Annotated in this window: 49 protein-coding genes and 1 riboswitch (1 of these 50 running past the window's edge); of the genes, 31 read left to right on the top strand and 18 right to left on the bottom strand. The window is 40.7% G+C overall.

Going from position 1 to position 57671, the window contains the following annotated elements; genetic code table 11:
* The 7 genes from H5232_RS07220 to H5232_RS07190 form a co-directional block, all read right to left on the bottom strand.
* Positions 1-64: the 5' end (the start) of a PKD domain-containing protein gene (locus H5232_RS07220; protein ID WP_182767420.1), read on the bottom strand. Its footprint begins 2333 nt before the window's first position; the window shows 64 of its 2397 coding nt (coding positions 1-64); the start codon lies at positions 62-64; its stop codon lies off the left edge, out of view.
* A gap of 317 nt (positions 65-381) precedes the next feature.
* Positions 382-1224, bottom strand: coding sequence for a DUF4198 domain-containing protein (locus H5232_RS07215; protein ID WP_182739468.1), 843 nt, complete (start codon positions 1222-1224; stop codon positions 382-384).
* Positions 1225-1260: 36 nt separating this feature from the next.
* Entirely contained in the window at positions 1261-1764 is a 504-nt protein-coding gene (locus H5232_RS07210) for a DUF2271 domain-containing protein (protein WP_145240201.1), read from the bottom strand.
* Positions 1764-2396, bottom strand: a complete 633-nt coding sequence (locus tag H5232_RS07205; protein WP_145240203.1) for a PepSY-associated TM helix domain-containing protein — start codon at positions 2394-2396, stop codon at positions 1764-1766. The genes H5232_RS07210 and H5232_RS07205 overlap by 1 nt, the downstream gene beginning before the upstream one ends.
* A gap of 76 nt (positions 2397-2472) precedes the next feature.
* Positions 2473-2868 carry a YbaN family protein gene (locus H5232_RS07200; RefSeq protein WP_182730689.1) on the bottom strand — a complete coding sequence of 132 codons (396 nt, stop codon included), beginning with the start codon at positions 2866-2868 and terminating at the stop codon, positions 2473-2475.
* A gap of 298 nt (positions 2869-3166) precedes the next feature.
* Positions 3167-4465 (bottom strand): porin, encoded by a 1299-nt coding sequence (locus H5232_RS07195; RefSeq protein WP_149982263.1) that lies wholly within the window; start codon positions 4463-4465, stop codon positions 3167-3169.
* 118 nt (positions 4466-4583) lie between these two features.
* Positions 4584-5078 (bottom strand): MarR family winged helix-turn-helix transcriptional regulator, encoded by a 495-nt coding sequence (locus H5232_RS07190; RefSeq protein WP_145240209.1) that lies wholly within the window; start codon positions 5076-5078, stop codon positions 4584-4586.
* Between the two features lie 335 nt (positions 5079-5413).
* Here H5232_RS07190 and H5232_RS07185 point away from each other — a divergent pair, with 335 nt between their 5' ends.
* The 4 genes from H5232_RS07185 to H5232_RS07170 all read left to right on the top strand — a co-directional run bounded on the left by H5232_RS07185 (position 5414) and on the right by H5232_RS07170 (position 11420).
* The gene (locus tag H5232_RS07185) at positions 5414-6265 is read left to right on the top strand and encodes a D-hexose-6-phosphate mutarotase (RefSeq protein ID WP_182830711.1); all 852 of its coding nucleotides are present in this window, start codon (positions 5414-5416) and stop codon (positions 6263-6265) included.
* 68 nt (positions 6266-6333) lie between these two features.
* Complete coding sequence (locus tag H5232_RS07180) at positions 6334-6906, top strand: PH domain-containing protein (RefSeq protein WP_182739466.1); 573 nt, start codon at positions 6334-6336, stop codon at positions 6904-6906.
* On the top strand, positions 6899-8434 hold the full coding sequence (locus H5232_RS07175) for a PH domain-containing protein (RefSeq protein WP_182730692.1): 1536 nt from the start codon (positions 6899-6901) through the stop codon (positions 8432-8434). Before H5232_RS07180 ends, H5232_RS07175 begins: the two co-directional genes overlap by 8 nt.
* Before the next feature lie 145 nt (positions 8435-8579).
* Positions 8580-11420, top strand: a complete 2841-nt coding sequence (locus H5232_RS07170; RefSeq protein ID WP_182767429.1) for a PD40 domain-containing protein — start codon at positions 8580-8582, stop codon at positions 11418-11420.
* A gap of 34 nt (positions 11421-11454) precedes the next feature.
* On the opposite strand, the gene H5232_RS07165 is transcribed toward H5232_RS07170, so the two are convergent.
* Both H5232_RS07165 and H5232_RS07160 read right to left on the bottom strand, forming a co-directional pair.
* Positions 11455-12600, bottom strand: a complete 1146-nt coding sequence (locus H5232_RS07165) for a lipopolysaccharide assembly protein LapB (RefSeq protein ID WP_182730693.1) — start codon at positions 12598-12600, stop codon at positions 11455-11457.
* A 46-nt stretch (positions 12601-12646) separates the two neighbouring features.
* Positions 12647-13786 (bottom strand): PepSY domain-containing protein, encoded by a 1140-nt coding sequence (locus tag H5232_RS07160; protein WP_182739464.1) that lies wholly within the window; start codon positions 13784-13786, stop codon positions 12647-12649.
* Between the two features lie 300 nt (positions 13787-14086).
* Between H5232_RS07160 and H5232_RS07155 the strand changes: the two genes are divergently transcribed.
* The 4 genes from H5232_RS07155 (at position 14087) to H5232_RS07140 (ending at position 16899) form a co-directional block, all read left to right on the top strand.
* Positions 14087-14701 (top strand): PQ-loop repeat-containing protein, encoded by a 615-nt coding sequence (locus tag H5232_RS07155; RefSeq protein WP_182830710.1) that lies wholly within the window; start codon positions 14087-14089, stop codon positions 14699-14701.
* An 81-nt stretch (positions 14702-14782) separates the two neighbouring features.
* Positions 14783-15610: a hypothetical protein gene (locus tag H5232_RS07150; RefSeq protein WP_182767416.1), complete on the top strand. Its 828-nt coding sequence runs from the start codon at positions 14783-14785 to the stop codon at positions 15608-15610.
* Positions 15607-16092: a pilin gene (locus H5232_RS07145; protein WP_182830709.1), complete on the top strand. Its 486-nt coding sequence runs from the start codon at positions 15607-15609 to the stop codon at positions 16090-16092. The genes H5232_RS07150 and H5232_RS07145 overlap by 4 nt, the downstream gene beginning before the upstream one ends.
* A gap of 18 nt (positions 16093-16110) precedes the next feature.
* On the top strand, positions 16111-16899 hold the full coding sequence (locus H5232_RS07140) for a PhzF family phenazine biosynthesis protein (protein ID WP_182783471.1): 789 nt from the start codon (positions 16111-16113) through the stop codon (positions 16897-16899).
* A 59-nt stretch (positions 16900-16958) separates the two neighbouring features.
* Here H5232_RS07140 and H5232_RS07135 read toward each other — a convergent pair whose 3' ends face one another.
* Complete coding sequence (locus H5232_RS07135; protein WP_182717521.1) at positions 16959-17201, bottom strand: hypothetical protein; 243 nt, start codon at positions 17199-17201, stop codon at positions 16959-16961.
* A 317-nt stretch (positions 17202-17518) separates the two neighbouring features.
* Between H5232_RS07135 and H5232_RS07130 the strand changes: the two genes are divergently transcribed.
* The 6 genes from H5232_RS07130 (at position 17519) to H5232_RS07105 (ending at position 25422) form a co-directional block, all read left to right on the top strand.
* Entirely contained in the window at positions 17519-18697 is a 1179-nt protein-coding gene (locus H5232_RS07130; RefSeq protein WP_149982253.1) for an efflux RND transporter periplasmic adaptor subunit, read from the top strand.
* A 15-nt stretch (positions 18698-18712) separates the two neighbouring features.
* Positions 18713-21883 (top strand): efflux RND transporter permease subunit, encoded by a 3171-nt coding sequence (locus H5232_RS07125; protein ID WP_149982252.1) that lies wholly within the window; start codon positions 18713-18715, stop codon positions 21881-21883.
* Between the two features lie 135 nt (positions 21884-22018).
* Positions 22019-22111: riboswitch (cyclic di-GMP riboswitch) on the top strand.
* A gap of 119 nt (positions 22112-22230) precedes the next feature.
* Positions 22231-22797, top strand: coding sequence for a chitin-binding protein (locus H5232_RS07120; protein WP_182761804.1), 567 nt, complete (start codon positions 22231-22233; stop codon positions 22795-22797).
* Positions 22798-22899: 102 nt separating this feature from the next.
* Positions 22900-24975 carry a S9 family peptidase gene (locus H5232_RS07115; protein WP_182830708.1) on the top strand — a complete coding sequence of 692 codons (2076 nt, stop codon included), beginning with the start codon at positions 22900-22902 and terminating at the stop codon, positions 24973-24975.
* A gap of 48 nt (positions 24976-25023) precedes the next feature.
* On the top strand, positions 25024-25197 hold the full coding sequence (locus H5232_RS07110; protein ID WP_182717519.1) for a hypothetical protein: 174 nt from the start codon (positions 25024-25026) through the stop codon (positions 25195-25197).
* Positions 25198-25221: 24 nt separating this feature from the next.
* Positions 25222-25422 (top strand): hypothetical protein, encoded by a 201-nt coding sequence (locus H5232_RS07105; protein ID WP_182717518.1) that lies wholly within the window; start codon positions 25222-25224, stop codon positions 25420-25422.
* Here the strand turns inward: H5232_RS07105 and H5232_RS07100 are convergent, their stop codons facing one another.
* Positions 25423-25896 (bottom strand): Dps family protein, encoded by a 474-nt coding sequence (locus H5232_RS07100; protein WP_182717517.1) that lies wholly within the window; start codon positions 25894-25896, stop codon positions 25423-25425. It abuts the gene before it with no gap.
* 349 nt (positions 25897-26245) lie between these two features.
* On the opposite strand from H5232_RS07100, the gene H5232_RS07095 reads away from it, so the two are divergent.
* A complete protein-coding gene (locus H5232_RS07095) occupies positions 26246-26455 on the top strand; it encodes a hypothetical protein (protein ID WP_149982248.1) in 210 nt (69 codons plus the stop codon).
* On the opposite strand, the gene H5232_RS07090 is transcribed toward H5232_RS07095, so the two are convergent.
* Complete coding sequence (locus H5232_RS07090) at positions 26452-27048, bottom strand: alpha/beta hydrolase (protein WP_145240252.1); 597 nt, start codon at positions 27046-27048, stop codon at positions 26452-26454. The genes H5232_RS07095 and H5232_RS07090 overlap by 4 nt on opposite strands.
* A 28-nt stretch (positions 27049-27076) precedes the next feature.
* Entirely contained in the window at positions 27077-27613 is a 537-nt protein-coding gene (locus H5232_RS07085) for a YaeQ family protein (RefSeq protein WP_145240254.1), read from the bottom strand.
* Positions 27614-28003: 390 nt separating this feature from the next.
* On the opposite strand from H5232_RS07085, the gene H5232_RS07080 reads away from it, so the two are divergent.
* The 9 genes from H5232_RS07080 to ylqF all read left to right on the top strand — a co-directional run bounded on the left by H5232_RS07080 (position 28004) and on the right by ylqF (position 38780).
* Positions 28004-28240, top strand: a complete 237-nt coding sequence (locus H5232_RS07080) for a type I restriction-modification enzyme R subunit C-terminal domain-containing protein (protein WP_220496060.1) — start codon at positions 28004-28006, stop codon at positions 28238-28240.
* Positions 28237-29988, top strand: coding sequence for a restriction endonuclease subunit S (locus H5232_RS24605; RefSeq protein WP_182830707.1), 1752 nt, complete (start codon positions 28237-28239; stop codon positions 29986-29988). Before H5232_RS07080 ends, H5232_RS24605 begins: the two co-directional genes overlap by 4 nt.
* Positions 29988-31679, top strand: coding sequence for an AAA family ATPase (locus tag H5232_RS07070; protein ID WP_182830706.1), 1692 nt, complete (start codon positions 29988-29990; stop codon positions 31677-31679). Before H5232_RS24605 ends, H5232_RS07070 begins: the two co-directional genes overlap by 1 nt.
* Positions 31666-32448: an HNH endonuclease gene (locus H5232_RS07065; protein WP_182830705.1), complete on the top strand. Its 783-nt coding sequence runs from the start codon at positions 31666-31668 to the stop codon at positions 32446-32448. Before H5232_RS07070 ends, H5232_RS07065 begins: the two co-directional genes overlap by 14 nt.
* A complete protein-coding gene (locus H5232_RS07060) occupies positions 32448-33530 on the top strand; it encodes a YhcG family protein (protein ID WP_182830713.1) in 1083 nt (360 codons plus the stop codon). Before H5232_RS07065 ends, H5232_RS07060 begins: the two co-directional genes overlap by 1 nt.
* Positions 33527-35071: an N-6 DNA methylase gene (locus tag H5232_RS07055; protein ID WP_182830704.1), complete on the top strand. Its 1545-nt coding sequence runs from the start codon at positions 33527-33529 to the stop codon at positions 35069-35071. The genes H5232_RS07060 and H5232_RS07055 overlap by 4 nt, the downstream gene beginning before the upstream one ends.
* 105 nt (positions 35072-35176) lie before the next feature.
* A complete protein-coding gene (locus H5232_RS07050) occupies positions 35177-36244 on the top strand; it encodes a macro domain-containing protein (protein ID WP_182830703.1) in 1068 nt (355 codons plus the stop codon).
* 341 nt (positions 36245-36585) lie between these two features.
* Entirely contained in the window at positions 36586-37629 is a 1044-nt protein-coding gene (locus H5232_RS07045; protein WP_182830702.1) for a virulence RhuM family protein, read from the top strand.
* A gap of 197 nt (positions 37630-37826) precedes the next feature.
* A complete protein-coding gene (gene ylqF / locus H5232_RS07040) occupies positions 37827-38780 on the top strand; it encodes a ribosome biogenesis GTPase YlqF (protein WP_145240293.1) in 954 nt (317 codons plus the stop codon).
* Positions 38781-39199: 419 nt separating this feature from the next.
* Here ylqF and H5232_RS07035 read toward each other — a convergent pair whose 3' ends face one another.
* Entirely contained in the window at positions 39200-42148 is a 2949-nt protein-coding gene (locus tag H5232_RS07035; protein ID WP_182830701.1) for a DUF3857 domain-containing transglutaminase family protein, read from the bottom strand.
* Positions 42149-42236: 88 nt separating this feature from the next.
* Positions 42237-42821, bottom strand: a complete 585-nt coding sequence (locus H5232_RS07030) for an ATP-binding protein (protein WP_182739459.1) — start codon at positions 42819-42821, stop codon at positions 42237-42239.
* Positions 42822-43124: 303 nt separating this feature from the next.
* On the opposite strand from H5232_RS07030, the gene H5232_RS07025 reads away from it, so the two are divergent.
* From H5232_RS07025 to H5232_RS06995, 7 genes are all read left to right on the top strand, one after another.
* Entirely contained in the window at positions 43125-44771 is a 1647-nt protein-coding gene (locus H5232_RS07025) for a methyl-accepting chemotaxis protein (RefSeq protein WP_182717510.1), read from the top strand.
* A gap of 279 nt (positions 44772-45050) precedes the next feature.
* Positions 45051-46292, top strand: coding sequence for an OprO/OprP family phosphate-selective porin (locus H5232_RS07020; RefSeq protein ID WP_145240101.1), 1242 nt, complete (start codon positions 45051-45053; stop codon positions 46290-46292).
* 12 nt (positions 46293-46304) lie between these two features.
* Positions 46305-47288: a tripartite tricarboxylate transporter substrate binding protein gene (locus H5232_RS07015; RefSeq protein WP_145240099.1), complete on the top strand. Its 984-nt coding sequence runs from the start codon at positions 46305-46307 to the stop codon at positions 47286-47288.
* 11 nt (positions 47289-47299) lie between these two features.
* Positions 47300-47767, top strand: coding sequence for a tripartite tricarboxylate transporter TctB family protein (locus H5232_RS07010; protein WP_145240097.1), 468 nt, complete (start codon positions 47300-47302; stop codon positions 47765-47767).
* Positions 47768-47770: 3 nt separating this feature from the next.
* A complete protein-coding gene (locus H5232_RS07005) occupies positions 47771-49312 on the top strand; it encodes a tripartite tricarboxylate transporter permease (RefSeq protein ID WP_145240095.1) in 1542 nt (513 codons plus the stop codon).
* 12 nt (positions 49313-49324) lie between these two features.
* Complete coding sequence (locus H5232_RS07000) at positions 49325-50947, top strand: sensor histidine kinase (protein WP_182717509.1); 1623 nt, start codon at positions 49325-49327, stop codon at positions 50945-50947.
* A 93-nt stretch (positions 50948-51040) separates the two neighbouring features.
* Positions 51041-51763: a response regulator gene (locus H5232_RS06995; protein WP_149982231.1), complete on the top strand. Its 723-nt coding sequence runs from the start codon at positions 51041-51043 to the stop codon at positions 51761-51763.
* On the opposite strand, the gene H5232_RS06990 is transcribed toward H5232_RS06995, so the two are convergent.
* The 3 genes from H5232_RS06990 to H5232_RS06980 form a co-directional block, all read right to left on the bottom strand.
* Positions 51760-53052, bottom strand: coding sequence for a DUF3472 domain-containing protein (locus tag H5232_RS06990; protein WP_182757889.1), 1293 nt, complete (start codon positions 53050-53052; stop codon positions 51760-51762). The genes H5232_RS06995 and H5232_RS06990 overlap by 4 nt on opposite strands.
* 105 nt (positions 53053-53157) lie before the next feature.
* A complete protein-coding gene (locus tag H5232_RS06985) occupies positions 53158-55980 on the bottom strand; it encodes a TonB-dependent receptor (protein WP_182794335.1) in 2823 nt (940 codons plus the stop codon).
* A gap of 96 nt (positions 55981-56076) precedes the next feature.
* Entirely contained in the window at positions 56077-57450 is a 1374-nt protein-coding gene (locus tag H5232_RS06980; protein ID WP_182739455.1) for a Gfo/Idh/MocA family protein, read from the bottom strand.
* Between the last annotated feature and the right edge of the window lie 221 nt (positions 57451-57671).

The raw sequence follows: 57671 nt of genomic DNA, 5'->3' as shown, positions 1-57671 counted from the left end.
CTCCTGAGCCACAGGCTGTGAGAGTTAGGATCAAAGCTAGCTGGATTAAAAAACTCCATTTCATATTACTTTCCTTGTTGTTGGTTTTGTTGTGTTTAGTGGTACTGTAAAGCTAAGCCTGTAGTGCTTGCTATTAAATTTAAATGAGGATTATTTCTGGTTTGAATTAGGTTGGTATAAAGTCCATTTTTCATAATATTTATTTCAGTTAAATATTTTATAGTTATGTTAATTTAATTGTTTATAATATGAACCCAAAAGAGGGAAAATAAAAGAATTAAATTCAAATTTTAGAAAAATTTTGGCGCTAAGTTGTTTATGTGTTTATTTAGAGTTGTAGGCCAAGCTAAGTTACTTGGCCTTTATTTTTAATGAGGGGTTTTATTCAGGTGCTACATCTAATGTAGTAAATAATGAATAACGTACGCTATCGATACCTTTTTCAGTTGAACCTTCGCTCACACTTGCTTCAATCAGGTATAGTCCAGGGTGTTGCCATGTGTTAGTGAAAAAGCCGTTTTTATCTGTGGTTACTTTAACTTCGCCACGTTCGTTACGATAACGTGTATCACCTTTTAAGATGGCAAGTTCTATGTTGGCAGCAGGTTTACCGTCTTTTAATAACTGAAAACGTGCCTCTTCACCAACAAATAAATCATTAGGATGAGTCGGGCCGCTGATCTCTAAGCCTTGACCAAGTAGCGCAGGTTTTGAGGTGCCGTTGCGGCTTACAAATGTATCTACCGTTGCAATCGATTTTGTGGTTTTAATATCGGTTGCATCAGCTGGGATATCTTTACTGTCTTTAGGGCCAAATGCACGGCCACGTTCGCCTTTGGCATCTTTATAAAAAGTCATTAGTCGTGGTTCTTGGCTCATCGTTATATGATAAGTACCTTCCCCAGCTAGTTTTACCGCCGCTGAATTTTTACGTTGCAGATAATATGCACGAATTTTATCGCTAACTGGTTTGCCATCAGGGCCGATTGCCATAATCAGATTATCATCATATTCCGCGCCTTTTTGTGCTGGACGATATGCTTTATCTGGTGCGAAAATTTCATTCGAAATACTGGCATCGATCATCACATAATGTGCTTTGTCGCCTGAAAGAGATGTGTGCGAAGGCACTAACCAGCGAGCATGTGCATTGGCATAGCTAGATGCTAGGGCAGTGAAAGTAAGTGCGCCGATAAATGCGCTTTTAAGTAAATTGATTTTCATAGTCTTTCCTTATTTAAATTGTTTTAGCAGCTACATTTACTGACTTTTAATGGTGACGAAGCTTTGTGAAAATTCATTGGTGCCATCGATGGTGATCTTGCCGTCTTTATTTAGATCAAGTTCTACACGGGTGTAATCACGACCACCTTCTTCGCGAACGACTTCTAAATTAAGTAAATACTTGCCTGCAGCTACGGCTTTGCCATCTAGATCTGTGCCATTCCAGTTAATGGTGTAAGTACCTGGGCGCTTTGTTGCACCTGTTACACCATCAAAGTTAGCGTCACTTTTTCCGGCTTTACGCCACCACTGGCGTAAGTCTTTAAACCATTCTGCTTTTTCAACCCATAAGGCAACCGTGGTTACATGCTTACGCTCTGGGGTTTCTAGCCAAACCGCGACATAAGGTCGATGGTAAGGTTGTACGTCTAGATCAGGTAGGGTTAGTTCTATTTCAAGTTCAGCGGCATTCGCATGAGGTTGAAACAAAGCTGCTGTAAATAAAACAACAGCGCTTATTAAGGTATTAAGTTTTAGCATTAAGACACTCCTTTTAGTTGCGGAACCCAGCATAAATAAATGACTGCTGGTGTTGCGACCCCAAGCACTGTTAGCCATATTCCTACTAAGCGTTTTTTTCTATTTTGAAATAAAATAATCATCCCGGTGATAGCAAAAAAAATCATTAACACGGCTGATATATCAATCACCCAGCTCCATGCTTCGCCGCTATGACGGCCTTTATGTAAATCGCCAATTAAGCTTAAAAAGCCGCCAGTTTGATATTCGAGATTCAGTTCGCCACTGATGAAATTAAGTTCTGCGAAGGCAAAACCTGCAGGCAGTGGGTAGTCGAGCATCACGAGTGCATCTTCTTTTTCCCAGTCGATACTTTTTACTTTAGTTAAGCCATATTGGTTGGCTAAGTAAGCTTCTATTTCAGGGTATAAAATGGGTAAGGTTGCTAGGTTTTCTTGGCCCTGCTCAAGTAATGCACTTGGGAGTGATGTGGTTAGTTGCCCATCACTTTTATCGCCTTCTAGCCAATCAACATGATTAAGTACAATCCCACTGACAGAAAATAAAATAAGCAAAAACAGCAGTGCTGTTGATAGATAAATATGCAACGCACGACTGGTACTATATAAAGTTCGTTTATTTATTAACGGCATAAATAATTTAGTAGTTAAGCAATATTATCTACATGGTAATGATTTGCATTAGTTATCACAACATTATTTACGAAATTTACATTGGTAGGTATTTTGAAGGGCGAGAGAGTAAATAAATCATAACCGCTATTTCGATGCCGGCTACCAGCAGTAAAACCCACCACGGCGGTGCACAAAGCAGCAATACAATAAAGCCAAGTGACATACCAATACCCGCAAACCACTTCGCCTTTACGGGTACTACTTTGTACTTTTGCCAATGGCGTAAGGTTACGCCATAACGAGGATGATTGAGTAACCAAGCAGCGAGTTTTGGGGACGAGCGAGTAAAGCACGCTAATGCCAAAATGAAAAAAATAGTGGTGGGCATCACAGGTAAAACAATACCTATAATTCCCAGCCCAACCAAGGCTAGTCCTAATAGTTGATAGCCAATACTTTTATAAGTGGCTAAAATTACTTTTAAATTCATGAATAGACTTGTGCCTGATAAAGTTGAAAACGGCTAAATGCTTGGCAAGCAACGTTAAACAATATGCTGCTAGTTTACTCAGCATTGTCAGTTAATTGTACTCGATGACGTTATACTCTGCCACGTTCAGCGCCTCAGCTTGCGATTCAACCTGATGCCGCTGTTCTTTTTATATCCTATTATGAGTTGATGGGAATGTAATTGCTTGCAGTCATTGCTTACAGCGTTATGAAGGATGAGTTTATGAGGGGGTAACCTCTTAAGACTAACCCCCCTAATTACAGGCTGACTTTAAAGATTAAAAGTAATAGCCAATATTAATATTAAATCGACGCTCGGTTTCATTACTATCACCGGCAACAGAGCCACCTACAAATGCTTGATTGCGGGCATGAACTAAATCAAAGTAAGTGAACAAGCCGCCAGCCGCGACGGATACCCCGGTAACATTCATCCAAGTATCGGCAGTGTCATCAGACTTGTTATAGATCGCGCTGTAATCATTATAAAATTGCAGGTTGCTTACTGGACCCCATTCAACCGGTACGCTGTAAGCGACATTAAAGCTACTGGTGGTTGCATCGGTCGCAATAGAGTCATAAAACCCATATGCGCCAACCGCGATACGATTAGTGTCATCGATATTGTAGTCATATTCGCCATGCTGTAGTTGAATATTCCAATTGTTGATAACGCTGTTTACATGCAGTGCCCATGCGTTGTAACTTCCTGCGCGGTCTTGGCCGTCATGTAAGCCACCGGCTAAGCCTGATATTCCGACTTCTGTGGTCATGCCTTTGCCGTGTTCAAAGTAATAGGCATAGCGGCCGGCAAAGGTATTATACTCACCAAGCCCTTTGCTCGGTTCGGCATAAATACCCTCGTCGGCGGTGCGACTACCAACAATATCGTACGAATAGCGATGGCTGCGATCTTCAACATAACCATCGACACCACCGAGTTCGTCATTTTTGAAAAAACCTAAATCGAGCTGCCAGTTATCAGCTACTTTACGTTTAAACATCACGCCTAAATCATGATCGTCTTCTAAACCAACGTAGTAGTTTGCACTAAAGAAATAGTTATGGGAGTTATAAGGATCATTACCAAACGGCACTTTTGTGATACCTACTTGCACTTGCCAGTCGTCAGTAAATTGATAGCCTGCCCATGCTGATTTTATTGCGGTCATGTAATCAAAAAAGCGGATCTCTCCGCCGATCAGGACTCCACCAATATCGCCAGAAACATTTAAACGGAAAATATCAAAATCAAAATCGCCACCACGGTTTTTATTGCCGTCATCATATGAGGTGTGACTGTAGTTAGTACGAATTGCACCACCAAATTTAACTCCGGATAGGGCTGTTTCGGTATTATCTTGAGTTTGCTTTGCGATAGTCTTGGTCTGTTCTTCAAGCTGTTGATTAACTTTAGCTTGTTTTGCTTTTTCAGCCGCAAGCTGCTGTTGCAGTTGCTGCATCTGTTGTTGGAGTTGAGAAAGTTGAGCTTGCATAGCATCAATGTCTGAAGCATATGAGGCGCTGCTTGTTGCGCCTAGCATAGTCGCGAAAGCTAACTTTGATAGTTTAAGCATGATAAATCGCTATTCTTGATATAGGTCTGTATAGAATAGACTAATTGTACCTTTAACCCAAGTTAACTAACCATGCGTTCTAGGGTAATCATTTGTTTAATATGATTTTATAAACTATTTATTCGGTGGGTTTGCCTTCAGCGGCGCGGGTCAGCACACCAACTTCTAATAAAGGTGCTGCATCTATACTTTGAGCATCCATCATAGTAGCAATACGCTGCATTGATGATAGTAGCTGGCTTTGTTCCCACTCGTCTAAGGCTGAGAACTTTTCAATAAAGTGTTCTTGTAACGGTTGTGGTGCTGCTTGCAGAATCGTTTGACCATTTGCAGTGAGGTAAAGACTCACTCGACGTTTGTCTAATTGGCTGCGAACACGCGTCACTAAATCGCGGTTTTCTAAGCGATCCAAGATATTAGTTACAGTTGCAGGACTCAGGTTTACATTTTGGGCAATGCGACTGGCTGTAATACCATCAGTTTGTGCTACTTCAGTCATAATTAATAGCTGCGGACCGGTAAGGCCGGAGATTTTATTTAACTGCTTAGAATGGAGGTCGATCGCGCGGATCACTTTACGTAAAGAAACCAATAATTCGTCATATTTTTTCATTTTTATCTCATTCGCAGATGGTTTGCGGTCAAGGCGCTCGCGCAATCAATAAATATTACACATCTAATAAATAGAGTTCAAATAGATAAGGTCGATTTATACTGTATTATTGGCTTTACACAGATCTGTGGCTGTTTTTTATTTGTTTTGAGTTGAAATTAAATTTAGTTCATTTGCATATTATTTAATTAAACGTTTTTGGTGCTGAGCTTACCTATAAGTCATGACAGAGTGAAAAATTGTAAATTTGACATAAAAACTCACTAAATAATATTTACTAATTGGTTGGGGATTGGGTAAGGTGAGATAGGTTTTTCATTTTTATGGGACGTATAATGAAGTTATCTCCATCTGTAAGCATCGAACAAACTGACACTGGTTTAGAATATATCAATGTTGCAAGCGAGCTTTGTAGCGCTAAAATTTTTCTACAAGGTGCACAACTCACTGAATTCACGCCAAGTGGCAAAAAGCCATTAATTTGGGTATCAAGCGAAGAAGATTACCAAGAAGGTAAAAGTATACGTGGTGGCATTCCTATTTGTTGGCCATGGTTTGGTGTCAATCCAAATCCTGAGTGGCCAATTCACGGTGTAGCACGTACGAGCTTATGGCGAGCAGATGAAGTTGCAGAGCAAGACGATGAAATTCGAGTTAGCTTAACCTTGCCAATGGCACAAGTTGATGAAACCTACTGGCCACACAAATCAAAGCTAAAGGTTGAATTTATACTAACTAATCAGCTTGAAGTGCGTTTAACAACCACTAATTTAAGTAACCAAACTATTACTTTCACGCAAGCGCTGCACACTTATTTTCCAACCCCTGCTATTGAAGAAACTCAAGTGGATGGGCTGCAAGGTTCCAAATATATTGAGTTTAGCGAAGGCCCGTTTGATCAAGATGGACTGGTTGGTTTTGCTCGTGAAACAGATATGGTTTATACCCAAGCCGCAGTTATCCAGCGTATTATTACCCCGGATGGAATTATTGAAGTCGGCCGTGAAAACTCTAGCTCTTGTGTGCTGTGGAACCCGTGGATTAATAAGTCAAAGCGTTTATCTAATTTTGCTGATGATGAATACCATACAATGTTGTGCCTTGAAGCGGCAAATGTAATGGATGATAGTGCGATTGTAGCGCCAGGCGAAAGTCATACCTTAGCGACGACCATTCGCTGGGTGTAATATAGGGCCGCAACTTTGCTATAAATCAAAGCCAACGTATCAAATCGTTGGCTTGTTAAGGAAAAAAAGTGTTCGAAAACCACCAACTGGACGTCTTACCCCAACATCAACAAATAGTATATAAGCCACTGGCAGATAAAGCGTTGCTGCACGCTCAGCTTAACTGGCTGCTGTTTTATCTACCATTAACTGCAATATTAGGCGCTGTTTGCTTTTTTAATCAGGAGTTTGCAGCACTGGCACAAACGAGCTTACTGATTGGTTTACCAATTATTTTAGCTTTATCGCTAGCTTATAACGTTGTCAGTATGCGACTTAAAGGAATTGCTATGCGTGAGCATGATATAGCTTATCGCAAAGGCGTTATTTGGCAGCAGGTGACGATTTTACCTTTCTCACGAGTGCAGCACACAGAAATACATCGTGGCCCTTTGGAGCGAAAACTGGGCTTGGCTAGCTTGCGTTTGTATAGTGCTGGCGGAATGAGCGCCGATCTCAACATTAGTGGCTTAAGTCATGATGATTGTAAAAATATCCGTCAGTATATTCAAAAGTACACTGAAGCAAAACAAGTATCTAACAATACCAGCAATCAAGCCGGTGATAGTGTATTAGCTACTGATGAGTCGTTAAATGGATAATTTGAAATGGCAGCGTGTTTCGTCTTGGTCACTGGTTTATTTTATCGTGCATTTTGCTTTCCGATTTGTCAAAGACGGTGTATTTAACTTACTACCTATTATGGTTGTGTTTGTTACGCAAGTTGAAAATAAGTGGTTTTGGGGGCAAGTTGCATTAGCGGTAGCGATTATTAGCTTGTTAATTTATTCATTTTTTTACTATATTAATTTTCGCTTTTGCATTACTGATGAGCATGAAATATTACTTAATAAAGGGGTGTTTAAAAAAGAGCGTTTAACCTTGAACTTTTTGCGAGTGCAGAATGTTAATATTGCCGAACCGTTTTATTTTAAGCCTCTGGGTTTGGTTAACTGTATTTTTGATGCCGCTGGCAGCACTAGCCAAGAGGCTGTATTACCCGGGGTTACATCGCTATATGCAGAGCAAATGCGCGAGCGAGTATTGGCTTATAAAGAAACCCAACAACAAACTGCAGCTAAGCAGCAACCTGAAGATACACATACCAACGAACCACAACAATGTTTGGTGCTGAGCAATAAAGAAGTTGCAAAATTTGGCTTGATGTCGAATATGGCTATTTTGGCATTAGCAGCGCTTGCACCTTTTATGAATGTTGTGCTGGAGTTTTTAGAAAAAGCGGTGATCAATCGCCTAGAATCATTCTATCAGCAAGAAGTGGGCGTGTTGGTTGATGCTGCAGCACTCGCTGTGTTTTCAATACTTGTGCTTGTTGTGTTGGTTGCCGTTTTATTATCGGTATTAATGTCATTAATCCGCTTTTATAATTTTCAGCTTTACTTTCAGGCCGGAAAATTTAAACGCATTGCTGGATTATTAGAGCGTCATCAGTTGTCGGTGAGTCTTGATAAAGTACAATCTCTGCTGATTAAGCAAAACCTAATTGCACGACTACTTAAACGTTATACCGTGCAGTGCTTGCAAGCAACCAGCGGCGGCTTTAGCGCGGGCGCAAAGAGCAAACAAAGCTTAGTGATGCCAGTGCTTTCACTTGAGCAAGTAAAACAAGTTTGTCAGTGGGTACATCCTTGGCTTAATTTAACCAGTGATGATTTTAAAGCACTCAACTTTAAAGGTGTCGAAAAAGCGTTACTGATCAAAAATCTATGCTTTTATGCTTTGTTACCGAGCGCTTTAATTGCATTTATGGGCTATGCAGGACAAGGTTACAGCCCGGTATATGGCCTGCTTTGTGCTGTATTACTAAGTTCCTTGGTGTACTTATCATATCGACGATACGGTTATTATTTTTATCAATATCAAGGGCGATATTACGCAGTGTTTCGCAGTGGCATGATAAGTGTGCATTATCGAGTGTTTGAACTATATAAAGCGCAAAGCACGCGCGCAGTAAGCACTTATTTTATGCGAAAAAGTGGTTTGAAGAGCTTGTCTATACAACTCGCTGCGGGCACAGCGACTATGCCTTATATCAAAGCAGAGCAAGCCGATAAAATTATCGACTTTATTCTTTGCCAAGCCGAATCGGATCAACGAAGTTGGATGTAATTCACCGCTTTCAAGTTCTTAGGATGGTATTTTATTAGGCGATAAAGCGTAATAGCGGTAACTCACGTTTTCTTACATTTTTATGCTCTCTTTTTAGACTAAGTTATGACAATAATGGGTTTAAAATAAGAGATCAGGGAACATGATGAAAAAAACCTTACTCGCTACTTCGTTATTATTAGCCACACATACACAGGCCGCCGTGCAATGGCAAACTATTCATACCGAACACTTTAATGTTCATTACAGTCAAGAAAATGCAGATTGGGCACGCTCTGCGGCCAATGAATTAGAAATCGTCCGCAGCAAAGTGCTTGAGCAACAAAACCGTGCTTTAGATGAAGCGGTTGATGTGGTGGTGTTTGATCCACTCAATGCCGCTAATGGTTTTGCATTACCGGTTTCAAATAAGCCATTGATGGCGCTTTTTACTACACCACCGCAGTCAGATACAGTGATCTCAAATAATAGTGGTTGGCAGCAATTACTGGTACTGCACGAATATATTCATCTAGTGCATTTAGCACAACCTACCCGCAGTAAATGGCGTCAAGAGCTCAGGAATATTTGGGATTTATACGATATAACACACAGCGAGATGCCTCGCTGGGTGGCAGAGGGTTACGCAACATTACTTGAATCGAAAATGACGGGGCGTGGTCGGTTATTTGATAACTACAGCGAGGCGATTTTAATCGAATTTGCTCAGCAAGGTGCATTGCCCCGCTATGATCAGTTGAATAGTACAGATGGTGGCTTTATGGCTGGCTCTATGGCGTATTTAATGGGCGCCCGATTTTTAGCTTGGCTAGAGAAAAACTATTCAGAGCAAACCCTTGATGCTGTTTGGACGCGTATGCAAGGGGTTAAGCAACGCGAATTTGATGACGCATTCGAAGGGGTCTTTGGTGACTCTGCGAGTAAGTTGTATCGACGTTTTATTGCTGAGTATACCTATCAAGCAATGAGTAAAGAAAGAAGTGAACAGTCACTTACTAGTGAGCTTTGGTTGGCGTTAGATCACTATGCTAGTGGTCCTGCTTTATCACCAAATAGCGAGCAACTTGCAGTGGTGGAGCGTGATCAAGACGGCAAGACTCAGTTAAAACTCTACAGTACTGAGGATAACCTCAAAGCTGCAGAAGAGTTTAACCAAGAGCAACAAGAGCTACTCGCTGATGATCCTAAAGATGTTGCTGATAAACCACCCAAGGTGTTTCAACGTAAGCAAAAGCAAGTCTTGAATCAAATCAACCGTGCGGGTATTCAAAACCCACAATGGCTAAATGACGACGTGTTGTATTTTTCAGCCTACAGCAACGTAGATAATATTGATAATCAGCGTATATCAGATATATTTAGCTGGGATACGCAAACCGGTGAAGTTACCAAACTAACTGATTTAGCTGGCCTGCGGCGCTTTAGTATTGCAGATAATGGGCAAACACTTTATGGAGAACAGGTTAAAGGAGGTTACTCAGAGTTAGTGCGAGTTGATTTACAAACCGGTCAAGCTCAACCATTATTCGAAAAAAGTCTAGCAACGGTTTACGATTATCCTGTAGTTAGCCCCGATCAACAGCAACTCGCCTTTCTTAAAACTGAGTTTAATCATAATTGGCAATTGTATATACAAGATATTGATGGACAAAAATCAATTGCTGTACCAATGCCTAAGGGATATCAATACTTATCACAACCAAGTTGGAGTGCGGATGGCAAGCAGCTTTATTTTGTTGCAGGATTAGCTCAGGCAACGGATATCTACCGTTATGATTTAACTACACAACGTTTGTTCAAGCTGACTCAAGGCCAACAAGCGGTTGCTAATCCACTCGCATTATCTGACGGGGATTTACTGTATTTTTCAATCAGTAGTGATGGCCCTGACATTATGCAGCTACAGGTAAATAATAACGAAGAAGAAATCACCGATTTTGCAACTAACAGTATTGCGCCTTTGTTGCTTGTGAATGAGCACACCTTGCCAAAAGCTCAAATATATCAACAACCCATTGGTGAGCAAACGCACTACGATATTTGGCAGCAAAAAGCCACTTTTGCGTTAGGTGAACAATATCATTCAGCCTCCGCGGCATTATTTTCAGCGAGTATTAAAGGCAGCGATTTACTCAAGCAATTAGATTGGCAGCTGGGCTACAGTGTTGATTTACATGACACTGCACTGCAAGGCATTTATGCCCAAGCACGCTACAGTGCGCTTGCAATCAAGTTTGACAGCCAGTTATTTTCTTATGATTTGAATGCTAGCAAGCAATATCAGCATAGCCTGTTGGCTGATCAGTCAGTGCAAGGCGGCTATATTGCTGCCAGCCTGCCACTGAGCTTTGGAGAGTTTAAAGTACAGCCAGAACTGGCTTATAACTACTCAGAGATAGATGATGCAAATATCAAGCAAGAGCAGAGTTCACAGTGGCTTAGAGTCGGCTTGAAGCAATCTTGGAGCTATGACAGACAAGATTATGCCATCGGCCAAGCGATTGATGCGCGTTGGTATAGTGGCGATAGCGACACGCAGAGTTGGCAGGGCTATGATGTTTCTGCGCAGCTATTTGGTAAAGCGCTGGCAATCCCGATGTATGCTAATTATAGCCAGCAATATAGAGATGATAGTGAGTTGCGATTAGGTGGTTTTAGCTCTTCGTTGTTATCAAAAAATATTCGCAGTGACCTTGTTTTTGCACCTGAACTGCCCTTTTACAGCGCTATTGGCAAACGCTATCAAGGTTATGGTGGAGGTATTAGTTGGGCAGAAGGCATGCCATGGTTGTACTATCAACAGCATCAGATTGACCAACAGGTATACGGGCAAAGCTATGGTGTGAAATGGCAAGGCCCCTTTAGTTTTGGCTTAGGCCCTGCAGGCCTCAATGATGTGAAACTTGATTTTGGCCTAGTCAGAGTCGAAGGCGACAGCTTTGATGATGAGCTTAGAGGCTGGCTCGGGTTTTATTATTCGTTGTAAACGCTTACGCCTTGAGTCTTTTCACTCAAGGCGGTTATTGGTGACTTCTTATAGCGGCAAGCTTTGCCGCATAAATACTACGTTGTTGATGATCTCTTTCGAGATCCATAGCTTGTTTGAGTAATTTATGAGCGTCATTTAAATTACCTTGCTGATAACGGATTTTTGCAAGAGCTACATAGGGATCAGCCAAATAAGGTGCCTTGTTTATTGCTTCATCTATGTGTTTTTTAGCGCTCATTAAGCGCCCACTCAATGCTTCTGTTTCACCAAGAGCAATTAATTCATAAGGATCTTTTTCTTGAGCACCTAACAATGAATTAATTTGTTCAACTAACATTTCATTGCCAATATCTTCTGCGAGTACTTTGTAATTGCTTAGTAAGTTTAAACTTTGTAATTGCTGATCAAGCGCTGTTTGGTAAATTAATTGACTGGTTGTTTTATCGTTAATTCGACGATGTAATATAGCCGCAAGATTGAATAACTCAGCATCATTTGGGGCGTACTGATTAGCCTTAATTAACAAGCTATACACTTGATTATAATCACTTTCTAGTAAAGCATCAGCCGCTAAATTACTATAATATTTGGCAATGAGATCCTCATAACTAGCACTGCCAACATAAAAACTTCCTCGCGAAGGAAAATAGTCAATAAGTACTCCTGGTCGAATAAAAGTAATTTGATCGTCATCTTCAGTGAAAGGGCTATATAACTTAGTACGAAAATGGTTAGCAATAAATACCAGATTGCCTTCTTTGGCGTAAACAGGCTGGCTTGTCATTTCTTGAAAACCAGTTTCCAGATCAATTAAGTTTGCATAGGCTTGGGTTAATATTGCCAGACTTATACAGTTACCATGAGATAACTCGAGGGTTTGCTCTGCTGTGAGGGTATCGCCATGATAGCTAAAATTACTAAAGCTGCGTTCAATGTAGTTATAAAGAATAATATCGTCAGTTAAACCGTCTTGGCGTTGATTCTCGACATAAGATAGAAAGATCTTAGCTTCATCGTTGGGCAGTTGAAAAATAACTTGTTCTGAAGGGACTTGCTGTAACTCAAAGAGAGTGTGATTTAGTAAACTAGTTAGTGTTGGCGCAACCGTACTCTGCTGTTCTGTGCTTTTACAAGCTGTTAATAAACATATTAATAATAAAGAAAAGTAAAGTTTCATAGTTACCTCAGCGTTTAGATAAAGGTACGCTGAGGTAAAAATTTAATCAAGTATTTAATGCTGTCGCTGTTCGCCTTTGCTCGCGATTTCTTTGTGATTGTTTTTTACGGTTACGGCGGCTAAGCCACAAGTAAAAACCAGTGCCTGCAAGCCATACTGGGCTTAGGCCAATCACGCACCATAAGATTTTACTGAGTAAACCGGCAAAATAACCAAAGTGTAATTTTCTAAAGCTATCAATTACTTTCCAACCAATGCCGACTTCGCGAATATCCCAGTTAGCTATATGTTCACCGGTTTTTTTATCATAAGTAATGGTGTTGGCGTATTCGCTTGCCAGTGGATTGTTGCTATCAACTTCACCAAATAGCGTAATGTTTTCGTCAGGCTCCAGTGGCATAACTAAAAAAGTACCATTAAATGTCGGGATTTGTTTTTTGCTATCATCCAGAATGGCTTGAAAGTTAATGGTATCGCTATGTAAGTTTTTGGTGAGTATAAAATGCTGTTCTTCTGCGTGTTCGACTACTTCGTGATACCACACAGCCCAATTAAAGTAGCCGCCAGTGATCGCCAAAATTAAAATAATGGGTGAGCCAAGTACCCCTGTCATTTTATGAATATCGCTTAGTACAATTTGCAGCGTCGCCTTGAAGCGTACTGAAAATAAACGTTGCCAAAATTTACGATAAATTATTAAGCCTGTAACGCCGAGGATAAATAGAAAGATTGCAAAAAAGAACCCAAGGACGGTGCCTGTTTGACCAGGTAGAGTTTTTAAATCGTTTAGCAAAAATGTGTAATGCAGTTCTAAAAACCAATCTGTGAAGTAGTGACTAGTGCTAACTGGCTGCGAGAGTATTTCGCCAGAATATTGATTGATATGAAATTTATACCAAGTGTCGGTACCGCGTTCGATTAAATAAACCCGATCAGCAGTATCATCATTAAATATTTCCCAACTACCTACTACATAGCTAGGAAATTCATGCTCAGCAACCGCTATTAATTTATCAATGGGTTTGCGTTCTGCGTGACTATCAACGACAAAGTGACTATCTGGCATGAGTAAGCCATCAATTTCACTTTTAAACACTAATACGCTGCCAGTTAGACTGATCACAATAAGTGGAATCAAAGCACAAAGCGCAATCCAACTGTGTATTTTAAAAAGTGTTTTTCTCATAAGGCAAAGAGTCGTCAAAATTAATTTGTTGCATGATAACAATTATCAATGTTATTTCAATTCTATGCGATGAGATGTTTGCTTACTAACGGCAAAGTGTCAGTCGAAACATGGAAACTGTAAGGTTAACTTGCCGCAGGAGTAGTGAGTTTATTTTGTACAAATGGTTGCTTGTTTTTATAGGACCTTTACAATGCCGCGCCTTACATAAAGCATATAAAAACAGTGGTTTACACTGACTTATTGTTTTGTTTATAAGTTGCTAACTTATTAATCAATTACTAACGAACGAGGTCTACTTTGGCGCATTACCTGCCTATTTTATCATCATTTATTTTAGTGTTTAGCTTTTTACCATTACTAAATAAAATTCGTAAAAACCGCAGTGTATCGGGGTTGTCATTATTAATGATGACCTTTGGGGTGGCGCAAAGTATTTATTTTATTGCATTTAATCTCTTTTTTGAACGTTACTACATGGTACTACCGTTTGTGGTGACCGGGTGTTTAAGTGGCTTAATCTTGTATTATTTTGCTCGATATAACGCCAAAACTAGAGAGCGAACTCAGTTGGCCGCTATGTTAGGTTTTTCACTATTACCGTTTTTACTGCTAGTAAACCCACAGCTAGAGACTGCTAATGTACTTACTTGGCTTACTTTTGTTGGCTTAATAATGAGTTCGGTGCGAGTCATGCCGCAAACCTATAAAACGCTGCGCAGCGGAGATATAAGCAACTTAAGTGCTCGTTATTTTAGCTTTCAGTTTATTGCTGGTGTGTGTGGTTTATTTGCAGAATTAGCGATGGCAGCACCAAGTACTTCGCATCTTTTAACATTTGTGATGATCTTACTGACTAATGCCGCGCAACTTGGTTGTATTCAATATTATAAAATGCGCCCTGCAATAATATAGAATTGTTTGTTTTAAAAACAAGCGATTCCAAAGTTACTGTTTTTATGGCAAATTACCTTATCGAGATAAAAGGGATAAGGTATGAATTGGAATCAACTAGGTTACTTATGTCGATTATTTTCGCCATTAAGTAACCTTACTCCTGCACAGAAAAAGCAACTAAGTAGTGCCGAGCATTTACGGGTTTATAAAGCTGGGCAGCACAGTAGTCAATTAGCTACAAAATTATCAGCACAGCTTATTGATAACCGTTGTGAACACGAGCAGCAAAGACTTGCGTTATGTTATGAACAATTACCAAATGCAATTAGTACTAACGGCTTTAAATACGCGAGCAGATTAAGCTATCTGGTATTTATTTTTACTGCTTTTATTATCATTAGTCTGATTTATCAGGTTTTTGTTATACCTTCCTTTTCAGCTGTATTGAGTGACTATCATGCTCAATTAAATAACTCGCTTAGTGATGTGGCACAATTTTGGTATATATTTGTATCTCTACAAGGAATGCTTCTTTCATTAATTTTGCTCAGTGTTATACGCCTAAGCCAAATAGGCAATCTACTAAAAGCAGAACCATCATCAAGTTGTATCGATTTTATTATCCCCAAAAAAATTCGCCAGCAACACAGCGAGCTAATTGTAATACTTGAATTTCCTGTAAACGGGGCAAGTGAAAGTATTAGCTTCCCTGAGGTTGAGCATTTACAAAGTTGTCAGTTACATGGCTTAGATATTAGTAAAGAATTTGTGCTTTTAATAAAGCAAAAGCTGGCGGTGTTTAATCAAGATGCTAAAAGGTATTTGAATAAACTCATTACTATTTTCACGATTACTTTAGTTATTGCGATTGCATTATTTTTGAAAGAGGCTTATCGGCCTATTTTCGCATTGGGAGAGATCATTTGAAAAATAAAGGATTTACCCTAATTGAGCTAATGGTTGTGATTGCTATCATAGGCATTCTAGCTTCTGTGGCATTGCCACAATACAGTAAATATATACAGCGCAGTGAGCTTGAAGACCCCTTAGCAATGGCTGCCGTTATACGAGAAGATGTAACGACTTTTTATTTAGAGCAAGGACGATTTCCATCAAACAATGAGGAAGCCGGTATACCTGCGAGTAAGTTTTTAATTGGCAATCGAGTAACTGGTATTGTCGTTGATGTTGGGGCTATTCATATTAGCCTTGGTAATAAAGCGTCAGTGCCTTTGCAGGGGACGATATTAACATTTCGGCCAGCTGTGGTCACGGGTAGTCCGGGCAGCCCTATAGCTTGGTTATGTGGCTACGATCAGCCAGTCGCAGGTATGCAAGCAATGGGTAAAAATAAAACCACCGTACCCAAAGATATTTTGCCATCATCGTGTAAAGAACTTAAATATTAAAATATTATAGGTAAATGAATGCAACTGACTATTCATCAAGTAGACGCTTTTACTAACGAATTATTTAAAGGCAACTATGCAGCGGTTATTGATTTAGATAATTGGCTTGATAATGAGCTGATGCTAAACATTGGCGCAGAAAATAACGTATCCGAAACCGCGTTTACTTGTCGTCAAGCTGATGGCAGCTACGCTATCCGTTGGTTTTCACCATTAATGGAAATAGATTTTTGCGGGCATGCTACACTCGCTGCGGCATTTGTGTTGTGCGAACAGCACAATATATCGCAAATTCGTTTTCAAGCTGCTGCAGTCGGTGAGTTAGTTATTAATAAAAATAGCGATGGCAGCTTTGCCATGACTTTTCCAAAACAAACTCCTTTTGTTACAACAGAAATACCCTCTGAGCTATTTGCTGGCTTGTCTATACAACCCGTTAAGGTGTTGAAAAACCAACAAGCTTACTTTGCTATTTATGATAGTGAGCAAGATGTGCTAGATCTTAAAACAGACTCTGCGCTGCTTAAAACATTGTTTCCGCTAGATGTAGTTGCAACCGCACCAAGCGCAAAATACGACTTTATTTCACGTTATTTTTGGCCTGCTAATGGCGGTGATGAAGATTACGTTACCGGCTCAATTCATACCGGTCTTGCGCCTTATTGGGCTAAAGAGTTAGGTAAAACCTCGTTAAGTGCTTATCAAGCTTCTAGCCGTGGCGGACATCTGCATTGTGAAGTTGCTGCGCACACAATTACTGTAACTGGCCATGCTGTGCGCTATATGCAGGGCACCATATATTTATAATGACTATTTAATTGCTACCTTGCGGTAGTTTAATGGTGATTTGCGCGCCATGCGCTGTGTTAGCTAACTGCAGGGGCACTAATTAGACGCTCATAGCGTGATGCATATTGACCATACACCGGCGTCATAATATCAATATCACCTTGTTGGACGGTCACCACATTGAGCGTACTCGCATTTAGCTGCGGCACAGCAGGTTGCACAGCAAAATAGCTGATGCTTGCAAGCAGTATGAGTGCGGCAACAATGAGGGCTATTTTAACTTTGTTTAGTTTTGTGGTTTTTTCAATATTAATATTCATAATCTACAAATCTACGTGGTTGATAGTGTAGTTAGTGAAAGTTTGATGCCAGAAATAAATACTGTTTATTTTCAGTTTGTTAAGTATTTATATAGTGATTCTAAAGTGATAGCTGTTCGATATCGAACACGCAGGTGTTCGGTTTTGAAAATAACAGCAGCCGCAGGAGATAGATTTATTATCCGAAGCTCAGGTTATTTAAATAAGGACTTTGAATCTTTTTGATACGGTTTTGTAACAGTTCCTTACAAATGTCACGTTAATGTTTCATTCAGCTCTGTTATTATGGCTTTAGTAAAATATTTAGGGGACTGATTATGCGAACAACGATATTGAAATGGACACTTCCATTTGTCGCGCTTGGCTTAGGAATTGTTGGCTTTGTGGGAATTAATGCGATTGCCCAAGAGCCAGAAAAAAAAGAAATAGTTGACACTCGGCCGGTTGTAAAAGTTGAGCCTGTAGCTGCCAACGATCATCAAGTGATTATTAATAGCTATGGCGAAGTTAAGCCACTTGAAAGCACGCGTTTATCAGCGCAGGTGTCGGGTGAGGTTGTTAGTTGGCATCCTCACTTTGTTGCTGGTGGTATTGTTGCTCGTGGCGAAACCTTATTTACTATTGAGAAAGATAACTATGAAGCGGCGCTATTACAAGCCCAAGCTGAACTTGCTCAAGCAAAATCACAGTTAATCGAAGAGCAAGCACAAGCACAAGTTGCGGCGGATGAAGTAAAGCGCTTTCCTGGTAAAGAGCGTACTGCATTGTTTTTACGTGAGCCACAAGTGCTTAGCGCGCAAGCATCGGTTAAGTCAGCGCAAGCACGATTAAAGCGTGCGCAACGTGATTTAGATAATTGCGAAGTAACAGCTCCTTATGATGCACTGGTTGTAAGTCGCGATATTGGTGTAGGCCAGTATATAAATATGGGCACACAAATCGGTGAGTTAAATAATATTGAAACAGCCGAAGTGATTATTCCGATCGCTGGCTTTGACAGTGTGTTTTTACCTGAGCGAGTTAAAGGAATTACTGCAACGGTAATAAAAACCGGTTTACATGGGTTTACGCGTCAAGCTGTGGTTGATCGTGATTTAGGTATTGTTGATAGTGCTACTCGTATGAGTAGCTTAGTTGTTCGTATAGATGACCCGTATGGGTTAGTTAATAAACAGCAGGCAATTAAATATGGCAGTTATGTACAAGTCAATTTTGCTGGCACTATGCTTAATAATATCTATCGCTTACCGCAAGAACTGGTGAATAACCAAATGGTATGGATTGTTAATGATGAGCAGCAACTTGAGCCACGTAAAGTGAAAGTGATCCGCGAAGAGGGCGAGTTCTTTTATATTAGTGATGGCTTAGAGGCTGATGATCAATTAGTTATTACCTTACCTGAGTATCCGCAAAAAGGCATGGCAGTGAAAATCGCTGGTGTGCAGGATGTTAAAAAAGTTGATGCACTCGATAGTGCAACCACTGAAAAACTATAAAGGGTAGACTGCGTTATGAGTAACACTGAACTACCAAATACACCAGACTCAACGGTTGAAAAGCAGACCGGTATTATTGCCTACTTTGCTAATAACTCTGTAGCGGCTAATTTAATGATGGTTTTCATTATAGTAATGGGGATCATTAGTTTTTTAACTATCCAACGACAAATGTTCCCGAACATTGAAATTAATTACATTACAATTAATGCGAATTACCCTGGCGCTTCACCGCAAGAGATGGAAGAAAGTATCCTAGTTAAGATTGAAGAATCTTTAAAAGATATTACCGAAATTAAAAAAGGTGTATATCGCGCATTTCGTAATGGCGGCAGCGCCCAGTTAGAAATCAATACTGATGCAGAGCTCACCGATGTACTGGATAAAATTAAGTTGCGGGTTGATGGTATCGCTACTTTCCCCGCAGGCATGGAGCCGGTCACCATAAGTCAAATAGAGTTTCGCCAAGATGTAATAGGCATGACATTAGTTGCCGACCTACCACTGAATGAGCTCAAACCGATAGCTAACCGCATTGAAGATGAGCTATTACAGCTATCAAATGTATCACTGGTGGTCAATGATGTACCACTGGATGAAATTGCCATTGAGATTGAACCAGACACACTACGTCGTTACAACTTAACCTTAAGCGAAGTCGCTGATGCTGTTCGTCGTTATTCAGCCAACTTTTCAGCAGGACAATTAAAAACCGATGCTGGGGTTATTTCTGTTCGAGTTGAAAACCAACTGTATTCAGGTGAGGAGTTTCGCCAAATACCAGTAAAAATTGGTGATAACGGCGCTAAAGTTTTACTGCAAGATATTGCAATTATTAAGGACCAATTCACCGAAGGCGAACGTTACTTTAAGTTCAATGGTGAAAATGCCGTTTATTTATCAGTAAAAGCGACGGAAGAGCAAAGTATTATTCCTGTTGCGGATTCAGTTAAAGCGTTTATTGATCAAAAAAATAAAGACTTACCTCCGGGTGTCCGTTTAGAGCCATTAATGGATATGACCTATTACTTAAATGCTCGCTTAGATATGATGGTAAATAACCTGATCCAAGGTGCAATTTTAGTCGCTATTATGCTTTCTTTGTTCTTACGCTTTAAGCTTGCGCTATGGGTAATGATTGGCTTGCCGGTATGCTTTTTAGGCGCCATGATGATGATGCCGTTGTTTGGTGTAACCATTAATATCTTGTCATTATTTGCCTTTATTATGGTGCTAGGGATTGTGGTGGATGACGCCATTGTCATCGGAGAAAGCGCCTACACCGAAATAGAGAAAAAAGGCGGTGGAGTTGTTAATGTCGTTAATGGTGCTAAAAAAGTCGCAACCCCTGCAACCTTTGGGGTGTTAACCACAGTTGCGGTATTTGCGCCATTTACGTTATCGACAGGCCCTGAAAGTGCATTCTTTTTTGGGATCGCAGTCGTGGTTATGTTGTGTTTAATATTCAGCTTAATAGAATCAAAGCTTATTCTACCTGCACATATTGCCCATACTAACTTCCCGCCAATTAAACCAGATAGCTGGCGAGCACGTTTTAATAAACGCTTTTTTGGTTTTGTAAATGGACCATATCGACGTTTTATAGTGCGTTGTGTAGAGTGGCGTTGGGCGGTACTGTTCTCGTTTATTTCATTACTGATCGTCACTTTTGCCTTGATTGCATCAAACAATGTGCGTACTGGTTTTATGCCGAAGATCCCGCATGACTATCCGCAGATCAACTTAGAGATGAATGATAATGTCTCTGATATACAAACCATTGAAGCAATTCGTGAAATCGAAGCTATGGTGATTGCCGTTGATAAAGAGACTGAGCGGGAATATGGTCAAAAACTAATTAGAGATGTACTTGTGTTTAACCAAGGTCGTACTGAAGCGCAAATACTTGCACCATTAGTTGAAGAGGATTTACGTCCTTATAACGCGTTTGAACTTTCTCGTCGTTGGCGTGAAGCGATGCCAACCATTGCTGGTGTTAAGTCGCTTATTATTTATGACGATGTGAATGCCCAAGGTGGTGGTGATGGTGAGTTTGGTTACTTATTATATGGCTCAGATATCGACACTTTAAATGATGCTGGGCGTCGTTTTATTCAATTATTGCAACAACAAGACGGTTTGTTTGATATTAGCTCGACTATTGACCCTGCCAGCAAAGAAGTGCAAATGAGTTTAAAACCTGTGGCTTATGACCTCGGTTTAGACTTAGCCTCAATAGCAAACCAAGTTGGTGCAAGTTTTTACGGTGGTGAAGCACAGCGTGTTATTCGCCGTGGTGAAGAAGTGCGGGTGATGGTACGTTATCCAAAACTAACCCGCGAAGCGTTTTCATCGCTCAAGCATGCAGTTATCACCACACCGCAAGGTAAAGAAGTGTTACTTGGTGATGTGGTCGAGCTGACTGAAAAACCGGGCATTAGCTATATTCGCCGTGAAGGTGGTTATCGTACTGTGTATGTTTATGGCAATATCGACGAGGAAGTGATCGAGCCAAATGAAGTAATTACACAAGTAAAAGACAAGCTATTACCTCAACTAAAAGAAGAGTTCCCAAGCGTTAAATCAGAGCTTGGCGGTGCTATTGAAGAGCAGCAATCACAAGCAAATCAGCAAAAAATGTTCTTTTTTGGTGGCATGATTTTAGTATATATCTTGTTGGCTGTACCTTTGAAAAGCTATGCGCAACCTTTGATTGTAATGTCGGTGATCCCGTTTAGTTTGACGGGGGCTGTATGGGGGCATTATTGGTTTGGCTTAGATCTAACCTTAATGTCGGGCTTTGGTATCATTGCCGCAGCGGGTGTAGTTATTAATGATTCGCTGGTTATGACCGACTTTGTTAACCAAGCTCGCCGTGAAGGTATCGCTATCAAAGATGCGGTGATAGAGGCCGGTTGTGCTCGTTTTAGACCTATATTGCTGACATCTATTACTACATTTGCGGGCGTATTGCCGATTATGTTTGAAACCAGCTTACAGGCTAAATTTGTAATACCTATGGCTGTAGCGCTTGGATTTGCAGTAATGTTTGCAACCTTAATCACGTTAATATTAGTGCCGTGTTTGTATATCATAATGAGTGATGTAGGTAAGGTGTTTAAAGCTTTATTTAATGAAATTATGCTCTTATTTAAAAGTAAACAAGGGCCGCAGTTAGATCGTTAGTTTCAATTTGTTACTACGAACTTTAAAAGCCAATACGTAATGTATTGGCTTTTTTATTTTTATATACCTAAGTATTGGTTTTTATTGGCGGTTACATTCTTTAGTTTGATCTTTGAGCTATATCACATTATACTCACGCTGTTTTGGCAAACTAATCGAAAGGTTAGGACGCAAAGTTTCCGGTCTAAGGTTTTAGTGTGCTAAAACTAAGATAGCGGGGCCGTTGCACAGGGTAATTTTAGCCTCACTGTGTGTCATCAGCCCTACAATATAGTTAAAAAGTATTTCTTTTATCCAATAAATACTGGATAGTACCTATTAGATGTTCTTAAGGTGTTGCTTTGTTTATGCATACGTCATTGGCCTGTGGAAATTGGATGCCAATAGGTTGTCTAAATCATCATACCCAATTATTTGTGGGTGATATGGTGACAGTGACTTTTTATGACACGCAAGGAGAGCTAGTCGATTTATCATTTCAATATGAAATTATCACCGAAGAACAAGGTGAGCCACATAATTGGCCGCGTTTTGTCGCGGAATATATTAATACCCATATACCACTAGTTGAAGCAGGAAGAATGACTGAGCAAGGTTTAGTGGTAGCTTATCGTTCAAACCAGATTTATGCACTTGAAGGCTGCGGGATTACTCGTGCGGAATTAACTTTTCAATGTATTGCTAAATGTGATGATTACCAAGCCGTTAAGCCTGCATATGACTATATCTACCCTGAAAAATGCAGTGTTTATAATGCGGGTGTAAAAGTGTTACAGCCAAAAACAGGCTTAATTTATAAATGCAAACCTTGGCCTTTCAGCCAGTTTTGCAATGTGAAAGAAGAAAATAATCCACTTTATGAGCCCGGTGTGGGACAAAGTTGGGATTTAGCCTGGCAGCAAGTTTCCCCTTAATGCTATTTAGCATTTTTCGGCCCACTCATTGAGTGGGCTTTTTTATGCACTTTTGAAAATTATGTTAAACTCCAGCCATCGAAATTTTTTATTGGTTTTTCTGTGGCTCTATCAAACTTATCGTTGTCTTCACTTCCTAATGCTCCTGTTGCACGTAAACAGCCGCACACGTTAACAACACACCAAAAAATACGCATTGATGATTATTATTGGATGCGTGATGACGAACGAACAGAGCCAGCGATGCTGGCACATTTAGCCGCTGAAAATGACTATTGTGAACAGCAATTAGCACCTATTCAGTCTTTTCAGAAGCAGTTATTCGAAGAACTAAAAGGGCGTATTGTTAAAGACGATAATACTTTTCCTGTTAAAGATGGTCAGTATTGGTATCACTCTGAAGTACGTGGCGATGATGAATATTCTCGCCATTACCGTAGTCGTCAGATGGATGCGGCAGATAAGCAGCTACTGTTAGATGTAAATATACTTGCAGAAGGTTTTGAATTTTATGAATTAGGCGAGGTGGCAATTAGTCCTAATGAACAATTGTTGGCTTACTCTGAAGATACCGATGGTCGTCGTATCTATACCGTAAAGTTTAAAGTTATTGATAACGATGATTTACTTGAAGATGTATTAGAAAACACCGAAGGGCAAATCGTTTGGGCAAACGACAATAAAACGGTTTTTTACGTAAAGAAAGACCTTAAAACGTTATTAGGTTATCAAGTTTATCGCCATGTATTAGGTACTAAGCAAGCGCACGATGTATTGGTATATGAAGAGCAAGATCGAAGCTTTTTTATGGGGCTTGGTAAAAGCCGTGATGAGGGGCTGATCATTATTGATTTAGCCACTACAGAAACGAACGATACTTGGGTGCTAGATGCTGATCAGCCGCAAGGAGTGTTTACTCAGTTACTGCCACGCGAAGAAGGGCATGAGTTTGATGTTGATAAACTCGGCGATACGTTTTATATCGTGACCAATTGGCAAGCTAAAAACTTTCGTTTAATGACGGCTAATACAAGTACCATTGCAGATAAAACACAGTGGCTTGAGCATACCCCTCATCGTGATAGCGTTTTATTAGAAGGCGTAGAGCTGTTTGACGATTTCTTGGTGCTTACTGAGCGCGAGCAAGGACAAACACGCTTTGTGGTCATTAATAAGCAACAGCAGCGTATGACCTTAGAATTTGATGATCCTTGTTATTATGCTGCCATTGCAATGAATCCTGAGCATGATACGCACGTAGCTCGTATTTATTACTCAAGCCTCACCACGCCAGGTTCATTATTTGAAGTAGACTTAAATAATGGTGATAAAACTTTATTAAAACAACAGCAAGTATTAGGCAGTTTTGATCCGCAAAACTATGCCTCTGAAAGATTAATGGTAACAGCGCGTGATGGTATTAAAGTGCCCGTGTCGCTGGTTTATCGTAAAGATAGTTTTGCTAAAAATGGCACTAATCCACTGTTTCAATATGGTTATGGGGCGTATGGCATAACCATTGATCCGAGCTTTTCGAGTACCTCATTAAGCTTACTCGATCGTGGTTTTGTGTATGCTATAGCACATGTTCGTGGTAGTGAGATGTTGGGCCGTGATTGGTACGAGCAAGGCAAAAAACAGCATAAGCAAAATAGCTTTAACGACTTTATTGATGTAACCAAAGTATTGGTTGAGCAAGGTTATGGTGCGCAAGATAAAGTGTTTGCTTCAGGCGGTAGTGCCGGTGGCTTACTAATGGGAGCGGTTGTTAACCAAGCGCCAGCGCTTTATTTAGGAATTGGCTGCCATGTGCCATTTTTAGATGTGCTAACCACCATGCTGGATGAGTCAATACCTCTAACTACCAATGAATACGATGAATGGGGTAATCCAAATGACCCTGCCTATTATGATGTGATTGCTCAGTATTCACCGTATGACAATATTACCGCACAGGCATACCCACATATTTTAGTGACTACCGGTTTGCATGATTCACAAGTGCAATATTGGGAGCCGATGAAGTGGGTGGCTAAAATGCGTGAATATAAAACTGACGATAATATTTTGGTGTTTAAAACCGATATGGATGCCGGTCACGGCGGAGCATCAGGGCGTTTTAAAAGCTTGGAAGAAAAAGCATTAGAGATGGCTTTCTTTATCAGTTTGGCTGATTAAGTGTGATTTTCTATTCAATTGAGTTTCACTATGTTTGGAGGTACTTATATGTTTAATGTACATGGGCGCTGGGAATACTCAATTGAATCACCAACAATATATATCAAAGTGATTGGATGTTTTAATCGAGAAGGTATACAGGCTTTTACCAAGGATGTATTTGCTGATTTAGCAAAGTTGCCGCCTCAATCCATTGAATATGCGGTGATTAACTTAGCTTAGTTTGAATTAGCGACCGCAGATAGCTTGGCGGTTGCAACTGAATACTTTCATGGTGTTAAAGCGCGCGGTTATAAACGTGTTGTTTATATTCAAGCAAGTGCTGTAGCCAAAAGTTTGCTGGAACATATCTGGCGGGGTAGCGATATGGATATACAATTTTACGATGATATTCCAGGTTACTTAGCTAAGCACCCGGAACATCTATATATTAAAACCTGGTTATGATTAATTTAAATAAGCTTTAAGCATCCACACTAGCTTCTCTTGCTCAGTTATATAATCACTCATCAATGAAGCCGTACCTTCATCTTGTGCATCACTTGCTTGCTCTAAAATATCGCGCTGCATTTTAATTAGCGTGCTGTAACCAGCGAGTAAGTTTTCGACTGCAGCGACACCATCACTGATATTTTTTGCTTCTTTAATTTTGCTGATCTCTAAGTAATCAGAAAATGCATGCAGTGGTGCGCCATCAAGCGTTAAAATACGCTCAGCGACTTCATCTACTTTTAAAAGTAATAGGTTATAAATTTCTTCAAACTTGACGTGTAGTTCAAAAAAGTTGCGACCTTTAATATTCCAATGAAAACCGCGGGCATTCATATATTGAATTTGATAACTACTTAGCAGGGTATTGAGTGACTTGACGATATCTTCACTTTTCGCGCTGTTAAGACCAATTGCGTTTACCTGTGACATAACTTCTCCTTAATAAACTGATAAGATGTTTTCTAAACACTGAAGCAAGTATCAGCCATTTTTAGTAATCTGTAAAATGGTTAAAATCGATAACCTTAATAGATTTTACCTATTAGCCAACCTGCTGTAGTAATTAATTTGTTCGTACAATAGAGATGGGCTCCAATCTTTAAAAAACCACCCTAAAAATCAAAATAACCGCAAATCGCTTAATAAAAGCACAATAAGATGATCTAAAACAAGCTTTTATAGCAAGCTATTACATGGCGAGTGGTTATTTGATTTAGGTCAAAATTAACGTTTTTAGTCGGCGCATAATCAACACAGATAAATTTGATGGAGAGATAACATGCAGGCTAAAACACAAAAAGAAAGTAAAATGGAATTAGTTGTTATTGGTATAGCGTTGATTGCATTTGTAGTTGGCTTAGTCGGCCATTTAGCAGGAGCAAGCTTTGCTAACTTTGATACCTTTGGTTATATCGCAGCGCCAACACCACTGATCTTAGCAATCATCGCATTTGTTGCCTATAAAGTGGCTGCTAGTGCAGAAGATTAAACCAGCAACTCAACAATATAATTCATCACTTGGCGTGAGTAGATCATACTGGTGTGACTTAAATGAAACACTTTATGTTCTGCCATGCCTTTGAGTTTGGTTTCATCAATTAATACCGTGCCATCTGATTGACTACCTTTGGCAATTAGCGGCATGAGGCCGATCGGTAAATCGCCAGCAATACTATAAAGCTTGGCATTAAATGGCCAATCACCATTTTCGGTCAGTAAAAATTCCACACTGTTTTTTAAAAATACATCAAAGCCTTTTTGCTGCATTCTGCGGGCTATATGGCTGCCTTTATGCGGTGTGCCTAAAGTAATAACTTTTGTTACGTTTTGGCTTTGCTCTGAATTTGCAGCAAGGTATGCACGCGCCACCAGTCCGCCCATTGAATGACAAACAAGGGCCGTATTTTTATCATTAATAAAATTATCAATCTGTTTAAAAATAGCGGCGCGATCGGGAGACAATGTATTGTAAGAGAGGTTGAGAATATCCAACCCAGACTTTTCGAGCTGCGAGCATAAAGGGCGCATTACAAAGCCAGACATATACAATCCGTGTAATACCACAACGCGTTTAACAGTCATACACCCTCTTAATCTATTGAACCTACAATTACATTAATTGTACTGGTTTTATTTCAATGTTAACTGAATCAGAGCTCACCCATACATCACCATCTTGAATGGTAATAGTCAGCGATATATTGCGATCAACCAGCGCTGCCAGCGCTTGAGTTGTAGCAAAATCTAAACTAAAAATACTTAAATTTTTAAACTCATACAATTTAGGTTGATGCTTTTGCCACCAAATTGCTTGGTTGTTTTCACCATAAGTGTATAGCACCACTTTTTTAGCTTTATTACAGGCTTTTTTAACACGCTTTTCATCAGGTAAACCAAGCTCAACCCACAGCTCGATCTCATCGCTATAGCTTTTATGCCACAGCTCTGGTTCATCATCAGCCGATAAACCCTTAGTAAATTCTAAACCATCACAGGCATTAAGTGCATAGGCAAGCAAGCGGATCATCAAGCGTTGCTCGGTTTCTGAAGGGTGTTGTGCCAAGGTTAAATTAAAGTCTTGGTATACGTTGCGGTCCATATCGCTTAGCGATAACTGCGCTTTAATAATCGTCGATTTAAGAGCCATAACAGTTTATTTAAAAAAATTTGCGCCAGTATAGCGCAATTCAAGGAATTGCCTGTAAAAATAGTACATATACCTAAGTCACTTAAGGCTCTGTTACTACCCGGGCTTCTATGCCGCACTTACTAAAAGCGATATTATGTGTGTTTTGCAGCATTAAGTTGAAAGTTCTGTAACTTTCTCATACTCTACTTTTATTCACCGTGAGAAATAAAGCAATAAGTGGCTAAATACTAACGAGCCAAGAGCTTGTTGAGTACTTAAAGCTTAATGAAATAACAGCTTATCGATAGGCTGGAGATGTTAAACTGCCAAGCTTTAAAGTCGCTGATTCATGGCGCTTTTAATGTGAAAATATAAAAGACGAGATAGAAAAAAGGATTTTACTTCATCATGACTGCATTCCACTGTATTTATAGAGCCGCAGACCGAATACTACGCTTGATAAAAGATCATATTGCCGCCATTTGTGCGATTGAGCTAGATGATTTTGGCTACAGCCTCTTTTCCGACCACGGCGGTTTACAAAAAGCTTGGGGCTTATTTGCCGTTAGTAGCTCGAATAGCTGTGGTCAAAATAACGAATTAGATAGCCTATTGGCTGAAATAAATCAGGAATTAATTGCGTGAGTGAAGTAGAAAAGTTACCGCAAGGTTGGGTCAAAGCAACTGTTGATGATCTTGCAGAGTTTGTGAACGGGTTTGCATTTAAACCTGCACATTGGGAATCAACTGGTACACCAATAATTCGGATTCAGAATCTTACCAATTCAGAAAAGCCATTTAACTATACAAAAATTGATGTACCTGATATCTACGAAGTAAACAATGGTGATTTATTGGTAAGTTGGTCAGCTACTTTAGATGCCTTCATTTGGAGAGGTGATAAAGCTTGGTTAAATCAACATATATTCAAAGTTGTACCTATACCAGGAGCTTTTCATTCGGGACTACTGTTTTACTGGATGAAAATTGCGATAGAGGAAATGATTACTACTGAGCATCTTCATGGTAGTACTATGAAGCATATCAATCGAGGGCCTTTTCTTGCTCATGAGACGAGGTTGCCTCCAAGTAATGAGCAAGCTCGCATTTTCGATAAACTAGAAGAACTTTTCTCCGAACTCGATGCGGGAGTAAAAGAGCTCAAAGCCGCACAAACTAAGCTTAGTCAATACCGGCAATCGCTATTAAAAAGTGCGGTTGAAGGTTCATTGACTCAGCAATGGCGTGCCGAAAATAGCGACCGAGTGCAAGAAACTGGTGAGCAACTGTTAGCCCGTATTTTAAAGCAGCGCCGCGAACAGTGGCAGCAACAAAAACTTGCCGAGTTTGCCGAAAAAGGCAAAATGCCCCCTAAAAACTGGCAAGACAAATACTCCGAACCAGTACGACCCGATACCACCGACTTGCCCAAGCTGCCAGAGGGTTGGGTGTGGGCAAGTTTAGATATGATAATTAGCAAAGTCGAGGCTGGTAAAAGCTTTAAATGTTTGGAGCGCCCTCCTGAATTAGATGAATATGGTGTTGTCAAAGTAAGCGCTGTGACTTGGGGGGAGTACAATGAACAGGAAAGTAAAACATGCACTAGAGCTGATTTAGAGAACGATACAATTCTTATCAAAGAAGAAGACTTCTTATTTTCTAGAGCTAATACTACTGAGCTTGTTGGCGCATGTGTAATTGCTAAGGGTGTCTCTAGAAAGGTAATGCTCAGTGATAAAATACTGAGGTTGCGATTTGTAGAAGATAAGTTGAAGTATTGGCTACTTCAATTCATGCGAGGTGAGCTTGGACGAACTCAAATAGAATATGCTGCGACAGGTAATCAAGCTTCGATGAAAAATGTTTCTCAGGGGAAACTTCTTAAATTTGCAGTACCGCTACCTCCTTTAAGTGAAGTGGAAGAAGTACAAAGAAACTTAACTAGTGCCTTCCAATATATAGTTAACAGCGCCTCTGAAGCAGAAATAACGTTGAAGTTTTTACATGCCCAGCGTAAAAACATCTTAAAGTCCGCATTTTCTGGGCAACTGGAGCCGCAAGACCCTAATGACGCACCCGCTTCGCTATTACTTGAAAAAATTAAGCAAGAGCGTGAAGCTTTAGCCAAAATACCTAAACTCCGTAAGCCGAGAAAACCTAAAAAAGTTGATATCATGAATACTTTACTCGAAGTGTTAACCGCTGAAAAAGACTGGATTGGTGCCCAAGACGCCTTTCAAAAATGTGGCATTGTTGATGGTACTTCAACCGATCGTATCGAAGAAATTTACACCGAACTGCGCAAACTAGAAAAAGCTGGCAAAATCCAAATTCAGCGCCTCGGTGACTTCGACCAATTAAAATTGATCACGCAAAACGTTAAGGAAGACTAATGCGCCTAGCCTCATTTACAATCGGATCAGATCGCGAAGGTGAGCGCCAGCGGTTTAAAAACCTCAAAAATGTAACCATCGACTTTGAAGAACAACAATGGATCACCTTAGTCATTGGCTGGAATGGCACTGGTAAGTCAAACGTACTTGAGGCGTTGGCAACAGTATTCCTAGAACTAATAGGTAAACCGCAAAAAAAAGGAACCCATTCTAAACCAGAGAATCCAAGCTTTGCTTATGAAATTGTTTATTTATGTTATGGAAAGAAGATAAAAATCAAGGCTGAACCCGATAATTCAGCATCCAAATACACCATTAGCTACCACAGTATTGATCAACAAGATGATATTACGAATAAAGAAAGTTACGAAAAAATTTCATTAGCGGAATTTACAAAGCAAAGGGATTATTTCCTTCCAAAATATGTTTTTGGTTATTACTCCGGCCATAGTGAGCGTATGCATGATGTGTTTCTTCCTTATCTTGAGAAATATGATGAAAATCTCAGGAAGGGTATAAACCCAGGATTACGAAAACTATTCTATGCCAAGCCCGTACATAGCCAGTTTGCATTGCTTGCTTTTATGCTAAATCGTGATGATTTTATTACTGACTTTCTTGAAAACCACTTTGGTATAGACACTGAGGTTGGTATAGATTCGGTATTGTTTGTTTTAAATCAGCCTCCTTGGAAGTCCAATGCATCGGATGGAGATCCTAGATTCTGGATGTCTAGGGGGGTTGTTAGAGATTTTTTATCTGGCCTTTATGATATTGCAATGGCGCCAATTCGCATTAAGAGAAAAACTCAAAAAAGCCTTTGGAATACTACAGAACTTGAACATCTTTATCTCTATGTTAAAGACTTGAAATCTTTAGAGCGTTTGGTAGGAGATAAACCACCTAGTGAATTCTTTCAAGAATTAGAAAGCACTTATGTATCAGAGCTTATCAGCGAAGTGCGTATTCGCGTTAAGCTGAAAAAGAACGATGGCAGCGTGACTTTTCGTGAGTTAAGCGAAGGTGAGCAGCAGCTATTAACCGTGCTAGGCTTACTGAGATTTACTGCAGAAGAAGAAAGCCTGTTTTTACTGGATGAACCCGATACCCACTTAAACCCAAAGTGGAGCGTAGATTACATCGATTATTTGAATAAGTTTGTCACCTCGGGGTCTAAAGGCGAAAACAACAGCCATATAGTATTAACTACTCACAACCCGATTGCCATCGCCGAATTAACTCGCGATCAGGTACAAATATTAAGCCGTGATGATGAAACCCGCACCATTGAATCGCATAAGCCGAACTTTAACCCCATAGGCATGGGCTACGCGGGAATTATTACCAGTGATATGTTTGGTTTGGCGACATCGGTTGATAGTTATACTGAAGATTTATTAGAGCGAAAAAGGCAAATTACCGCTAAAGATGAAACGTTATCTCCAGCTGAAAAGGCAGATCTGCAAGCCATCAACGTAGAGCTAGATAATCTCGGATTTAGATTCTCAAACCGCGATAGAGTGTTTGAAGAATATCTGCGTGCACGTTATGAATTCGATTCGCGTGCTGAGGATAAGCAAAAGATCGATCAATTACCTTCAGATGAAAAACGTGCCGCGAGTAAAAAGTTAATTCAACAAGTTTTGGCAAAGCTTAAACAAGAAAGCGGAGAGGAAGATGAGAAGAATTGATTTGCGTAAACTTAATCCTTCTCAAGATTGGCGGGCTCGCGCATTAAGCAAGCAAACTGACATTGATAATAATGTCATTGATGCTAAAGCCGTTTCCGCCATTTGGTCTGAGTTAAAGCCGCAGCTAAAGGCTTTGTCTCATGATAAGTGTTGGTACTGTGAGTCTAGGGAAGATAGATCAGACAACGCGGTTGATCACTTTCGCCCCAAAAGCCTCTACCCTTGGTTTGCACTTGATTATGAGAATTTTCGTTTCGCTTGCACTTTTTGTAATAGCATTAGAAAGAACCCTGAAACGGGTGAAAGTGAAGGCAAAGGAGATCATTTCCCTCTTGTTAGCGGTGCACGGGCGGCAAACAGAGTTCAACGCAATACTGAACAATATTTGCTAATTGATCCATGCAAAACAACAGATATTAGCTTGCTTGATTTTTATGATGATGGACGTCCACGAGCAAAATATCCAAATGTTCCGGTTAAAAATGAAAGGGTTGTACTCTCGATCAAATATTACCATTTAGATCACCCTGACTTAAATGAAGCCAGAAGGCGGTTAGCTTTAGATATTAGAGACTGGGTAGAAACTGGTGATGAATTATATCCAGAGTTCAATACTGGGAAAGCAAGTGTAGCTAAAGCGTTTGAAACTAATCTTGATAACATTGCCAGAGCTGTTGCATCTGACGCGCCATTCTCTGTCTTTGCGAAGAAGATGGTAAAAGGTTATCAAGATAGAGAATGGATAGAAGATTTATTGGAGTGCGCTTAATGCCAAAACTCACTGTTGAACCTGAACTGTTTTCAGATATCCAAACCTTAATCACTCAAGCTAAACAACAAGCTGCGGTTGCGGTTAATGCATCATTAACCATGTTGTATTGGCAAATAGGTCAACGTATTCAACAAGCGGTATTAAAGGGTGAACGCGCAGAGTATGGTAAGCAGGTTATTGCTAACTTATCGACCCAACTTAGTAATGAATTAGGCAAAGGCTGGGGCAAGCGTAATTTGCAATATATGGTGCAATTTTACGAAACATTCCCTGACCAACAGATTGTGCACGCACTGCGTGCAAAATTGAGCTGGACGCATTTTAAACAAATAATTCATTTAAAAGACCCTCTACAACGTGAATTTTACGCACAAATGTGTGCGGTAGAAGGTTGGAGCGCGCGCACCTTAGATGATCGTATTAATAGTATGTTATTTGAACGCACGGCGTTGTCTAAAAAGCCAGAAGAACTAATAAAAATCGAGCTAAAAAAATTAGCTGCGCAACAATCTGTTTCTGAGGCGTTGCTGCTTAAAGACCCATACGTGTTAGATTTTTTAGGATTGAATGACCATTACCTCGAAAAAGATTTAGAAGATGCTATTTTGCGCGAGCTTGAACAGTTTTTGCTTGAGCTTGGGGCTGGTTTTTCGTTTATTGCTCGGCAAAAGCGCATACAACTTGATGGTGATGATTTTTACATCGATTTATTGTTTTATAATCGCCAACTCAAACGCTTAGTGGCTATTGATTTAAAGCTAGGGAAGTTTAAACCCCACTACAAAGGCCAAATGGAGCTCTACCTACGCTGGCTAGATAAATATGAACGCCAAGCGGGTGAGCAAGCACCGCTTGGTATTATTTTGTGTGCGCAAAAAAACCAAGAGCAAATCGAATTACTGGAAATGGATGACGCGGGTATTCATGTGGCAGAGTACTTGGCAGTGTTACCTAAACGGGAAATATTGCATCAACGCTTACAAGATGCGATTAATTCTGCTAAAAGTCGGTATAATCCCCCCCTTTTAGACAGCAGTGATCCTGATCGCAGTCAATCAGGCTTGGATAGTAAAAAATGAATGCACCTGCATTAGTACAAAAAGTTTGGAATTATTGTCATACCTTACGAGATGATGGTGTTGGCTACGGTGACTATTTAGAACAGTTAACCTACCTACTGTTTTTAAAGATGGCACATGAGTATGCGTTGCCGCCTCATTCACGCGATACTAAAGTACCCGTTGAATTTAATTGGGAAACTTTACAAGGCTTAACAGGTGAAAAGCTAGAACAGCAATACCGTAAAGTTTTAAAGAATCTTGCCAATGAAGAAGGCATGATTGGTGCTATTTTTTATAAATCAGAAAATAAAATCCCCGATCCTGCAAAGCTAGCACGTATTGTTAAGATGATTAATGGTGAGAATTGGATTAGCTTAGATTCAGATGCAAAAGGTGACTTATACGAAGGCTTATTGCAAAAGAATGCTGAAGATACTAAAAGTGGTGCTGGCCAATACTTTACGCCTCGTGCATTAATTGATGCAATGCTTGCTTGTGTTCAACCTGAGCCGAAAAAAACCATTGCAGATCCAGCATGCGGTACAGGTGGTTTTTTCTTAACTGCAAGTGATTGGATCACATTCGGTGATGAACAATGGATAGAAAAAGGCATGAGCCATTGGAATCCATCCAAGCATGACGAGAGCACCATAGCAAAATCAAAATTGAATAAAGACCAAGTTCAATTTTTACGTGATAAAACTTTCAGTGGCAATGAAATTGTACCCTCTACTCGTCGCATGTGTTTAATGAATTTATTCTTACACAATATCGGCAGCATAGATGGTGAGCCTGACGTTGAACGCGCTGATGCTTTACTTACACAGATAAAGGACGAAGATAAAGTAGATTACGTGTTAGCTAATCCACCATTTGGTAAGAAAAGTAGCATGACTATTACTAATGCTGAAGGTGGTGAAGATAAAGATGCGTTAACCTATGTGCGACAAGATTTTTGGGCGACCACAACCAATAAACAGTTAAACTTTTTACAGCATATTGTTTCAAGCTTGAAGGATACGGGTAAAGCCGCGGTAGTTTTACCTGACAACGTGTTATTTGAAGGTGGTGCGGGAGAGCGTATTCGCCGTAAGTGGTTAAACAATTGTGATGTGCATACTATTTTAAGGCTACCAACAGGTATATTTTATGCCAATGGTGTTAAAGCTAATGTTGTGTTTTTTGACAATGCTGCCCGTGATGAAAAAGTTCATACCAAAGGTATTTGGTTTTATGATTTAAGGACCAATAAACACTTCACGTTAAAACAGCGGCCGATGACACTTAATGATTTAAAAGATTTCATTACTTGTTATAACCCTGCAAATCGTCATGATCGCGAAGAAACTGAACGATTTAAATATTACAGTTATGACGAGTTAATTAACCGTGATAAAGCGAGCCTTGACGTATTTTGGCTTAAAGATGATAGTTTAGATAACCTTGATAATTTGCCTCCACCAGACGTATTACAACAAGAGATAATAGATCACTTAGAAGCCGCATTAGTTGCTTTTAAGGATGTAGCTGCAGGGCTGCCTTCAAGTACTGAAAGCTAAATGTATAGAGCTTGGATTAGTTAATCACAATGCAACGAAATGAATGAGCTGTGCAGCATAAACCTGAGGTCGTAGTTAGGCCACAGCGGTACTACTGAGGTTAAGATGATTACTTATCAAACAGGCAATATTTTGCATGATCAAGCTGATGCTATTATCAACACAGTTAATACTGTGGGTGTAATGGGCAAAGGGCTTGCTTTACAATTTAAAAAGGCCTTCCCTAATAATTTTAAGGTATATAAAAAAGCTTGTGACAATAAAGAGCTAGTAACAGGTGAAGTGTTAACTGTTGAGCTTAACTCTATTAATGCACCATTTTGCATTATTAACTTTCCTACTAAAGCACACTGGAAAGGTTGCTCTAAGCTTGAATATATAGAGCAAGGGCTGAACAGTTTAAAAGCTGAAGTAAAACGCTTAGGGCTTAATTCAGTCGCATTACCTGCATTAGGCAGCGGCTTGGGTGGCTTAGATTGGCATGATGTAGATTCACTAATACAGAGCTCTTTAAGTGAGCTACCAGACGTTGAATGGCGTGTATACCCCCCACAAAATGCACCAAGTGTTCAGGCTATGCCTAATAAAACTAAAAGACCTGATATGACCTTGGGTAGAGCCGCTGTACTGGGTTTGATTGAGCGTTATGTATCTACAGGGTTTGGTTATCGTTTATCACTACTTGAAGTGCAAAAACTGGTTTATTTTTTAACTGCGGCGGGTGAGCCTTTAAACAAAGTGGTATTTCAAAAACATCATTATGGCCCTTATGCTGATGTACTTCGCCATGTATTAGATAAAATGGAAGGCCACTTTATTACCGGCTATGCAGATGGCATAAATAAGCCAGATACGCCAATAGAGCTTAAAGACGATGCGGCTATCGAAGCACTGAATTATTTACAAGCGTGCCCAGAGGCAAAACAACGATTTGATAAAGTAGCCAGACTAATAGAAGGCTTTGAGTCGCAAAACGGTATGGAGCTGCTTTCAACGGTGCATTGGGTTGCAACGAATGAGCTAGAAGGTAATAACATTACTGACGATGTACTTATTAGTACAGTACATCGCTGGAATGCAAGAAAGTCGCAAATGAAGCCGGCCCATATTCTTGCTGCCTGGAACAAGCTAAAACAAGAAGACTGGCTAAATTTAAAAGCACAAACAGCTTAAAACTAATCTAAAGGGAAGCTTGATGCTTCCCTTTTATGTCTTACTTTTGGCAGGGCTTTGAATATCAGATTAACACCCTTCAGAAAATTCGGAAAATGTAGTGGTCAACTAATTTTTGCCACTACAATCAAAAGGCCTTATCGTTCATAGCGAGCTAATTGTGGACCGTAAAATAATGTGCTGAGTGGTGTTCGAATACATCGACGTTGATTACAACAAAGCAAGAGGGCATAGTGCGAATAGCTATCTCATCTCGGCCCAGCATTATTTTAACTAAAGAGTATTGCTTAGTGTCGTGTCCAACTTTAGCACTGTGGATCATATACAAAAAGGTTAATTGAATGACAGACAATACCCCTCAAGCCCCGCAAGGGGAGTTTGTGCTCTTCACTAGCGCGGATGGTCAAACTCGTGTTGAGTGTCGTTTTGAGTCAGATACATTGTGGCTTTCCCAAGCCGTAATGGCTGATCTTTATGATAAAGATGTAAGAACTATTAATGAGCACCTGATCAATATTTACAACGAAGGAGAGCTTGTACAAAAAGCAACCATCCGGAAATTCCGGATAGTTCGATTGGAGGGAACTCGCCAAGTATCTCGTGAGATTGACTACTATAATCTCGATGCAATTTTGGCTGTTGGCTATAGGGTTCGTTCGCAACGTGGTACACAATTTCGCCAATGGGCGACAGGAATCCTTAAAGAATACCTTATCAAAGGGTTTGCCATGGATGATGAGCGTCTAAAAAATCCGCCTGTTCACCATTCTGCGGTGCCAGATTACTTTGATGAAATGCTGGAACGTATACGCGATATCCGAGCCAGCGAACGACGAGTATATCTGCGAGTGAAGGAGATCTTCACAATGGCTGCCGACTATGAACCATCCAACCAAGAGACTAATCGCTTCTTTCAAACCATCCAGAACAAACTTCACTATGCCTGCACGCATATGACCGCCGCTGAGCTTATCGCCAGTCGTGTGGATGCCAGTAAACCGGATATGGGCCTAACCAGCTTTAAAGGTGATGAAGTGCGAAAGACCGACGTTATCATTGCCAAAAATTACCTGCGTGAAGGTGAAATCAAAGAGCTTAATCGCATCGTGACTATGTGGCTTGATTTTGCTGAAGATCAAGCTTTGCGCCGCAAGGAGGTATTTTTACAAAACTGGGCTGAGAAGCTTGATCAGTTTTTAAATTTTAACGAACGGGATGTATTAAAAGGTGCTGGAAAAACCTCTAAAAAAACAGCAGATGATAAAGCTAAATTGGAGTTTGATAAGTTTGCAGAGCAGCGTCGTCGTTTAAAAGAGGCTGAGGGTGCGCATGCCAACATTGCCGCTCTCAAAGCAATAGCAAAAAAAAGCGCAAAGACTAAATAAATATACTAGCGGTAAAAACATACTGAGTGATTACTCTATAAGATGGCTCTTTTATAAAGAACTAAATTAGTGTTTTGTAGTAAACTAGAAACCATTAGTTGAGGTGATAAATCGAAATTATTCACCCAGTACCCCGCATAGCACTTAATTAAGTAAAGCATGGTGTTATGGGTTGAATTAAAAGGTTTAAAAATCAAATGAGTAGAGCAGGAATACAGTGGTTCCCTGGGCATATGAATAAAGCCCGTAATGAAATTAAAGAAATAATGCCACAAATGGATGTGATCATTGAAGTGCTTGATGCGCGCATTCCTTACAGTAGTGAAAACCCAATGGTGGCGACGTTGCGTGAAGGTAAGCCGGTCATCAAAATTTTGAATAAAGCTGATTTAGCCGATCCTAAAATGACGCAAACGTGGAAGGATTACTTTGAGCAAGAAAATGGCGTAAAAGCGATTGCGTTTGGTAATGATAAAGCGGCTGAAGTTCATCGTATTAATGAACTGTGTAAAAAATTAGTACCACACAAAGTCGGTGCTGATAAGCAAATTAAAGCCATGATCATGGGTATTCCTAACGTGGGTAAATCTACGTTAATTAATGTGTTAGCGGGTCGTATTGTTGCGAAAACAGGCAACGAACCGGCGGTTACTAAAGCGCAGCAACGTATTAAGCTAGAAGACGGCATCATGCTTTACGACACACCGGGTATGTTGTGGCCAAAAGTTGAAAATGAAAACTCAGGCTACCGTTTAGGTGCTACAGGTGCGATACGTGATACCGCACTTGAATATGAAGAAGTCGCTAGTTACACCGCTGAATATCTATTGCGGGCGTATCCTGAACTTTTAAAAGCGCGTTATAAAATTGATGAATTACCTGAAAATGATTGGGAATTTGTTGAAATGGCGGGTAAAAAGCGTGGTTGTATTCGTGGTGGTAACCAAATTGATACTTATAAAATGTCAGAAATTCTAATTAATGAATTACGCGATGGCATAATTGGTCGTATCACTATGGAAACTCCAGCTATGCGTGAAGAAGAAGAAGTGATGGTTGCAGGGCTTCGTGCTGCGGCTGAGGCTAAAAAAGCCGCTAAAGAAGAAGAGAAAAAACAACGTCGAGCACGAGCACGTAAAAACCGCCGGTAATTGTTTTTCCACTGGTTAGCTCACTAAATTACAGACATAAAAAAAGCCCGTAAGGGCTTTTTTAGTTTCATATCTACCGTCACCGATATGAGCAATGTAGCAAGTAAAATAGTAGGGCGGTTACCTGTCACCAACATCAAGGGGCGTTGCGGTTAGTAACAGGTAACCTTAGCTGTTTACGTGCGCCACACGTGTTTCAGGGTCGAGAAACAAATCAGTTTATTCCGTACAAGTCGTTGTGCTTTGCGTCTTGTTGATATTGATTATCAGTTAGATCTTATGATCTGTCAACACCCATTTGCAAATAATTCTCATTTATTTTATTTGCTGATAAAAACAACAAATAAAGCACTTTGTTGGCATTAATATTACACAGCCCGACTTCTTGCTGATATTAGATTATTTTGCATTGCTAATGCTTATGGCGTCTTATTACTTGCAATGCGGTTATTTATTTGTTCTACCAATTCTTTATCTTTGCTTCCTTCGCTATTAACTATAAGTAAAAAGTGCTCGCCTTGTTTGTCGATAACTTTAATCACTGTATTATCAAGTTGTGTTCTGCCATAAGTGACTTCGACGCTAGTAACATCCTTAAAGTGTTTTAAGTTTGATTCAAGTTGGCCTTGTTCATTTTGCCAATAGCTAAAAATGTAGTTGTCGCTTATACCATTGCCGTCGTTACGAAAATCTACCCACGCATCGCTGTAAAAATATAAAACATCTTCATCAATAGGTACTAATTGATGGCGTTTTAAGAATTGCATTTGAAATGACCACAATTTATCGCCTTTTACGATAGCGGTACTCGGTAATAAATAGACTTCTTCCAGTAAGCTTAAAAATAAAATAGGTACCCAGATTATGGCGATAACTATATTTCTTACTCGCCATTTAGAATTGTATGCAAGTGCGTCAGATGATTGGTTTAGGTGTTGAATGTAATTAACTAATGGCAGCCATAAAAATGGCAGGATACAAATAGCTATAGTAGTTGCTTCGTCAATACGGGTCATGAGACTTGCCAAAATAACCAGTAACCACGCAATAATTGCCAAGACGTTTGGCATGATTTTATTTTTATTGTGCTGCGTTTGGCTGTGTGCAACTAGCTCTAAATATAAAGAGTAATAAAAAAATATCGCGAAAATCCCGCGAGCAATCGGCATGATATGACTATTTTGCTGTATTTTAATTGCTTTCCAGTTGCGATAACTCCAGTAGTTAATAAAAAGTCCTAAAGTAAAAATACTATAAAGAATAAACTTTGCATTAGTAACTGGGTAAAACTGCGCATCACTAAATGTTGGGCGCTTTGCTGACTCGATACGCCATGCCACAATAAAAAATATCAGTGCGAGCAGGTAAGCAAGTAATACTACAATGATCCAATTATCGTTTAAATCAAAACTGCTAGTGGTATCTGCAGTTACATATTTAACAATGCCAAACTGCGCATTGTCGATTAGCTTGTCTCGTTCGCTCAGGTACAGTTTAATCTGATCAGCTGGAATATGATCTTGTTTGGCGCTAAATGAAAAATCGAGTGTTAATATATTGTCCGTAAAGTGGATATTCTTTTTGAAATTAAAGAACGCATTATCAATTTCACTTTGCTTATTATCAAAGTGCCAATTTGGTTCTTCAAATTTTATTTTAATCGTTGTTTCAATATTATTTGGGTACTTAAAATACAGCGGCGTTGTGCGATTAATTTGATCGGGTTCGTAAACGCTATTTTGTATCTCTGAGGCATAAAAGTCAGCTCTGAGTCCTTCGTCGTCAGGTTGCCAAAAATCATTAATAAGGTAAAACTCGTCACTTAACAGCTCGCCGTTATTTGTATTCTCAGTTACCGTCATCGGCTTATCAATGGTTATGCCTTGAAAATAGCCTTGGTAATATTCTAGGTAATCTTTCGCTATTTTATCGAGTCCATTGCGGGCTAATGAACTGCGTCTATTTACAGCATCAAACTGGCTATATATGTAACTAGTTTGAAATGTTGTTGGCTGTTCAGGTTTAAGAGCTATGGTGTAGTTATCATGCGTTTTAATTGTAATACCATCGACAGGGGGACTCATTTTTGTAAGCTGTTGCTCAAAAGGTTTAACAATCAATGCATAACCATAATTTGGTTGTGCTAAATGCGCTAAAGTTCCGGTTTGATAGTTTATTGTTGGATCTAGCCAATAACGTTGACCTGCATGCTCAAGCGTGACAATGACATGATCAAATATTTGTTCTGAGGCTGGTAGTTCAATTAACCGTTTACCTTCGTCAGTGTTCACTAATGCAGGATAGGCTTTGATCCCCATTGCTTTAAGTAATGAAATTAGCAGTACGGTTTTGTCTTTACAATCACCATAACGAAGTGCCAGAGTTTCAGATGCCGACGTTGGTTGGTGGGAGTTAGTACCCATCTCCAAGCCTAAATAACGAACCTCGTCTTGACTGAATTTTAATGCAGCGGCGATACGATCGGAGGCTTGTGGATTATGCATGGCTATTTCATCGGCAATGAGTGTTACAGGATCTGTTACTTCTATTGCGGATTGATATAAAGGGGCTGCCCAGTTAGCAACTTCCTGCCATGATTTTAATTCAGAGAAAAAAACCTGTTTATACGGGTTATACCAATATGGTGTTTGGCTTGAAGATGTGATTGTTGCTTGATTGTGTAAGCTGATTTGATAGTCATGACCAACAGCGAGCGGGGTGTCTTTTATGTCAACCTCGCCGTTAATTGTATTGATATAAAGTGGTGTGGGTTTTTGCCATAACACACGCATAAATTGTTGCGCCACCGGTACCGACCAGTTTAATGTGCGAGACGCGCTAAAATGTTGGTAAATAGGGTTGCGGCCAGTAATCGTAAAGCTGTAATCGAGCTGGTCGTTAATGCGCATATCATCAACAATAATATTTAAACTTAGGCTGCCGTTGTAAATTCCATTGGCTAATTCGGTTTCTCGTTGTAAGACCTTAAATTGTGCGCTAGCGAGTTTATTTATGTATTGCCCATCTCGGATAAGGCCAAGACTATTGAGTGTGAGGGTTTGATAACTGGGATCAAAGTCTAAATTAAGTTGGCTAATGTAATCGATGCCAGTTTGGTTCACCGCCTGCATCACAGTACGCGTGAAGCGCTGCTGAGGATGTTGAGCAGATACTTTTATTTGGGTATCAAGTAATCGGTAATAAGTACCATCGACGATTTGGTTGACTGGGATTTCCGTTTTAATCAGTGGCTGTTGTTTCACCCAATCATCTGCAGCTTGGATTTGGTATTCTTGGCTGGTGCTATAAAAACTTATAACTAAAAAACACACACTGAGTGTGAGGCTCGTTAATTGAGTCCATTTCATTATTGTTCTTCTTTTTGGCTGGTTTTAAGTGTCCCTATTGTTGTTAGATTACCAAGCTATGGCTTATAAGCCAATAAAATACAGGGCATTATCTTGGTAAGGTAACTAATACACGAGTACCTTGACCTTCAGGATTGGCTAATAATTGTAACTGACCACCTTGATTACGAATGAGTTCGCGGCTGATCACTAAACCGATCCCTGCGCCTTGCGCTTTTGTTGAATAAAAAGGCACAAATAGGTTTTCAGGATTTGTAATACCAGTGCGGCTATCGAGCAGCTTAATAACAACTTTATCTTTATGTTGTTGCCAGCTAAGAGTAGGTGCGCTTCTACCTCCGGCTTCAAAGGCATTTTTAATTAGGTTGATCAGTGCTTGTTCTAACTGGCCTAAATCTACATTGAAGTGCTGAGCTTCGACCATGGCGCTATCGGTATTGGTTAAATAACGCTGATACTTTGATTTTAAACGGCCAAAGCCACGTATTTTTATTACAAAATCAGCTTGAGTTACGGTGGCTATTTGCAGTTGATTAGCCGCCAATGCGGTAGGTGCTAGCCATGAGTAAATCAGCCAAATAATAAGCGCTATGCTAATAAGTAAGGTACCAAATATGAGTTTTTTACGCTGACTCGGTTTGGTGCTGCGTTTTAAAGTGCTATCTATATCCATGGCATTGGTGATTTGTTGTTAAGGCAATTGAATAGCCTAAAGCGAATAACATGCCAAACTATAAGTGATTGAAATTACTTGGTTTGCTTTTTTATTGTTAGAAGCAGTTTCCCAGCTTTGGGAAAATAAAATTAAAAGTGGGAGTGTGGCTTATAGGGCTTAATAAATATACTTGGAATGGTCGTGGCTATTAGTTTTTTTAATTCTTTTTGTTCATTTAGTTTATTTGTTTTTTCAGGTACATAGCGCTATTTTTCTTTTAAACACATCCTCCCATTGCCCGCAAACTGATAAGTGATAAAAATGAGCCAATTTATAAATAACCTTAGCTTTCGAGTTAAATTTGCTATTCCTGTCGTCGTCGCCTTAGTTATTTTTTCGGTGTTGTCGGGTTACGTGTTGTATACGTTTAAAGAGCAAGCTCGACTTAACAGTTTTATAAGTTTAGAGGTGCGAACGGTGCTGGACGATCTTGAAGACGGCTATCGTGATCTCTTTCAGGTGAAAACGGCAGGTTTGAGCATGGTGCTAGGACAAGGCGACAAACAAAACTATATAGTACAGCTTGCAGAGTACCGAGATAATATAGTCCGTATCGACGCGCGCCTTTCTAGCCCATTAAAGCTGGTGAAGTCTGGCTACATTGATGCGATCAATGCACAGCGGGTTACGAATATCAAAGCCGATGTCGCTATTTGGTCTCGTTACTACCAAGCACTTTTTAGTGATCACCAGCTTGCGGCTAGTTACTTAGCTGAGCATAAACAAGATATGGAAGCAGTGTTGGCGCGTATTCGCAAAAATGTTACTAGCATGCGTGATGAAATAGATGCCAAACTTACAAATTCTTTAATTGAAGTAACCGCTAATCAAGAGTCTGCTAGCTTTGCTTTGCAGTTTGGTATTGTATTGAGCTTTGTTTTATCAATAGCTGCAACTTGGCTGCTGTCTACCGTTATTTTGGCGCCGTTAAAGAAAATGCAGTTAGCATTAGAAAACATAGCTAGTGGCCAAGGCGATCTCACGCAACGGTTAAACAGTGAGTCAAACGATGAAATGGGTGCGCTTGCGCGTTCGTTTAATACCTTTATCAGTAAAATTCATAACACAGTATTGGCGGTTGTCGGCTCGGCTGAACAGGTGCGCAATGAAACTGAAAGTTTGCGCATTATTACTGCAAGTGTATTAAGTGAAGCCAGTAATCAGCAAATAGAAAGTGAGCAAGTGGCAGCTGCGGTAAATGAAATGAGCACGACCAGTGATAACGTAAGCCAAAACGCTAATGATGCGGCCAGTGCCACAAGTACTGCTAATAATGATGCCAATGTAGCAAAAGCCACAATTGAAGAAACCATTTCGTTAATTAATCAACTGGTGACCGACATTTCGGCATCGAGCGACGTAATAAACACCTTAGAGCAAGATGTAATGAATATCGCCACTGTGCTTGATGTTATCCGTGGTATTGCTGATCAAACAAACTTGTTAGCGTTAAATGCGGCCATTGAAGCCGCGCGCGCGGGTGAGCAGGGGCGAGGCTTTGCGGTCGTTGCTGACGAGGTGCGTTCATTAGCGAGTCGCACGCAAGATAGTACCGGAGAGATCAACGCTATGATTGAAAAGCTCCAACAAGGTACCAATCAAGCGGTTGGTGCAATGCAAGCCAGTACCAAAAGCGGTCAACAAACGATTGAGCACTCTCGCGGTGCCGCGCAATCGGTGCAGCGTATTAATGACGCAGTTACCATTATTAACGATATGAACATGCAAATTGCCACCGCTGCCACGCAGCAAAGCCAAGTGAGTGAAGATGTGAATATCAATGTGCAACGTATTGCGACATCAAGTGGCAATATGCTAGACAAAGTGGATCAGGCTGAGCGTGCATGCCAAGCATTGGCACAGCAGTGTCAACAGTTAGACAACCTAGTAAGCAACTTTAAAGTATAAGTATTATCAAGGGGGTGAATTATTTATCACCCCTTAAGATGCCTCTTTTAGCTAAACCTCAATAAATAATCAATTACTATCAACGAGTTATTAAACTGTAGTTTTGTGCATATTGTGCGTGATTTTTATGCGCTAAATGCATTTTAAGCAGATCAATGCAGCTTAAATTCTAAACATTTCGTTAATCTGACGTTAACACTATGCTCGAAGACAGATAGCAGTGTGTAGTCGCTCATCTAACGACAACAAAATCATCAACAGGTGTGGAGAGAACAACCAATGAAAGCAAGTAACACACAATTGGCTTTAGCCATTGCAGCAGCACTAGCAAGTACCTCAGCATTCGCTGCCAATGACACTGAAAAATTACAGCAGCAACTAGACGAACTACAAAAAGAAGTCGCTGCGCTGAAGAAGTCTAGCGGCTTTAATTTGGAATTTGGTGGTCGAGTGCAACTTGATTACAACTATTTTGATGGTGCATATAACGCGAATAATGACGGTGATGCGGGCGGTGATTTTTTTGCGCGTCGTATCCGTACTTATGTTGAAAGTGAGCATGGTAACTGGGATCACAAGTTACTGCTTGAGTTTGCCGAAGGCACAGCAGAAATCGTGATGGCGCGAGTTCGTTATAATTTCGATAATGGTCTAAAAATTAAAGCGGGTAAAATCCGTGAAGACATCACCTTAAATGGCTTAACGAGCTCTAAGCATACCAATACTATAGAGCGTAGTACGCTAGCCAATACTTTTTCGCCGTTCTTCCGTTGGGGAGCGTCAGCGTCTCAATACTTTAAAGACAGTGGTTTTCGTTATGCCGTTGGTGTTTATAAAAATGATGCCTTTGGTGCTACGGGTCATGACGAAGATGATCAACTAACACTCGCTGCAACGGGACGTGTTACTTGGTCAAGCGCAGCCCCAGGCGATGTGATTCATTTAGGTGCGTGGCATTCATACCGTGATATGGGTGGTAACGAGTTAGGTGCGCGCTTTGCCCGTGGCGAAATACGTGAAGCCAATGTACGTCTTGTTGATTATGCGGTGGGTGGTAATGCCGTGGCATTGGATAGTTTGTCGCAAAGTGGTCTTGAGTTTGCGTATCAAGCTGATGCATTAACGCTAGAGGCTGAATACGCAAGCCGCACACTCGATGCTGTTAATGGCGCCGACCCGCTTGATGGCGAGCGTTATGATGGTTTTCATGTATCAGCGAGCTACTTCTTAGGTGGGGAGCAACGCAGGTACAAAGCCGGTTCAGCATTATTTGTACAACCTAAAGGCATTAAAGATGCGTGGGAGCTTGTCGCCCGAGTATCACAAATGGATGCAACAAGTAGCACGCAAGGTACTGAAGTAACTACTTATACCCTAGGCACATCCTATTATATCAGCAGCGATATCAAATTTATGGGCAACTTGATCTACAGCGATGTAGAGGGCCCAGGCGCAACTGCGTTAGTGGGTGATGAAGACTCAGGTATGGGCTTTAGTGCGCGCATGCAGTATTTATTTTAGGAGTAAATTGAGATGAACTTACTTAAAAAATCATTTAAATCATTTAAAACTACGGTACTTGCGGCATCGTTAGTACTAAGCAGTCCGTTTGCTATGGCTGACATTCACTTTTTAGTACCGGGCGGCCCTGGTGGCGGCTGGGATACCACAGCACGCGGTGTGGGTGAAGGTTTAGTGAAAGCGGGTATTGAAGATAATGCGTCTTTTCAAAATATGTCGGGCGGCGGCGGTGGCCGTGCAATCGCTTATCTGATTGAGTCTGGTACTAAAAAAGGCGATATCTTAATGGTTAACTCAACACCTATCGTGTTGCGGGCACTAACCGGTAAAATTCCTTACAGCTACCGTGATTTAACTCCCGTTGCCAGTATGATTGCCGACTACGGTGCATTTGTAGTACGTAACGATTCGCCATTTAAAACCTGGCAGGATGTGATCGCAGCAATGAAAGAAGATTCAGGCTCTGTAAAAGTAGCTGGTGGCTCTGCACGTGGCAGCATGGATCACTTAGTTGCAGCGCAAGCAGTTAAAGCGGCAGGCCTTGACGGACGTCGTTTGCGTTATATCCCTTATGACGCGGGTGGTAAAGCCAAAGCAGGGTTGTTATCTGGCGAGGTTAACTTACTTTCTACCGGACTTAGCGAAGCGTTAGAAGTCGCTAATGGCGGTCAAGCGCGCATTCTAGCTGTGACCTCTGGTGAGGCACTACCAGATTATCCACAAATTCCAACCTTAAAATCACTTGGTTATGATATGGAGTTTGTTAATTGGCGTGGTTTCTTCGCGGCACCTAATTTACCGGCTGATAAACTTGCAGAATACACCGAGAAGTTACGTAAATTACAAACCACTCCAGAGTGGGAAGTAGTCCGTGCACGTAACGGTTGGTTAAACCTATTCCAAGAAAAAGATCAATTTATAAAGTCACTTGAACAGCAAGAAGCACAGCTTAAAGTTGTTATGGAAGAACTCGGCTTTATTCGTACGTCACGTTAATCGAGGCTTTTATGTTGAATCGCGAACTACTAGGGCCAAGTTTATTCTTGGCGCTATTTACCCTCTACGCCATTGTTGCATGGCAAATTCCGTTACTCCCATTTGAAGAGTATGAAACGGTTACTTCTGCCACCTTACCTAAAGTATATGCGGCATTTGGTATTATCGTTTGTCTGCTTTCTATCGGGGCTACTTTACTTAAACCAACTGCAGCCGTTGATGAAGATAATGCGCTCGAAAAGTCACATGTATTGCGAACAATCGGGTTGCTTATATTGATGGTGATATATAGCGCAGCGCTTGAGCCTATTGGCTTTTTAATCTCAACCAGTGCGTTTTTATTAGTTGGCTTTTTTGTTATGGGTGAGCGCCGCAAGGCTATTCTCTTATTGGCCTCTATCCCTGTTGCTGTAGTGTTTTGGTTTTTAATGACCCAAGTGCTCGGTATTTATTTGGTTCCTGGCAACCTGTGGAGTTAAGTTATGTTTGATGGAATTATGCTGGGCTTGTCGACCGTACTAGACTGGAACAATTTATTGTATGTCATAGTGGGTTGTTTTGTTGGTACCTTTATCGGCATGCTTCCGGGGCTTGGGCCAATTACTGCTATTGCGTTAATGATCCCAATTACTTATAGCATAGGTGCCGATTCAGGGATGATTCTGATGGCGGGGGTGTATTACGGTGCAATTTTTGGCGGTTCAACATCATCTATTTTAATTAATGCCCCAGGGGTGGCGGGTACAGTTGCGTCCTCCTTTGATGGCTATCCGCTGGCTAAACAAGGTCATGCTGGCAAAGCATTGGCGATAGCCGCTTACTCCTCCTTTATCGGCGGAACCATAGGCGCAATTTTATTGATGGTTGCAGCCCCCTTGTTGGCAAAAGTATCGCTGAGTTTTCAATCTCCAGATTACGTTGTACTGATGTTTTTAGGTTTAACAGCGATCGCGGCGTTTTCTAATAAAGGGCAATTTTTAAAAGCCATGATGATGACAGTATTTGGCTTAATGCTCGCGACTGTGGGGATTGATCCATCATCTGGTACTGAGCGTTTTACGTTAGGCCAAGCTGACTTACTTGATGGCATTAGCTTTTTATTAGTGGCAATGGCTACTTTTGCACTGGCTGAGGCGCTTATTAATGTAGTGCGTCCAGAGAAAAAAGAAACTAAAAGTATTAATGATTCAGACACACCGCAAATCGGTTCAACTAAATTGACCAAAGAAGAGATCAAAGACATTGCGCCAGTTATTGGCCGCTCGTCTATACTTGGTTTTATTGTTGGCGTATTGCCGGGTGCAGGTGCCACTATCGCTAGCTTTATGGCGTATGCGACGGAACGTAACTTAGCGCCTAAAGGCTTAAAAGAAAAGTTTGGTAAAGGTTCATTACGAGGCTTGGCAGCACCGGAGTCAGCGAACAATGCTGCGTGTACCGGTTCATTTGTACCATTACTTACATTAGGTATTCCAGGCTCGGGTACGACTGCCATTATGTTAGGTGCCTTAATTGCTTACGGTATTCAGCCAGGTCCAATGCTGATGCAAGAAAACCCAAGTGTATTTTGGGCGGTTATCGTTAGCATGTACTTTGGTAACATCGTATTGCTGATTTTAAATCTTCCTTTGATACCATATTTTGCAAAAGTATTAGCGATGCCAAAATCAGTATTAACGATAATGATTTTGTTCTTCAGCTTAATTGGCGTGTATTTAGTTTCCTTTAATACCTTTGATTTATTTATGATGGTTGGCTTTGCTGTGGTGGCGTTGGTATTACGATTACTGGCTTTCCCAATGGCACCATTACTATTAGGCTTTATTTTAGGCGACATGATTGAGCGTAACTTCCGTCGTTCAATGATGATCTCGGATGGTTCATTAAGCTTCTTATGGGAACGCCCACTAACATTGAGCATTTTTATTATCTCAATATTAGTGTTGTTATTTCCATTAAAAGACTTTATAACCCAACGCCGGGCAGATAAAGCGGCGCTTAAAGTGAAGCAAGAGCATGCATAATTGAGGTAAAAAATGAGCTACACCAAGACGCAAAATCCGCTGCAAAACATAGTTAAAAAGCCTAAGCGTTTAGAAACGCGGTTAATAATTTGGGTTACAGGGCTGTGTGTATTACAAGCGGTGTTATTTGGCGGTTTGGTGTATCGAATTACCGCACAAAGTTTGCATGATCACATTGGTGACAAAGCACTCGCTGTGGCGACGAGTATTGCATCAAGCGATGATGTCGTTAAAGCTTTAAAGAACCCTAGTAACTTGGTGGCAATCAACCAAGAAATAGAAAATCTGCGCCAGCTAACTGGCGCAGATTTTATTGTTATTGGTGATAAAAATGCGCATCGAATCGTCCATCCAGATAGCAATAAACTCGGTAAAAAAATGGTTGGCGGTGATAGCCAAGACGCGTTACACGGCGAGCGTTATATTTCAGTGGCGCAGGGCAGCTTAGGTGAATCTATTCGCGGTAAAGTGCCGGTATACGATGAGCAACAAAATATTATTGGTTTGGTCTCGGTCGGTTTTTTAGTGCAATCGGTTGAGCCGTTGATCCGTGAGCGGATTGTTGAAATTATGATTTGGGGTTTGTTGTTAGTTGCTTTGAGTATTATTGCCGCTATCTTTATTGGTCAGCGAGTAAGAAATGCCATCTTTGGTTTGCAACCAGATGAAATAGCGAGGTTGTTTTCAGAGCAGGACGCTATTTTAAATACCATGCGTAGCGGTGTTGTTGCACTTGATCCCGACGGACGAGTACGCAAACTGACTCAGCGTGCTTGCGAAATTTTAGATAAACCAGTCGCCTGTATTAATCAGTCATTAACTCTGAAAGATTTACTGCCAGAGCATGCTGAGTTTTTATTACGAAATCAGCGTCGTAAAATGGTTGGCTTTGAGTTGTTTGCTGCGGATAAACGTTTGGTGTTGTCGCGTTTTTCATTGCAAGTGCAAGGGCAGGCGGATGGTATTTTACTCACTCTGCGCCCAGCTGATGAGCTTGAATACTTGAGCCAGCAACTTACTAAAGTACAAGCATTTGCCGAGTTGTTAAGGGTGCAAACCCATGATTATTCGAATAAGCTAAATCTAATTGGGGCGCTTATTCAAATGGGTAAAAATGAGCAAGCAATCGAATTGATCGGCCAAGAAAGCCAAGGTTCACAAGCACAGATCCACCATTTATTAGAACGTATTCAAGATCCTGTGTTAGCCGGTTTGCTGGTGGGTAAATACCATAAAGCCCGCGAGTTAAACGTAGTATTGGAATTAAACCCAGAAAGTTTACTTGGTGCCATCGCACGTACTGAAATGTTAGAGCGAGTAGTATCAATCTTGGGCAACTTAATTGATAACGCCATTGATGCGGCGATCAGAGCCAGTAAAGATCGAGAACCTCATGTACGAGTCACGGTTGATGAAACGAGTAAGACATTATTGTTTGATGTCGAAGACAGTGGTTTTGGCTTGGGTAACGACCATGAAGTGATATTTACCCCACAATACAGTTCAAAAGCAGGGGCAGAGCATGGCATTGGTTTATATTTAGTGAAAACTAATTTAGATTCGTGTGGTGGTAGTTTAGAAATTGGTGAGTCAGATTTAAAAGGCGCGCGATTAAGCGTCTATATTCCTAAATAACCCTAAGGTAATTTAGGCTAATAAGCAGTGGCCAAGCAAACAATAATAAAAGTAAATGGGCTAACATTGCAACGCTAAAATGAGTAATAAAAAATGACATATTCAGTAGTTATCATCGAAGATGAGCTCGAAGTTGCACAACTTCTTGCTCAATACCTGCTTTTACCGAATGGGGTTGCGGGGAACCAAACTGCGCGACAAAGCTTGCGTCAAGGTCAGTATCAGGTAGTTGGTATTGCAGCAAACTTAAGTACTGCTACCGCGCTATTACAGGCGATAGAGCCCGATTTGATCTTACTTGATATCCATCTACCAGATGGCAATGGCCTTGAGTTATTAACAGACTTGCGTCGGCGCTCAATTAAAAGCGAAGTGATGCTACTGACTGCCGCCAAAGAAGTCGAAACTCTTGAAAAGGCAATGCAGTTAGGGGCCTGTGATTTTTTGGTTAAACCTTTGATGCTTAATCGACTTGATCAGGCGTTAGCGCGATTTGAGTCACGCCAGCAGTGTTTGTCTGATGCTAACGAGGTGACCCAATCTATGGTCGACACTTTATTTGGCTCAAGCGAACAAAGTAAAGCACCGGTTAGACTGCCGAAAGGGGTTGATCAGCTTACTTTAAAAAAGATTATTGATGCATTTAAAGAGCACAAAAAAACGCCTTTTACAGCACAGCAAATGGGCGATCTTGTAGGAGTAAGTCGCTCAACTGCACGCCGTTACTTAGAATATTTACTAGAGGCAGAGCAAGTCAGTGCCGACCAAAGCTATGGCAGCATAGGTCGGCCAGAGCGCTGTTATAAAATGGCTTAGTTATCTGGCAAAGCGCTTAAGTCTACCTCAGGCGCTTGACCAACTGGGCGTTCAAATTCACTGTGTAATTTAGTAGGGCCTGTAAAAAAGCCAGTATTGCGTAAGTAAAAACCTGCGTTTTCAGTGCCTCCTTGATAATCCATTCTCGATTGCTTGGCAGCCGTTGCATCATAAGTAAATTGTGCTTTATCAAGAGAGTGCCATTGGCCTTGAGTATCTCTGAGCCACTGATTACTGTATAACGCTTTGCGCTCGAATTGCCCTGCATCAGGGATGAAGTTTTCTAAGAAGCTGTGTGGCCTTGCCACATATGTATCTGTACTAGGGCGTCTAAATGAAGCAATGAACAGCCACTTTGCGGCGATAGGGTCATAAAAATATGCGCTGTAGTCGGTATGATTAGCAAGGTTTTCAGTCGGATTTACTTTCAATAAAAAGCGGTAGGTTTGTTCTGCTTGCCAAGGGAATACTAAATAGCTTTGCCCGCCAGAACCTTCATTACCAAACTTACCGGTATACACATCATGTCCTTTAGCTAATTGCTGAATACGCATTTCCACAGGAATAGCAGCTGGATCATCGGTCTGAAAAGGACTCCATACTGAAAATAATACTCGGCGTTCAGTGTCAGAGTTTACTTGCATACCAAAGTAACCCTCAGCAAAACCATTGGCCATAAAATACGAGCCTTGATGATCATACCCTTGTGGTACGCTCAGCTCTGAATAGAACCATTGATAGTTTTTAGTCTTGTCAGGTATGGGATAGTTTAAATGCACGGAAGGCCCGCGACGACCCCAATAAATATCATCTTTTACATATAAAGGCGCCGCCGACTCTTTATCTAGCGTGACAATAAGACCTTGAATATCAGCAAAGGTGTCAGCTGTTTTAGCGATACCGGTAAGTTGCAATTGTTGGTATCCGATTTGATCTGGCAGAAACTCGCCAAGATCGATATCTTGAAATTGCTGATTAGTGAGCGTAATTAACTGACTCTGTTGATTAAAGTCGACTTTAAGCTGGCTGCGATCGCCTGCAACTTTTACGCGCAACTTTAAATTAAAAGCCGCTTTTGTTGGCAGGTAAAAGTAGTGATTAACTGGTATTGTAGAGTCTTGCCAGTGCGTGATCCCCACATCACTAATCAGTTTTTTATTTGCTGCGATACTATGGCTAGTAGCACTATTGCCATAACTGGGAATAAAGTAATCCGTGGTTTGGTTTGCCACTGCAAATGGCGAAAATGAAGTCCATAATAATGAACCAATAAATAGTAAAACTCTCATAGTGAGCTCCATAAAAAGCGCCGACAAACGGCGCTAATATAAGAGAGTATACCCAAGCCTCCTTAAGATGTGAATTCTGCATCTTGAGGTGGTGTGGGTATAAGCTTAAAATGATGCTGAAAAGCCAAGGCTAATCGAGCGACCATAGCGCGCTAAGCGACGAATTTGTTCTTCTGTTTTTACGTATGACCACTGTCTTTCATTGGTTAAGTTGGTTACGCTTAAATCAACTCGCACTTTCTCAGTGATATTGTAACTGGCACTGAAATCGTATTGGCCGTAGTCTGCCGCCCATTCTGGTCCGCCCCATGCATCAGGATAGACTAAGTAGTCGTCGCGCCAGTTATAAGCAATACGGGTTTGATAATCACCTTTTTCATAATAAATAACCGCGTTATACGAGTGCTCAGACATCCCCACAAATGGCAGATCATTTAGCTCTTCGTCGTCATAGCTGCTGTCTGTGAAAGTATAGTTTATTTGTACACCCAGGCCATCGAATGGTGCTGGAAGTATTTCGTCAAAAGACTGCTGATAAGCTGTTTCAAAGCCTAAAATTGTTGCGCCTTTTTCCGATGTAGGTGAGATTTTTGTAAAAACTGGGCCTTCTACAGCCACTCCATCTTTAAAATAATTACCCACTTGCGCAGTGCCTACTCGGCCGCGGGCAATCACTGATTCGATGTCTTTATAGTAGGCTGCAAAGGTTAGTGCACCATAGTCAGAGAAATACCATTCAATCGTCGTATCTATTTGATTGGCTCTTAGTGGCTTAATACCCGGGTTTGAGGCATGGTATTCGGCATTATTAAAATCTAAGTAGCTATAAGGCGATAGATAATCTAAGTTTGGCCGTGTGATTACTTTAGCCGCACTAAAACGATAGAGTAAGTCATCACGTAGATGCAATTTAAAGTTTAAGCTCGGTAGTACGTCGGTGTAGCTTTCTTCAGTGGTGGAGCGGGTGTAATAATCTTCAATTTCACCCTCAACGCGATAGCTTAATGCGCCATCTTTTTCGGTTATATTGTAACGAACATTATCAACATCAAAGATGTAACCATCTGATGTGACATCGGTTTGTATTACACGGACGCCCATGTTTAGTGCAAAAGGCAGTTTAGCAATATCGCCTTGTAGATTTGCTTCAACAAAAGCCGCTAAGGTCTGCTCAGTAAGGGCGAATGAATCCTTTGGGCTGTTCTTTGCGACAATTTTATCTTGCGCCGCTTGTGGATTAATTGATTCATAAAAAGCATACAGTTTGTCGTAATTAAAGCTTGCCCATGGATCCGGATGTTTACCAGGCTCACCATCTAAGAAGTTATCAAAGTTAGCTGGCACGAGTACATCTGCTGGTAAACGAAATAGGTTTAAGCCGCCTAGCTCTTCAACACTTGAGTCGTCAAAACTGTCGTATTCTGAGTTTTTAAAATAAGCGCCACCATTACTGAACATTGATGCATTTTTTGATTTATAAACACTGCGTTCTTTGGTTTGTTTGCCGTAATGAACGCCAAATTGAATATCTTTCACTAGTTCAAAAGAGGGAATATAGGTTGCTGCTAAGCGCACCTCTTCTATTTGGTCTTTCACATCGGTGCCTGAATTGTAGCTGTAATGCGCACCAAAAGGTTGTTCTGCACTCAGTGCTGGGGTCATGGTCACATCTGGCAGCATATTACTACCGGTTTGGTCGATAGTGATACCATCAACAAAACCACGTGCAACAATAAAACGATTGTTACCATTGCTGACATTTTTAGCTTGTGACTGTGAAATATCTAAATCAACCGTTAAGCTCTCTGTGGCATACCAAACCGTATTAAAACCCCATTGCCAAGTATCTGTATTACGTGGCACAGACACATTTAACAGCTCAGCCATTGCGCCATCAACTAGTTCTACATAATTAGCGTTACCATCTTCATTGAACTTTACTTCACCGATAGCGGGGATCCCCGGTGTCCAAGATTCATCATAGGTTACAAATGAAATTTGATATTGCTCACCATTGGTTTCGTATTGTGAGTACATGCTGTCAAAGTTAACATCTATACTATCTGACGGGCGCCATTGCAGCGCTAAGCTTGCACCCAGTCGCTCACGCGTATCCTGCCAATTTGAATAACGTACGTAGCCTGGAATAATCGATGGGTATGATTGCTCATTATCTTCAAGCTTGCCGTTACCGTTACTATCGATTGGGATACGTACATCAACATTCTCGTCTGGATCATAAAAACCTTCACCTTCATAAGAGTCTTCACGCTGTGTACGTTCAGAATATACCGCTGTAAACAGCGCTCCAAAGGTATTATCAAAAAAGGTATCACTAATTAAAAACGAAGCTTGTGGATTGGTGTCGCCAGTACGTTCTTCATAAATGCCTTTGGCACTGCCTGATAAAGTGAAACCATCTAAATCCAAAGGTTTGCGGGTTTTGATATTGATAACTGAGCCAATGCCGCCTTCTTGTGTTTTACTTTGTGGGGATTTGTATACTTCGAGGGATTGGACTATTTCGGGGGCGATTAAATCAAAATTAAAGTTACGGCTAGAATGCTCTGATGCCATGCGTCGGCCATTAACGGTGGTAACGTTGTAGTCACCACCTAAACCTCGCACGGTAACATTTTGGCCCTCGCCGCCGTTACGCGTAATTGCAATCCCCGTCATCCGTTGCAATGCCTCGGCAATGTTTTGGTCGGGAAACTTACCGATATCTTCAGCAACGATAGCATCCATAACCCCCACAGCTTGTTGTTTTAAATACAGGGATTCTTTAATACTCGAGCGAACACCTCTAACTTCAATTACTTCGACTTCTTTTTCTTTTTTTTTGTCTTCATCAGCTGCCAGCGAGGTGCCACTGAAGATGGCGCTCATAGACAAAAACAGTGTGGACAGTTTTAGTTGTGCTTTCATAATAGTTACCTGTATTTTACTTGTTGATGGTTGTTTTTTTATTGAGTTATTGCCACGCGTGTTGAGTGTATTTTTCTCCAACACGCGTGAGGTTAATTACGAAATAATGCCAAGTGGTTTTGCTTGCTGCCAAAGACCACGGGTGAAATCTGGGAAGTCTTTGCTGTTACTTCTATCGGCTACAGAATCAACAGATAGCGGGAAAACAGCTGACCATGCGGCTGCGTCATACACATCTTGATCAAGTGGTTCGCCATTGCGTAGGCAAAAAATAATCCGCCAAAACATCAAGAAGTCCATGCCACCATGGCCGCCGTTGCGTTCAGCCTCAGCGCCCATTTTTTGCCAGAGCGGATGATCGTATTTGTTATACCAATCAGCCATGTCATAATCCCACTCGTGATAGCTTTTACTGCCACCTTGCTCAAGTGCGATCCTATTTGGAAAGCCAGCAAACACACCGTTAGTGCCTTGAATTAAGTTATGACGAGAATAAGGACGTGGGGTGGTGGTATCGTGTTGCACCATAATGCTGCGACCTTTAACCGTTTTAATAATGCTGGTATTCATATCACCCGCAATATAGTTAAGTTTGTTGCGGCTGTGATCTGTGGGGAATTCTTTTTTAGCGTAGGCTGCACGGCCTAATGATGGCGAGCTCATCGAGCTTATATAGTCAAAACGATCGCCACGATTGATATTCATGTATTGTGAAACAGGGCCTAAGCCATGAGTTGGGTATAAATTACCATTAACCGCTGCATGCCATGGTGTACGCCAAGAACCTGTTTTATGGTCAATTTCTTTCATTTGCCAGCGTAGCTCATGGATATATGCTGCTTCACCATGCAACAATTCACCAAAAACGCCTTGGCGAACCATATTAAGAACCATTAATTCGTCGCGTCCGTAGCAAACATTTTCCAACATCATGCAGTTTTTCTGAGTTCGCTCAGAGGTGTTTACTAGTTGCCATGCCTCTTCTACAGTCACTGCTGCTGGTACTTCAACAAAAGCATGCTTGCCGCTTTCCATGGTATCGACAGCCATCGGCGTATGCCACTGCCATGGTGTTGAAATGATAACAATATCAATATCTTGGCGTTCTAGCATACGGCGGTAATCGTGATCGTTTTTGCCATAGGTGTCTGGTTTTTTTAAACCTTTATCAACAACAATCTTCACGGCCCTGTCTACAACGGCCTGATGGGTATCACAAATTGCTTTAATTTCAACGCCATCGAGATGACAAAAATGCTTAACAGCACCAACACCACGTTCACCCACGCCAATAAAACCAACCCTTACTACGTCCATTTTTGGCACAGTTAAGCCAAGGGTTGAACGTCCTTGTTGTGCGGTTCTTAATATTGATTTGGAATTGGTGGTAGAAGCACAACCCAAAGCCGCGCTGGTTGCTGCAATTGCGGCCATTGATTGTAAAAATCGTCTACGGTTGAGATCGCCCATAACATTGCCCTTATTGTTTATTATTTGTAAATTTGTTTTCGCAGGCTTTTATTTGTACACACAACAAAATGTCAATGCAAGATAAAAATCTTTCGTTTGCTTTCATTTTTAAGGGTGTTGTTTTTATTTTTTATTTTAAAGTCTTTATTTACAGTGGCTTAATTGCGTTTTTTAATGTTTAAAGATAAATGTAAAAAAATTGAATTGAAAGTAAACGAAAG

This window comes from Pseudoalteromonas sp. SG41-5 (genome assembly GCF_014164495.1).
Classification (GTDB): Bacteria; Pseudomonadota; Gammaproteobacteria; order Enterobacterales; family Alteromonadaceae; genus Pseudoalteromonas; species Pseudoalteromonas rhizosphaerae.
The sequence above is the reverse complement of the archived record's forward strand: the minus strand, read 5'-3'. Positions and strand labels throughout refer to the sequence as shown.

Coding starts and splice junctions, on each gene's coding strand:
- H5232_RS06980 (WP_182739455.1), bottom strand. CDS start 57,450: ATGGGCGATCTCAACCGTAGACGATTTTTACAATCAATGGCCGCAATT.
- H5232_RS07190 (WP_145240209.1), bottom strand. CDS start 5,078: ATGAAAAAATATGACGAATTATTGGTTTCTTTACGTAAAGTGATCCGC.
- H5232_RS07005 (WP_145240095.1), top strand. CDS start 47,771: ATGTTTGATGGAATTATGCTGGGCTTGTCGACCGTACTAGACTGGAAC.
- H5232_RS07195 (WP_149982263.1), bottom strand. CDS start 4,465: ATGCTTAAACTATCAAAGTTAGCTTTCGCGACTATGCTAGGCGCAACA.
- H5232_RS07170 (WP_182767429.1), top strand. CDS start 8,580: ATGAAAAAAACCTTACTCGCTACTTCGTTATTATTAGCCACACATACA.
- H5232_RS07200 (WP_182730689.1), bottom strand. CDS start 2,868: ATGAATTTAAAAGTAATTTTAGCCACTTATAAAAGTATTGGCTATCAA.
- H5232_RS07020 (WP_145240101.1), top strand. CDS start 45,051: ATGAAAGCAAGTAACACACAATTGGCTTTAGCCATTGCAGCAGCACTA.
- H5232_RS07050 (WP_182830703.1), top strand. CDS start 35,177: ATGATTACTTATCAAACAGGCAATATTTTGCATGATCAAGCTGATGCT.
- H5232_RS07100 (WP_182717517.1), bottom strand. CDS start 25,896: ATGTCACAGGTAAACGCAATTGGTCTTAACAGCGCGAAAAGTGAAGAT.
- H5232_RS07070 (WP_182830706.1), top strand. CDS start 29,988: ATGCGCCTAGCCTCATTTACAATCGGATCAGATCGCGAAGGTGAGCGC.
- H5232_RS07010 (WP_145240097.1), top strand. CDS start 47,300: ATGTTGAATCGCGAACTACTAGGGCCAAGTTTATTCTTGGCGCTATTT.
- H5232_RS07135 (WP_182717521.1), bottom strand. CDS start 17,201: ATGAATATTAATATTGAAAAAACCACAAAACTAAACAAAGTTAAAATA.
- H5232_RS07025 (WP_182717510.1), top strand. CDS start 43,125: ATGAGCCAATTTATAAATAACCTTAGCTTTCGAGTTAAATTTGCTATT.
- H5232_RS07030 (WP_182739459.1), bottom strand. CDS start 42,821: ATGGATATAGATAGCACTTTAAAACGCAGCACCAAACCGAGTCAGCGT.
- H5232_RS07205 (WP_145240203.1), bottom strand. CDS start 2,396: ATGCCGTTAATAAATAAACGAACTTTATATAGTACCAGTCGTGCGTTG.
- H5232_RS07160 (WP_182739464.1), bottom strand. CDS start 13,786: ATGAGAAAAACACTTTTTAAAATACACAGTTGGATTGCGCTTTGTGCT.
- H5232_RS07185 (WP_182830711.1), top strand. CDS start 5,414: ATGAAGTTATCTCCATCTGTAAGCATCGAACAAACTGACACTGGTTTA.
- H5232_RS07215 (WP_182739468.1), bottom strand. CDS start 1,224: ATGAAAATCAATTTACTTAAAAGCGCATTTATCGGCGCACTTACTTTC.
- H5232_RS06995 (WP_149982231.1), top strand. CDS start 51,041: ATGACATATTCAGTAGTTATCATCGAAGATGAGCTCGAAGTTGCACAA.
- H5232_RS07120 (WP_182761804.1), top strand. CDS start 22,231: ATGCATACGTCATTGGCCTGTGGAAATTGGATGCCAATAGGTTGTCTA.
- H5232_RS07000 (WP_182717509.1), top strand. CDS start 49,325: ATGAGCTACACCAAGACGCAAAATCCGCTGCAAAACATAGTTAAAAAG.
- H5232_RS07125 (WP_149982252.1), top strand. CDS start 18,713: ATGAGTAACACTGAACTACCAAATACACCAGACTCAACGGTTGAAAAG.
- H5232_RS07045 (WP_182830702.1), top strand. CDS start 36,586: ATGACAGACAATACCCCTCAAGCCCCGCAAGGGGAGTTTGTGCTCTTC.
- H5232_RS07150 (WP_182767416.1), top strand. CDS start 14,783: ATGAATTGGAATCAACTAGGTTACTTATGTCGATTATTTTCGCCATTA.
- H5232_RS07085 (WP_145240254.1), bottom strand. CDS start 27,613: ATGGCTCTTAAATCGACGATTATTAAAGCGCAGTTATCGCTAAGCGAT.
- H5232_RS07110 (WP_182717519.1), top strand. CDS start 25,024: ATGTTTAATGTACATGGGCGCTGGGAATACTCAATTGAATCACCAACA.
- H5232_RS07175 (WP_182730692.1), top strand. CDS start 6,899: ATGGATAATTTGAAATGGCAGCGTGTTTCGTCTTGGTCACTGGTTTAT.
- H5232_RS07060 (WP_182830713.1), top strand. CDS start 32,448: ATGCCAAAACTCACTGTTGAACCTGAACTGTTTTCAGATATCCAAACC.
- H5232_RS07090 (WP_145240252.1), bottom strand. CDS start 27,048: ATGACTGTTAAACGCGTTGTGGTATTACACGGATTGTATATGTCTGGC.
- H5232_RS07210 (WP_145240201.1), bottom strand. CDS start 1,764: ATGCTAAAACTTAATACCTTAATAAGCGCTGTTGTTTTATTTACAGCA.
- ylqF (WP_145240293.1), top strand. CDS start 37,827: ATGAGTAGAGCAGGAATACAGTGGTTCCCTGGGCATATGAATAAAGCC.
- H5232_RS07140 (WP_182783471.1), top strand. CDS start 16,111: ATGCAACTGACTATTCATCAAGTAGACGCTTTTACTAACGAATTATTT.
- H5232_RS07035 (WP_182830701.1), bottom strand. CDS start 42,148: ATGAAATGGACTCAATTAACGAGCCTCACACTCAGTGTGTGTTTTTTA.
- H5232_RS07055 (WP_182830704.1), top strand. CDS start 33,527: ATGAATGCACCTGCATTAGTACAAAAAGTTTGGAATTATTGTCATACC.
- H5232_RS07065 (WP_182830705.1), top strand. CDS start 31,666: ATGAGAAGAATTGATTTGCGTAAACTTAATCCTTCTCAAGATTGGCGG.
- H5232_RS07080 (WP_220496060.1), top strand. CDS start 28,004: ATGACTGCATTCCACTGTATTTATAGAGCCGCAGACCGAATACTACGC.
- H5232_RS07165 (WP_182730693.1), bottom strand. CDS start 12,600: ATGAAACTTTACTTTTCTTTATTATTAATATGTTTATTAACAGCTTGT.
- H5232_RS06985 (WP_182794335.1), bottom strand. CDS start 55,980: ATGAAAGCACAACTAAAACTGTCCACACTGTTTTTGTCTATGAGCGCC.
- H5232_RS07095 (WP_149982248.1), top strand. CDS start 26,246: ATGCAGGCTAAAACACAAAAAGAAAGTAAAATGGAATTAGTTGTTATT.
- H5232_RS07015 (WP_145240099.1), top strand. CDS start 46,305: ATGAACTTACTTAAAAAATCATTTAAATCATTTAAAACTACGGTACTT.
- H5232_RS06990 (WP_182757889.1), bottom strand. CDS start 53,052: ATGAGAGTTTTACTATTTATTGGTTCATTATTATGGACTTCATTTTCG.
- H5232_RS07130 (WP_149982253.1), top strand. CDS start 17,519: ATGCGAACAACGATATTGAAATGGACACTTCCATTTGTCGCGCTTGGC.